This window comes from Rhodoferax sp. P2_H8_2 (genome assembly GCF_056403235.1).
Window position 1 is genome coordinate 55,397 of the sequence record NZ_JBFUFW010000012.1, and the last position, 56,462, is coordinate 111,858.

Here is a 56,462-nt window from a genome sequence, read left to right on the forward strand (position 1 = left end):
TCAGCGTTTCAAATTCGCTCGGACGGCCTTCGCGCTTGAAGAAGCTACCGGGGATCTTGCCTGCAGCGTAAGTCTTTTCGAGGTAGTCAACGGTCAAGGGGAAGAAATCCTGCCCGGGCTTGCCTTCAGTCTTGGCAACGACGGTAGCCAGAACGACGGTGCCATCCATGTCCAGCAGCACAGCGCCGGTGGACTGGCGTGCGATTTCGCCGGTTTCCATGGTGACCGTGTGTTGGCCCCATTGGAAGGTCTTGGTAACTTTGTTGAACATTGTCATTTTGTTATCTCCAGTTAATTCGGGAGGTGCAGGCCACCTCACCCAAGCCCGGAGTCAACATCACAGTCCACGATGCCATTCCAGAAAAACTCGGGAAAATCCCCGAATTGCTTTGGAATGACACAGCTTCGTACTGTTTTTGTCGTCTCCGAAGTAAAAAACGCCTGAGCTAGTGTCCTAACTCAGGCGCTTGTCATTTGGTCAATCGCTTACTTGCGCAGGCTCAGTTTGGCGATCAGAGCCACATAGCGATCGTGGTCCTTGGAATTCAGGTAATCCAACAGCTTGCGGCGACGGCTCACCATGCGCAGCAGACCGCGGCGACCGTGGTGGTCCTTGGCGTGGGTCTTGAAGTGGGGGGTCAACTCGTTGATACGGGCGGTCAGCAGAGCCACTTGGACTTCTGGGCTACCGGTATCGCCGGCTTTACGGGCGTTGTCTTTGACAACTGCAGCTTTGATGCTGGATGCGATCATTTTTCATTTCCTGTATGTGAAACGGCCCCCAAACAATGGGTTGCACGTCCCGGTTTTAAACTTGCGCCTGCGGCTGGAACTACTACAAGCGTGCGCCTTGCCGAATGCAAAGCCTGTCGATTATAGCCTGAAGCGAGGATTCGCTCAATATTCGGCCGCCCGATACTGGATCAATACCCAGTCGCCCGGCCAGCAATCTCGGGCAGGGCATCGTCACTGATCAACGCCCAGATCACCCGAACAATGGATTCCGAGGCAATGCATGTCTGGCGGTTCTGGCTGGAAACCAGCTTGTCGCGCAGTTCCCGGCGCACTTGCGGCAGGCCGGTCAGCTCAAAAATCACATCCACGCCATGGCCCAGCGCCACCACATCATCCAGGGAGCAGACCTTGAGTCCCGCTTCCAGGGCCATGGCCCGGCCCGGAGTGTCACTCGACTCGGCAACGCACACGATCTCCAGGCCCAAATTGCGCTTTTTGAGCATTTGCATCAAAAAAGCGGAGCCAATACGCCCTAAACCGATGATGGCAATGCGCTGCTGGCTCATGGGATGCTCCTTAAGGTCGCTGCATCTTACAACTGCTGGGTTGTTCTGCTGCAGCGGCACTCAAGGTTTTACTCACCCGGAAACCGTAACCCGAGCCTTCGACGTCGAATTTGACGCCGGGCGTTCCCTGGCGGTCCATGACGCCCACGACCAGCGGTTGCTGGAACTGGTGGTCGACCGTACGCATTTTTCCGGTCTGACCGCTCAATGTGACGTTAGCGCGCTCCAGCTGTGCGGCAACCGCCAACAAATCGGTCGCACCAACTACGCCGCTTTGCTTACCTGCCGCCTCCACCGCCTGGGCCAACGCTTCAATCATCAGACTCATGCGCATATGTACATAGTCATCGGCTGGCGCCGGGTAACGGGCGCGGAAAGACTTATAAAAAGCCTCGCTGGACGGGGTTTGTACATTGGGCAACCAATCCGCCACGGCCACCACTTTGCCAACGCCCGCATCGCCAATCGCTGCGGGCGCGCCCAGCGCGTTGCCGTAGAAGGTGTAGAACTTGCCATCAAAGCCCGCTTCTTTGGCGGCCTTGATCAACAGCGTTAAGTCATTGCCAAAGTTGCCGGTGATCACTGCGCCCGCGCCACTGGCTTTGATCTTGGAAACGTAAGGGGCGAAATCCTTCACCTTGCCCATGGGGTGCAGTTCATCGCCTACCACTTGCACATCCGGGCGCTGCTGCGCCAACTGCCGGCGCGCTTCACGGGCGACGGACTGGCCAAAGCTGTAATCCTGGCCGATCAGGTACACCGACTTCAGCGCCTTGTCATCACGAATCACATCCATCAGCGCCGCCATGCGCATGTCGGAGTGCGCGTCGAAACGGAAATGCCAGTAGCTGCATTTTTCGTTGGTCAGCTCTGGCAGCACCGCGGCATAGTTCAGTAACAGGACCCGACGCTCGGGGTCGCGCTCATTGTGCTTGTTGATTGCGTCGATCAGGGCAGCAGCCACCGCCGACGAATTGCCTTGCAGGATGATGCGCGCGCCGCTGTCAATCGCGCTGCGCATCGCCGACAGCGCCTCTTCGGTTTGGCCCTTGGAATCGAACCGATCCAACACCATTTGCAGATTGCCGCTACGCGTGTTGACGCGCTCCACTGCCCAGACCAAATTGCGGTAGACCGCTTCACCAGCGGCTGCTTGCGGACCGCTAAAGCCCTCGATCAACGCCAGTTTGAGTGGGCGGGCGGCCGTTTGCGCAGAGGCTGTTGCAATTGCAAAAACGAAGGCACATAGCGCCATAGCAGTCTTTTTCAAGACCTCGAAAGTAAGAATAAACATCAGGAATTTCTCTTGAAAACCACGGAGACGGGCGCAGCTTAGGTTCATGCGGCGCTCACGGTGAGGGCCGCGCAGTGTACTAGGAGTCACACCATGTTTTTCGCTGCTACCCAAGCCCCCATCCGCCGCCCGACCTACGCCCCACTGGGTCGCACAATGGAGCGTTTTCTCGACGAAGCACTGACCACAGCACGCCAGCAAAGCGTCGCCTATACGCAGGATGACAAGAGCTTCACCCTGACGCTGGATGTGCCCGGCGTGACCCGTGAACAACTGACGATTGGCATCGAAGGCGCAGTCGTGCGCATTCAGACCAAAGCCGATGCGCCACGCAGTTACCGCGCGGCCTACGAGTTGCCCTTGGAAGTGGACACCACCTCCAGCGAAGCCATTCTGGAAAACGGTGTGTTGACGCTGAAGCTGGGTAAGAAAGTCCCGGTGAGCAACGTTACCGAACTCGCAATCAACTAAGCAGTTGTTTGCTCACACGATGGCGTTCAAAGGCCATCGTGGTTTGACATCAAACGCGTATTGCAAAGTGGGCTGCTGCAGCCCGCTTTGCAGCCGCATCGCAGCGGCCATTGCAATCATTGCGCCGTTGTCGGTGCACAAATGCAGTTCCGGATAATGCACCCTGATCTTGCGTTTGGCGCACTCGGCATTGAGCTGCTCTCGCAGCTTGCGGTTGGCACCTACGCCACCCGCGACGACCAAGCGCTTCAAGCCAGTTTCCTTTAACGCGGTCATAGCTTTTTTCCACAGCACGTCAACGATCGCCGCCTGTGTAGATGCCGCCAGATCGGCTTGCGCGCTGCGTGGCAGGCCTTCGAATTTCGCAACTCCCGCGGCAGCAATCATCTTTTGCGATTGCACCAGCACCGCAGTCTTCAAGCCTGCGAACGAGAAGTCCAGATTGCCGCTGTGCAACAAAGGACGCGGCAATGCAAATGCAGCCGGGTTGCCCTCTTCCGCCAGCTTGGCCAATAGGGGGCCGCCCGGGTAGGCCAAGCCCATCAGCTTGGCAGATTTGTCGAACGCTTCACCCGCCGCATCGTCAATGCTTTCGCCCAGCAATTCGTAACTTCCCACGCTGTCCACGCGCATCAGCTGCGTGTGCCCCCCGGACACCAGCAGCGCAACGAAGGGGAATTCCGGCGGGTCTTCGCTCAAAAACGGCGACAGCAAGTGCCCTTCCAGATGGTGCACACCCAACACGGGTTTACCCAATGCGGCACCCAACGCACAGGCCACGCCGGCGCCCACCAGCAACGCGCCCGCCAAGCCGGGGCCGCGCGTATAGGCCACGACATCCACCTCAGCCAATGTACGCCCGGCGCGGGCCATCACGTCCTCGGTTAGCGGCAATACGCGGCGAATATGGTCGCGACTGGCGAGCTCGGGCACCACACCGCCATAGGCCTGATGCATTTCAATCTGGCTGTGCAGCGCGTGCGCCAGCAACTGCGGCGCGCCATCCGCGCGGGTTTGCACCAGAGCGACGCCCGTCTCGTCACAGGACGACTCAAACCCGAGGATCAGCATGCTGTCTTTCATAGGGCACCGAGTGTAGAGTAAGCACCATGCACCCCACTCTTTCCCCCAACGACATTGCAACACTGGAACGCGCCACGCTGGATGCCGTCGCGCCCCAAGTGGTGGAAGAAATCGATGGCTGGTTGTTGCCGTTTGATGCATCCACGATTGGTCGCGCGAAAAGCGCCGTACCGCTGCGGCACGTCGACCTCCGTGTCGACGATATCGACACCATCGAAGCCCGGTACGCTGCGCGCAGTTTGCCGGCGGCTTTTCGTCTGAGCGACGGTTGGGGTTTGACTCCACTGCACAGCACGTTGATAGAACGAAACTACCGGGACGAACAGCCGACACTGGTGCAAGTGGCCAATACCGCCGACATCCTTCGAATGTCGGCAAATTCCCAAGTGCATTTGGATGCGACGGCCCAGACGGCCTGGGCGGAGGTCTATACCGCGCCGGGTTTTGATCCCGTGGATGGCCAGCACCGCATCGCTGCATTGAGCCGCTCGCAAAGTGCTATGTACGCCTATATTGCCCAGGACGGTGCGCCGTTGGCTGCGGGTGTAGGCGCCTTCAGCCAGGGTTGGGCCAGCATTCACGGCATGCGCACGGTAATGTCGCAACGCGGCCAAGGCCTGGCGCGTAGCATTCTGGTCGCGCTTGCGCAGGAAGCGCAGCGGCGCGGCATTCACCGTTTTTTCCTACAAGTAGAAGAAGAAAATGCCGGCGCCATTGCCTTGTATGCAAAAGCAGGTTTTCACACCGCCTGGCGCTACCACTACTGGCGCAAACCTTGAACGGCAGGCCCGACAGGACACATTGGCGCGATTCTTGCACTGCTCAAGGGTATGTCCGTAGCGCTTCGTATCGTTGTCATTGCCCCTGATCTGGAGGTCTCCGACCCCACGGACACCCACGCGCTGGAACAGGCGGAGCGCTCGCGCAGTCTGCGCATTGGCTTGCTTGAGAGCAATTTCAATCTGGTGGCCACGCTGCCCGCCGATGTTTTCCTGACCGAGCGCCTGGCGCAGTTACAGCCCGACCTGATCATTGTGGACGCCGAAAGCGAAGCACGCGATGCGCTGGAGCACGTGGTGATGGCCACGCGCGATGCGCGACGCCCCATCGTGATGTTCACCAACGACCACGACACGACCAACGCCCGCGCTGCGGTGGCTGCGGGTGTGTCGGCCTATATCGTTGCGGGTTTGCAGCCGGAGCGCATTCGCCCGATTCTCGATGTGGCGCTTGCCCGCTTCCAGCACGAACAAAGCCTGCGCGAAGAATTGGCGGCTGCCCGCAACGAGCTGGACGAGCTCCACACCACGCTGAAAGACCGCAAGCTGATCGACCGCGCCAAGGCATTGCTTATGCAGCACCAGAATCTCACAGAAGAAGCCGCCTATGCGCGGCTACGCAAATCGGCGATGGACAAGAACCTGAAGCTGGTCGACGTGGCCCAGCGGATGATCGATGTAGCGGATTTGCTAGGCTGAAGCTTAGGACGTTCTTTTCAATAAATGTAAACAGCCCCCCCGGGGGCACTGGACTCGAAACGCGCACCAACAGCCATGGTGTTGCCATCAGCAGTCAGAGCGACGGCAGTACCGAAAGCCCCACTTCTGTTGGAAGCTTTGACATAGGCTTGTTGGGCCCAATTACTGCCATTACGACCATAGAGGTAGGTCGCACCAGATCCTCCAGCACTAACGTCGGCTTGATTGCCATTGATGCCATTGGCGGCACTGGCCTCTCCAGGAGCCCCAACGGCCAAAATATTGCCGTCTGACGAGAGAGTCACAGCACTGCCGAAATACTGTCCGCCCTTCGTATTCGAGGCTTTCACATAGGCTTGCTGGCTCCAGTTACTGCCGCTGCGGGTAAAGACAAAGACTGCACCGGCACCTCCGACAAAATTGGTGGTACCTGAATCCACCTGCGCGCCGTTAATACCAGTTGCAGCACTGAGTTCGCCCAGCGCACCAACGGCCATGGTGTTGCCGTCTGCCGATAGAGCCACTGAAATACCAAACTGATCACCCTGGAAGATTTGCATACCCCCAACGGGATAAGCCTCCCTGAGAAAGGCTTGCTGCTCCCAAACACTGCCAGCGAGACGGAAAACATAGACAGCGCCGCCGCCCAAACCGCTGCCAGGAGCCCCAACCGCCAATGTGTCGCCATTTGTGGAAAGAGCCACCGCATTGCCAAAAGCGATGTTCGGTCCTTCAATGTTGGGGCTGTTGGAGACATCAATGTACCCACGCTGCGCCCAGGCGCTGCCAGTGCGATTGAAGACATGGACTGCATCTTTAACGACCGGACTGGTACTGAAACTGGTCGCGCCTACGGCCAGCGTATTGCCGTCGCCAGACAAAGCCACGCTTCGCCCGAAAAAATCCGCTTGTTGCGTGTCAGCACCTTCCAACGCGGCTTGTTGCGTCCAACTGCCGCCCGTGCGCGCATAGACAAAGACATTGCCCGCAATCGTTCCGTAAAGGTTCGACGGAACTTGCATGTTGTTGAACGAATTGACAATTGGCCTGCCCGGCATGCCAATTGCCAGCGTGCTGCCATCGGAGGAAAGCGCCACGCCGATACCAAAGTTGTCACCTGCGCGTGGGGTGGGAGCTTTGAAAACAGCCTGCTGCGCCCAGCCACTGCCAGTGCGGGTAAAGACATGGACAACGCCCGCATCCCCCACGTCAAGATCAAGGGTGTTATAGATACCTCGTGCCCCAACCGCCAGCGTACTGCCATCCGCCGACAGGGCCACAGCGTCGCCAAACAAATTAACGCCGTTGGTGGTGGAAGGCTTGATATAGCCGATTGCTTGAATGAGATTGGGCGTCACAGCGGCCGCTGATGCGCTGCAACCTGCGTTGTTACAAGCCTGCACCGTGTACTGGGCATTGACACGTGTGTGCAGCAGACCGTTGATGGCATAGGCATAGCTCGTGCTCGTCAAGGATTGCGCGATCATGGTGGGTGCACTCGGGCCGGCACCGTCTGTGTCTTCGTACACGCGGTATGTGACCGGGCCCTGATCAGCCGGTGAGGCAGCCGTCCCCCAGGTCAAGCTGAAACTCTTGACACCGTAGGCGAGGGTCAGGCCAGTGGGTACCACAGGCGTAGGTATTGGTGCGGGCACAGGCTCGCCACCACCCGAACCACCACAGGCGGCAAGCAGGGCTAACCATGAGCCAACAGTTAGCAAGCGCAAAACGCGCAAGCAACTAGGCACCAGACGGCTCAGTATGTGTGGCATTGAGTCTTCCCTGAATCACCATTTTTTGACGTCGCCCCGCGGATGATCGATGTGGCGGATTTGCTGGATTGCGCCACGGGCTTCCTAACTCAATAGAGATAGGCCCCACCTGAGCTGCCCACCGCCATGTCTTTGCCATCAGATGACAGTGTCACAGCGATACCAAAACTGTTTGCAGGATTTGAGGCCTTCACATAGGCCTGCTGGGCCCAATTGCTGCCATTGCGGCCAAAGAGGTATATCGCACCAGATCCCTGGGCGCCCGTGCTAGCCTGATCGCCATTGATGCCTGTCGCCACACTGCTTTCGCCAGGCGCGCCGACGGCCAGTGTGTTGCCATCTGCTGACATGGCTACCGAGACACCGAATGACTGTTCTTTCTTCGTGTTGGAAGCTTTCACATAGGCCTGTTCGATCCAATTGCTGTCAGTACGGGTATAGACGTAGACCGCGCCGGCATTGAGCAGAGCGCTCGGAGAGCCGGTGGCGTCATGGTTGCCGTTGATGCCGATGGCGGAACCTTGCTCGCCAGTCGCCCCCACGACCATAGTGTTGCCATCCGCCGACAAGGCCACGGAATTGCCGAAGCTGTTTCCTTGCCAACGAAAACGGCTGTCCGCTCGGGGATGGCTTTCCTTGATGTAAGCCTTCTGCTCCCAGCTACCACCCGTCTGGCTAAAAACATAGGCAGCACCCTCCCATAAATCCTTGCCGGGCGCGCCAACCGCCAGGGTGTTGCCGCTTGTAGAAAGGGCCACTGCACGACCAAAATACCCGTAACTACCACCCCCGGTGGTACTGGAGGGCTTGATGTGGGTCGTTTGCGTCCAAGTAGCGCCAGCGCGTTTGAATACATAGGCTGCACCTTGAAAGGCCTCAAAGGGAGTACCGCCCGGGACCTGGCTGCCATTGATGCCAGTCACATAACTGGCCTCGCCATACGCACCCACCGCCAGAGTGTTGCCATCACCAGATAGCGCCACACTTGCTCCGAACGAATCATTGTTGTATCCGTTCGAGGCCACTACAGATGCTTGCTGGGCCCAATTGCTACCGGCACGCGTAAACAAGTAAACCATGCCGGCACTTCTTGCCTGGAAGTACACACCAAGGATCATGTCGTAGCCGAGCCAGAGGCCATTGGGATTGCCAGCTGAACCAACTGCCAGCGTTCCACCATCCGCCGACAGCGCAAGGGAAAGACCAAAGCGTTCACTTGGTATGGGTGTAGCCGCTCTCAGAATGGCCTGCTGCACCCAGCCACTACTGGCTCGGGCATAGACTCGGACAACGCCTGTATCGGTCATATTCGAGCCCTGTGCGCCTACCGCCAAGGTACGACCGTCTGCGGACAGAGCCACACTACTGCCGAACAGGTTCTTTTCTTCACCATCGGAAGGCGATAGTGAACCAATTGCCTGCGTGAGATTGGGGGCCACCGAAGGCGTTGATGCGCTGCAACCTGCGTTGTTGCAAGCCTGCACCGTGTACTGGGCATTGACACGCGTGTGCAGCAGGCCGTCGATGGCATAGGCATAGCTCGTGCCCGACAAGGCTTGCGCGATCATGGTGGGCGCCGTCGGGCCGGTGCCATCAATGTCTTCATACGCGCGGTATGTCACCGCGCCTTGATCAGCCGGTGCAGTAGCGGCGGCCCACGACAAGCTGAAACTCCTGACACCGTAGGTCATGCTCAAACTCGCAGGAACGGCGGGTACGGATACAGACACAGGCAGTGGCGTTGCGCCTCCTCCACCTCCCCCACCACCGCAAGCGGCCAAGAAGGTTAGCGGCAAGCCAACGACAAATACGCGCAAAAGGCGGCGCGCGAGGTAATGCGAAATGGACTTCATCTCTGTTTCTCCCTGCAATCTTCTTCAGCACAGTGTACCCAGCCAACCCCATACGCAACAAGAAACAAGACATCTCCTTACAAACGGCTCATAGAAAAGTAACAAGTCCACGCTACTCTTGAAGCATGCAAAACCTTCCCATTTCCATCGAACAACTGGCGGCCGAGGTTTACGACGCGGCACCGCCTCCGGAGCAGGACCGTATGGTGTCACTGCTGGTCGGCAAGATCTATGAAAGCGCGCCCGTTGCCGAGCGCCGCAACCTCATCATTTACTTGATGCGACCGTTGGGCGTGCTGTCACTGGTGGCAGTGGCCAACGGTATCTTTGCCAAGATCCGCTTTCGTGGCGGCTGGCCCGATATGCAGATCCGCACAGACGACGTGCAGAACATCCAGACGCAGGATGTGGTGGACCTCACCCACTACGCCCAGCAGACCAGCACCCAGGTGCTGGACGGCCTGGCACACATCGTCACCGGCTCCCCGGTACTGGCCACTTCGGCTGCGGCTGCCTTGCTGATTCACATCCTGCTGCAACGCCAAAAAACACGCCGCAGCACATGACCCGTGGTGCGGGCCGGTAGGGGCGCAGGTCAATTTGGTGCGTCGCACAAATCCAGTGCACCCCTCACAATAAGGCATAAAAAGTGCCTCTAGAGCTTATAGAACGTGCGTAAGCAGCTCCTGAATTCATAGCATCTTTCAGGTCAAAGCACTTGGCACAGACATTGCATTAGCTAACGCAAGACCGGCAACGGTCACGCATCCAGCCCCGTCCAACGGCGGGCGGGCCTGGCGGCAAAGGACAAAGGCGTCCCCACGGGTTTGCTTGCGCACCGCGCAGTGAACCCAGTGTGGACGCCTTTTTGCATTTCTGAGTTCTGTTTTCTGTTTTCTGTTTTGAAACCTTGAGGGAATTGCCATGACTGACTTACTGAAAGCCCGTATGACCCGTCGAACCATTCTGCAAAGCGCCACGGTCGCCGCCGTCGGCATTGATCCCGCACTGCGTGCTGCCGTCTATGCCGCAGGCTCAGACGCTCCCGAGAAAACCGAAGTGAAGATCGGCTTCATCCCGCTGACCGACTGCGCCAGCGTGGTGATGGCGTCTGTGCTGGGCATCGACCAGAAATACGGCGTGAAGATCATTCCGTCCAAGGAAGCCAGCTGGGCCGGTGTGCGCGACAAGCTGGTCAATGGTGAGCTGGACTTTGCCCATGTGTTGTACGGCCTGGTCTATGGCGTGCACCTGGGTATTGGTGGCCCCAAGAAAGACATGGCCGTGTTGGCCACGTTGAACAACAACGGCCAGGCGATCACGCTGTCCAAGAAGCTGGCCGACAAAGGCGCGGTAGATGGCGCAGGGCTTGCCAAGCTGATGGCATCCGAGAAACGTGAATACACGTTTGCGCAAACCTTCCCGACCGGCACCCATGCGATGTGGCTCTATTACTGGCTGGCCGCCAATGGCATCAATCCGCTGCAGGACGCCAAAGTCATCACCGTACCGCCACCGCAAATGGTGGCCAATATGCGTGTCGGCAATATGGACGGCTTCTGCGTGGGTGAGCCCTGGAACCACCGCGCCATCATCGATGGCATCGGCGTGACCGCCACCACCACGCAGGACATCTGGAAAGACCACCCCGAAAAAGTGCTGGGCACCACCGGCGATTTCGTCAAGAAGTACCCCAACACCGCACGCGCCGTGACGGCAGCGATTCTGGAGGCCGGTCGCTGGATCGACGCCAACCTGTCCAACAAGAACAAGATGGCCGAGACGATTGCCGACAAGAGCTACGTCAACACCAGCGTCGACGCGATCAACCAGCGCATTCTGGGCCGCTACCAAAACGGCATGGGCAAGACCTGGGACGACGCCAACCACATGAAGTTCTACAACGACGGCGCGGTGAACTTCCCCTACCTGTCTGATGGCATGTGGTTCCTGACGCAGCACAAACGCTGGGGCTTGCTCAAAGAGCATCCGGACTATCTGGCGGTTGCCAAACAGATCAACCAGATCGAGATCTACAAGCAGGCCGCTACGGCCAGCAAGACACCTATCCCGAAGGACACGATGCGCACCAGCAAGCTGATGGACGGCGTGGTTTGGGACGGGAAGGATCCCAAGAAGTACGCCGACAGCTTCAAGGTCAAGGCTTAGGGGCTCGCCATGGTCAGCGCCGTTTTCCACTCCCCTCTCTCTCCCGAAGCAGAAAGCCGTGTGCTGGCGGCCAATGCTGCCTACCAATCTGCTATCAAAAAGGAAGCTGCTCACGCAGTCCCTATGAGCTCTACAGGCACAAATGATGCAAAAACACCGGTGGCAGCCAGCCAACCCGGTTACGACTGGAACGGCCTGGTCATGTCGGTGATGCCGCCTATCCTGGGCCTGGCTTTGCTGGCAGCTATCTGGGCGCTGGTGAGCATGGGCACCAAAGGCAGCATCCCCAGCCCCTGGGAAACGCTGCAACAAGCCATCACCATCTTCAGCGACCCGTTCTACCGCAAAGGCCCGAACGACCAGGGCGTGGGCTGGAACGTGCTGATGTCGCTGGAGCGCGTGGCGATGGGCTTTGGTTTGGCCGCAGTGGTGGGCATTCCGATGGGTTTCATGATCGGCCGCTTTGAGTTCCTTTCCCGCATGTTCAACCCGCTGATCAGCCTGTTACGTCCGGTGTCTCCGCTGGCCTGGCTGCCGATTGGCCTGCTGGTGTTCAAGGGTGCGAACCCTGCCGCGATCTGGACCATCTTCATCTGCTCGATCTGGCCCATGGTCATCAACACCGCGGTGGGCGTGCAGCGCGTGCCGCAGGACTACATGAACGTGGCCCGCGTGCTGAACCTCTCCGAGTGGAAGATCATCACCAAGATTCTGTTCCCCTCCGTGTTGCCCTACATGTTGACCGGCGTGCGCCTGGCGGTGGGCACGGCCTGGCTGGTGATCGTCGCGGCCGAGATGCTGACCGGCGGTGTGGGCATTGGCTTCTGGGTCTGGGACGAGTGGAACAACCTGAACGTCAAGAACATCATCATCGCGATCTTCGTGATCGGCATCGTCGGGCTGGTGCTCGAATATGCGCTGATCAAGATTGCCACCGCATTCACATTCGAAGAGGTGAAATCATGAGCGACCTGAAATACATCGAGATCGAAAACGTCGCGCAGACCTTCAAGACCAAGAAGGGCTTCTTCCCTGCGCTACGCGATGTCAACCTCACCGTTGCCAAAGGCGAATTCGTCACGCTGATTGGCCACTCCGGTTGCGGCAAGTCCACCTTGCTGAACCTGATCGCTGGCCTGACCATGCCCACAGCGGGCACGCTGATTTGCGCCAACCGCGAAATCGCTGGCCCCGGCCCCGAGCGCGCGGTCGTGTTCCAGAACCATTCATTGCTGCCATGGCTCACCTGCTTCGAGAACGTCTATCTCGGCGTAGAACGTGTCTTCGGCACGCGCAACCCAGGCGCCGCGGTAGAGACCAAAGCGCAATTGAAGGATCGCACCGACGCCGCGCTGGCACTGGTGGGCTTGACCCCCGCCGCGCAGAAACGTCCCGGCGAAATCTCTGGCGGTATGAAGCAGCGCGTAGGCATTGCGCGCGCGCTCGCGATGGAGCCCAAAGTCTTGCTGATGGATGAGCCCTTTGGCGCACTGGATGCGCTGACGCGCGCCAAGCTGCAGGACGAGCTGCTGGAGATCGTTGCCCGCACACACAGCACTGTGGTGATGGTGACGCACGATGTGGACGAAGCCGTGCTGCTGTCCGACAAGATCGTGATGCTGACCAATGGCCCGGCCGCGACGATTGGCGAAGTGCTGAGCGTTGAATTACCGCGCCCACGCAACCGCGTGGCGCTGGCTGACAGCCCGGAGTACCTGCACTACCGCAAGGCAGTGATTGATTTTCTCTACACGCGCCAGGCGCATGTGGAAAAAGCCGCCTAAGGAGAACACCATGGATATGCGCCCGCCTCCCAAACTGAAACTCGTCATGGTCGGCAACGGCATGGCCGGTGTGCGTACGCTCGAAGAGCTGCTGAAGATTGCGCCGGACCTGTATGACATCACCGTCTTTGGCGCCGAGCCGCACCCTAACTACAACCGCATCTTGTTGTCCCCCGTGCTCGCCGGTGAGCAGACGCTGGACGAAATCGTCTTGAATTCCTGGGATTGGTACAAAGAAAACAACATCACGTTGCACGCTGGCAAGAAGGTAGCCGAAGTTGATCGCGTCAAACGCGTCGTGCGAGCGGAAGATGGCACCGAGGCCGCATACGACCGCCTGCTGCTGTGCACGGGCTCCAACCCGTTCATCTTGCCCCTGCCTGGCAAGGACCTGGAAGGCGTGATCGCCTACCGCGACATTGCGGACACGAACGCGATGATTGATGCAGCGACGAAATACAAGAACGCCGTTGTGATCGGCGGCGGCCTGCTGGGTCTGGAAGCAGCCAACGGTTTGATGCTACGCGGCATGACGGTGAGCGTGGTGCATGTGATGCCCACGCTGATGGAGCGCCAACTCGACAGCGTGGCGGGCAAGCTTTTGCAAAAGTCGCTGGAAGACCGCGGCCTGCAGTTCCTGATGGGTGCGCAGACGCAGGAGTTGGTGGCCGGTGACAACGGGCGCGTGAAGGCCATCAAGTTCAAGGATGGCACCGAAGTCGCCGCCGATCTGGTCGTGATGGCTGTAGGCATTCGTCCGAACACGCAGCTTGCCGAGAGCATGCGCATCCACTGCAACAAGGGCATCGTCGTCACCGACACGATGCAAACCGTGACCGATGCGCGCATCTACAGCGTGGGCGAATGTGCGGCGCACCGCGGCATTGCCTACGGTCTGGTGGCGCCCCTGTTCGAGCAGGCCAAAGTAGCGGCCAACCATCTGGCGCAAATGGGCATTGGCCGGTACCAGGGCTCGCTGACTTCCACCAAGCTCAAGGTCACCGGTATCGATCTGTTCAGTGCTGGCGAATTCATGGGCGGCGAAGGCACCGAAGAAATCGTGATGAGCGACCCGTTTGGCGGCGTTTACAAAAAGCTGGTGCTCAAAGACGACAAGCTGGTCGGCGCCTGCTTGTATGGCGACACGGTGGACGGCAGTTGGTACTTCAAGCTCTTGCGCGATGGCCGCAGCATTGCCGACATCCGCGACAAGCTGATGTTTGGCGAAAGCAATATCGGCGATGTGGGCCACGAAGGCCACAGCAAAGCAGCATCCATGCCCGACGATGCGGAAGTGTGCGGCTGCAATGGCATCAACAAGGGCACCATTTGCAAGGCGATTCGCGACAAGGGTCTGTTCACGCTGGATGAAGTGCGCAAGCACACCAAGGCCAGCGCGTCCTGCGGTTCCTGCACCGGTTTGGTGGAACAGATATTGATGTTCACCGCGGGTGGCGACTACTCCGCCACGCCCAAGACCAAGGCGATGTGCAGTTGCACCGACCACGGCCACCAGGCTGTGCGCGACGCCATCGTGGCGAACCACATTTTGAAGATCGCTGACGTGTTTCGCCTGATGGACTGGAAAACACCCAACGGCTGCGCCTCCTGCCGTCCCGCTGTCAACTACTACCTGCTCAGCACCTGGCCCAAGGAAGCCAAGGACGATCCGCAAAGCCGCTTCATCAACGAACGCAGCCACGCCAACATCCAGAAGGATGGCACTTACTCGGTCATCCCACGCATGTGGGGCGGCGAAACAACCGCCAGCGAGTTGCGCCGCATTGCGGACGCAGTGGACAAGTACAAGATTCCTACGGTAAAGGTCACCGGCGGCCAGCGCATCGACTTGCTGGGCGTCAAGAAAGAAGACCTGGCGGGCGTCTGGAAAGACATTGGCATGCCGTCAGGCCACGCCTACGCCAAGGCGTTGCGCACCGTGAAGACATGCGTCGGCAGCGAGTGGTGCCGCATGGGCACGCAGGACAGCACCCAGATGGGCAAAGACCTGGAGCGCGCGATGTGGCGCATGTATGCACCGCACAAGGTCAAGTTCGCCGTGTCGGGTTGCCCGCGCAATTGCGCCGAGGCAGGCATCAAGGACGTGGGCATCATCGGCGTGGACAGCGGCTGGGAAATGTATGTCGGCGGCAACGGCGGCATCAAGACCGAGGTCGCGCACTTCTTCACCAAGCTCAAGACCGCCGAGGAAGTGCTGGAGTACACCGGCGCGTTCATGCAGCTATACCGCCTGGAAGGCTGGTATCTGGAGCGCACGGTGCATTACCTGAACCGTGTCGGCCTGGACTACGTGAAGAAAAAAATTCTGGAAGATCACGCGCTGCGCAAATCGCTGTGGGAGCAACTGCAGTTTGCGCTGGACGGCGAGCCCGACCCTTGGTTTGAATTCTCCAAGGCCGAGGTTGATGTGCGCCAGTTTGACAAGCTGAGTGTTCCTGCCTGAACCGGATTTTGAAAGAGAAAGTGCCTGAAAGCCGCATGGAATGTGCGTAAGCAGCTACTAAATCAATAGCTCCTTGCGAATGAAAGGATTGGTATGAGCGAGTGGAAAAAGATCTGTCTGGTCACCGACATCCCGGTGCTGGGCTCGCGCTGCGTCGCACGCCCGCAGGGCATGGATGTGGCCGTGTTTCGCAATGCGCAGGACGAGGTGTTTGCGCTGTTGGACCGCTGCCCGCACAAGGGCGGGCCGCTCTCCCAGGGCATCGTGTTTGGCACCAGCGTGGCCTGCCCTTTGCACAACTGGACGATTGGCATGGCCGACGGCTGCGCCAAATCACCCGATGAAGGCTGTACGCCGAAGTTCGCGGTGAAGGTGGAAGACGGCGCGGTGCATCTGGATGCGACTGAACTGGCAACACATGCGCTGGATCTGGCGGCTCCGGTGGCAGGCCCGAAAGCCAAGGCTACCGCCGAAGCATGACGGTCATTCCCATCCACACAGAGCCAGCCAGCGCGCACGAAACGCGCTCGACCTGTCCTTACTGTGGGGTTGGATGTGGCGTCATCATTGAAGCCAAAGGCAACCAGATCACCGGCGTGCGCGGTGACCCGGGCCACCCGGCCAACTTCGGGCGCCTGTGCACCAAAGGCTCCACGCTGCACCTAACCGCGAGCAGCGACGTCACACAGCAAACCCGCCTGCTGCAACCCATGCGCCGCATGCAGCGCGGCGAGGCCCCCAAGATCGTCAGCTGGGACAGCGCGCTAGATCTGGCCGTTGAAAAGTTTGCCAACGTCATTGCGGACCATGGTCCCGATGCGGTGGGCTTTTATGTATCGGGCCAGTTACTGACGGAAGACTATTACGTTTTCAACAAACTCGCCAAGGGGCTGATAGGCACCAACAACATCGACACCAATTCGCGCCTGTGCATGAGCAGCGCGGTAGCGGGCTACAAGAAAACTTTGGGCGCTGATGCGCCGCCGACCTGCTACGACGATGTGAACCACGCTGCGTGCATCTTCATCGTCGGCTCCAACACCGCCTACGCGCACCCGATTTTGTTTAGGCGCATCGAAGACGCCAAGCGCACGAACCCAGCGCTGAAAATCATCTTCTGCGATCCGCGCAAGACCGATACCGCCGAAATTGCCGACCTGTACCTGCCGCTGTTGCCCGGTACCGATGTGATGCTGTTCAACGGCATGCTGCACATCATGCTGTGGGAGGGCTGGATAGACGCTGCATACATCGCGGCGCACACCAACGGATTTGAAGAGCTCAAAGCGCTGGTGCGCGACTGCACGCCGGATGTGGTGGCGCAAACCTGCGGCATCGCCAAGGCCGATCTGCTGGAAGCCGCGCGCCTGTTTGCCAAGTCGCCAGCAACGCTGAGCCTGTATTGCCAGGGCCTGAACCAGTCCAGCAGCGGAACGGCCAAAAACACCGCGCTGATCAACCTGCACCTGTCCACCGGCCAGATCGGCAAACCCGGCGCCGGCCCGTTCTCGTTGACCGGCCAACCCAATGCGATGGGCGGGCGCGAAGTGGGCGGCTTGGCCAATCTGCTGTCGGCCCATCGCGATATGGCGAACCCGGCGCACCGCGCCGAAGTGGCAGATTTCTGGAGAATTCCTTCGGTGCCCGACAAACCCGGCAAGACCGCGGTAGAGATGTTCCAGGCGGCGGCCGATGGCGAGATCAAGGCATTGTGGATTGCCTGCACCAACCCCGCGCAAAGCATGCCCGACCAGGCGACCGTGCGCCGCGCGCTGGAACGCGCCGAATTTGTCGTTGTGCAGGAAGCGTTTGCCACCACGGCCACCTGCGCCTATGCCGACTTGCTGCTGCCCGCCACCACCTGGGGCGAGAAGGAAGGCACGGTCACCAACAGCGAACGCCGCATCTCACGCGTGCGCGCCGCTGTCTATGCGCCGGGCGCCGCGCGGCATGACTGGTCCATCGCCATGGACTTTGCGCGCAAACTGGAACTCGAATGGATGACCGCGCGGTCGTTGTTTCCTTTTGAATCACCTGAATCCATCTGGAACGAACACCGCGAGTCGACACGTGGCCGTGACCTGGACATCACTGGCATGTCGTACGCGATGCTCGAAGAATCACCGCAACAGTGGCCGCTGAAGGAAGGCGAGTCACAGGGCAAGGTTCGTTTGTACGAAGACGGAATTTTCCCGACGACGGACGGCAAAGCGAACTTTGTTGCCACGCCCTACAAGCCAGTCGCCGAACCGCGTGAATCGCGCTACCCCTTCTCGCTGACCACCGGCCGCCTGCGCGACCAGTGGCATGGCATGAGCCGCACCGGCACGCTGGGCCGCTTGTTTGGCCATGTGCCCGAGCCCTCGCTGCAAATGCACCCGCAAGACATGGATAGACGTCGCCTGCAGGAAGGCGATCTGGTGCACGTGACCAGCAAGCGCGGCTCCATCCTGGTGCCGGTGCAGGCCAGCGCCGAGCTGGGCCTGTCGCAGGTCTTTATGGCCATGCATTGGGGCGAAGAATTTTTGAGCGGCGTCAGCAGCACGGGCGAGCGCCTGACGGGCGTGAATGCGCTGACGACATCGGCGTATTGCCCCGACTCCAAACAGCCCGAATTCAAGCATGCTGCCGTCAAGGTGCTGAAAGCGGAGATGCCGTGGTCGCTATTGGCAATGGCCTGGCTGCCTACTGACAGAGCGCTCACCGCGCGCCAGAAGTTGCAAGGGCTGATGGCGAAATTTCCATTTGCCAGCTGCACCCCGTTCGCAAACCAGTTGGCGTTGAACGACAGTGGCAGCCAGCGCAGCGGTGTGCTGTTTCGCGCCAGTGCCCATGCCGCACCCGATGCAGAGCTGCTGGCGCAGATCGAATCCATCTTTCAACTCGATGGCCCGCTGGTGGTGCGCTATGCCGACCCCAAACAGGGACAACGCCGTGCCGCGCGTCTGGTGCGTACGTCGGACGGGAATGCGACGCTGGAAGGCTTTTTTCTCGCAGGCGATACCAGCGCACGAAGCTGGATCAAGACGCTGCTGCAGGACGAACAGCCCGCACAGGCCTACGCCCGCGCGCTGATGGTGCCCGGCGCCAAAGCGCCAGTGGCCGTGGTGTCGCGCGGCAACACAGTCTGCACCTGCTTCAACGTGACCGATGTTGCGATTGAAGCGCATCTGTCGCAATGCGAAGGAAGCGCCAAGGAGCGGCTGGAATCGCTGCAAGGCGCGCTGAAATGCGGTACTAACTGCGGTTCTTGCCTGCCCCAGTTACAACGCCTGGCTCGACATAGTGAGTCGGCAGCTGCCCCCGCATAAGCTCATAGCCCAAAGTTCTCAAGCCTCGCGGACAATCCCGATATGGGCATAGGCAAGTACATCAAGGAAATCGGACGCGGCAAGGAAGGCGCACGTGCGCTGAACCGCGAGCAGGCCGCTGATCTTTTTGGCCAGGTGCTGGACGGCACAGTCACCGATCTGGAGATTGGTGCCTTTTGCCTGGCGATGCGCATCAAGGGCGAAACGGCGGAAGAAATGGCCGGTTTTCTGGATGCAACCTACCAACGCCTGAACCGCATTCCCGCCAGCGACAAGCCTGTCGTCGTGATCCCCAGTTACAACGGCGCGCGCAAGCTGCCGCTGCTGACGCCCCTGTTGGGCCTGCTGCTGGCGCGCGAAGGCTTGCCAGTGCTGATCCACGGCACAGCCACTGAGTCCACCCGTGTTTTTACATCCGAAGTGCTCGCAGCCATGGGAATAGAGGCGTGGGCGGCTATTAAATCAATAGCACCAGGTGAACTGGCGTTTGCACCTACTGCGCTGTTGTGCCCCGGCTTGCAGCGCCTGCTGGAGGTACGCCGCGTCGTGAATCTGCGCAACCCGGCGCACAGCCTGGTCAAGCTAATGAACCCCATCGACTCGGGTAAAGGCAAAAGCCTGGTCGTCAGCAGCTACACACACCCGGAATACGCGATCTCGATGGCAGCCACGTTTGCGCTGACGCAGGCCAACGCGCTGCTGCTGCGTGGCACTGAGGGTGAGGCCGTGGCCGACCCGCGCCGCACGCCGACGATGCAAGCCTTTGTGAATGGCCTGACATTCACGCTGCAGGAACACCAGGCCGGCCCGCTGACCACGCTGCCCGATCTGCCAACCCAACTGGACGCCGCCACGACCGCTGCCTATATTCAACAGGTGATGGCGGGCGAGCAACCCATACCAGCCCCCATCGCACAACAGGTGGCCCACATCTTGCATTTGGTTGAATCACTATGAAGAACGATCTCTCCCGCCCTAACGCCGTTGGCCAGGTCACCTTGGTCGGCGCAGGCCCGGGCGATCCGGAGCTGCTGACGATCAAGGCGCTGAAGGCGATTCAGGCCGCTACGGTGCTGCTGGTGGACGATCTGGTCAATGAGGCCATCGTCGCGTTTGCGTCGCCCAGCGCGCGCATCGTGCATGTGGGCAAGCGTGGCGGCTGCAAATCCACACCGCAGTCGTTTATCGAAAAACTGATGATCACCGCGGCGCTGGAGGGCGAGAACGTGGTGCGCCTCAAGGGCGGCGATCCGTTCATCTTTGGCCGGGGTGGTGAAGAAGTCGAAAGCCTGCAAGCCGCGGGCATTCGCGTCAGTGCCATCAATGGCATCACCTCCGGCTTGGCCGCGGTCACCTCGCTGAATGTGCCGCTGACGCACCGCGAATATGCGCACGGCGTGGTGTTTGTCACTGGCCATGCCAAACCGAATGACGCAGGCACCGATTGGCGCGCGCTGGCCGAGACCGCACGCCAGGCCAAGCTGACACTGGTGATCTATATGGGTGTCAGCGGCGCTGAGCGGATTCAGAATGAGCTGCTGTGGGGTCTGCCTGCCGACACGCCTGTCGCCATCATTCAGAACGCCAGCCTGCCTACCCAGCGCCACGCGGTGTGTGCATTGGACATGCTGGCTGCCACCATTGCCGACGAACAACTGGCCAGCCCCAGCGTGATCATCGTCGGCGATGTCGTGCGCGGCGCGGCGCACAGCCAGCTCGCCATTCAGGGCCTGTTCACAGGCACCTGAGAGCGGTGGCGTAAGCCCTGCTACTTTGTCTCGACCTTCTCGGGGTACAGCACCATCTGCACGTAGTTGTCGCGCCGCAGGTAGCGCTTGGCGGCTGACTGCACGTCAGCAGCGGTAATCGCTTCGGCGCGCTTCTCGAAATCCAGAATCCGCGCGGGATCGGTTCCGAAAAGGACGGCTGTCCGCAATTGGCCCAGCCATTGGCTGTTCTCGCGCATGGACTTGCGATTGGCGATAAGCCAGTTTTGCTTCACCTTGGCCAGATCGCCCGCATCAGGGCCGTTTTGCTGCAGCTTCTCGATCTCGCCAAAGGCGGCTGCCACCACCTTTTCCACGTTCTCCGGGGCGCAGGGCAATTGCAATCCGAACTGGTAATTCTGGTAAGGCGTGCGGTCCAGGCCACCATCCATGCCGCCGCTATAAATCAGTGTCAGCTTTTCACGTAGCACATCGATGATGCGGATATTCATCACCTCCACCATCGCACGGACGCGCAACTGCTCATCCTCGGAATATTGAGCATCACCGGCGAACCAGATATTCACCCGGCTCTTGGGTTCACTGCCCGCGTGTACGGCCTTTTGCACCACGCCTTTGACCGGGCGCACGCCCAAATCTGCGTACTCGGTTTTGAGGTCGCCCGCTGGCAGACTGGCCAGGTAGGTATTGATCAAAGGCAGTAGCTGCTCGCGCGTGAAGCTGCCAACAAAAGTGAAGGCAAAACCTTTGGCACTGGAGAAACGCTCCTGGTAAATGCTGCGTATGCGATCCATGCCCAACTGTTCAAAGTCTGCCGGGCGGGCCGTAAGCCATACCCGTGGATGGGCGTTGAACAGCGTGGTCCATAGCGCATCGTAGAACACCGACTCGGGCCGGGCGATGGTGTTTTTCGCCAGATCCTGCGAGCGCGTCACAAAGGACTGGAACAGATCCGCGTCGCGCCTTGGTGCCGCAAACTTCAGATGCACCAGTTGCAACATGGTTTCCAGGTCAGCCTGGCTGGAGGATGCCGACACGTAGTCGGTCTCGTTACCAAGTCCCACAGACACATTCGCTACCTTGCCCGCCAGCATCTTTTGTAAATCCGTCGGTGTGAAGTCACCCAGCCCCATGGACGACACCGCACTGCTGGCATAGCGCAGATTGAATTTGTCCTCCAGGCCATACAGCGACTGGCCACCAAAGCGGCTCGCACCCATGATGATCTCGTCGTTCTTGAAATCTGTGGGTTTCAGGATGACTTTGACGCCGTTGGAGAGCACCAACTCGGTCGTTCCCAGCGCCGCGTTCTGTTTCTCCGACACCACCGTGCCAGCCTGGGGTGGCTTGGCCATCAGGCTGGTAGGCAATACTTTTTCTTCTTTGGCCACTACAGGGCGTTGCTCGGCCTGTTGCATGGCACTCACCAGCTGATCTTCCTTGGGCGTGCCCTCTTCTTTTTGATTGCCCATGTAAACCAGCAGCTTGGCGCTCTGGCCTGGGATGGTGCTCTTCGCGAATGCGTTGACGTCGGCCAGTGTGATGGTTGGCAACAGCTCTTGCGCGTAAATCAGCTCGTTGCTGATACCGGGAATGGTCTCCTGCACCAGGAAATTGCGAATGTACTCAGCCGCGTAGCGCCCGGAATCGGTTTTCTCGCGTTCCACATGGGCCTGTTCCACCGTACGCAGCATGCTCTTCTTGCTGCGCTCCAGCTCGGCCGTTTGAAAACCGAACTGCTTGGCGCGCTGGTTCTCCAGCACCAGCGCATCGATCGCCGGGCCTGCACCCTGGCGTCCCAACAAGGCGAAATTACTGAAAGTGCGATAGCCGGGCACCAAAGGACTCAATCCACCAGAGCCCCCAACAAAAGGCGGGTTGGGTTGTTGCGTCACTTCCTGCATGCGCTGGCCCAGCATCATTCCAAACAGCCGCTCCAGCAGTTTTTGGCGTGTATCCGCCAGCGTGCGCTCGACCTTGTCTTCGGTCACGGGGTACAGCACGCGCATGATGTTGTTGGTGGCCTCCTTGTCAGTGACCACCACAGCCTCAACCTCCCTGCGTACCGGAATAGCGGGATAGTTGCGAGGCCGCTCGTTGGCGGGGTTGCGCAGTTTGCTGAAATGCTGCTCCACGAGCTTTTGCGCATCGGCAGGATCCATGTCCCCAACCACTACCACCGCCATCAGGTTGGGCCGGTACCAGTCCTTGTAAAAGCGCTTGATCGCATCAAACTTGAAACCATTCAGACTTGCTTCCGTGCCAATCGGCAGGCGCTTGGCGTACAGCGAGCCGCTGAATATCTTGGGCCACAGCACCTTGTTCATGCGGTCCTGCGCGCCCTTGCCGCTACGCAACTCTTCCAGCACGATGGCGCGCTCGGCCTCCAGCGCGTCATCATTGAAACTCACGCCTTGCGCCCAGTCTTCCAGCACCAGGAACGCCTTCTCAATATCCTCCCGTTTGTCTGTCGGAATCGGCAGGATGTAAACGGTTTCGTTGAAGCCCGTATAAGCGTTCAGATCGGCGCCGAATTTCAGACCGATCGACTGCAGATAAGAGATCAGCTCGTGCTTCTTGAAATGCGTGGAGCCATTGAAGGCCATGTGCTCGGTGTAGTGCGCCAGACCCAACTGATCCTCGTCCTCCAGGATCGAGCCTGCCTTTACGACCAACCTCAGCTCCAAACGCTTCTCCGGCCGGCTGTTTTTCTGGATGTAGTAGGTCAGGCCGTTGTCCAGCTTTCCCACCTTAACTTGCGGGCCAACGGGCACCGCATCTGCCAGGTTGAATGCAGCGTGCGCGCTCCATGTGAGACCCAAGAACAAACAGGCGGCGCCGATTTGCCGGAAGACTTTCAAGTTCATAGAATTCCCTGAGATGTGTGACCCGCGCAGCATACCAGCGGGTTATGCAAACGCTAAGCCGGAAGGGCTGTTCCGGCTGACCGCATGTGCGGCTTGGGCAACGCCAACAAGGCAACGCCGGCTGCCAGCAAATAATGCAGCGCCTGGGTGCTGTTGAAATAATTCAGGTACAGAGCGCCCGGCTTGCCGGTGGCCGCCACCACAAAACTGCCCACCAGCAACAGCGCTCCGACAATGGCCAGCGCGCTGCGTTGCTGCAGTGCGGTCCAGACGATCACGATGGCCGACAAGCCCGGCACGATCTGGCTCCACAACGACACGCCCATCACGGTCAGCGCAACGCCAAATCCGCCCAGCACAACGACAAAACGGCCCACCGCAGCAGGGCGCTTGGCAATCGCTGCCTCCGGCCAGCGCAGACCCGCTGCCAACAAACTGAACGCTGCACACGCCGCCAACAAACTGAAGAAACGATGCGGCCCGTACACCACTGCCACACCAGAGAACCGCAACACGCCCAGCAGTGCGGCGAAGCCGATCAGACCAGCGCCAACCGCAACGGCCGGACGCGCGCGCAGATCACGCCTGGCAACTGCCGCACAGACCAGAAGCAGCACCAGGTCCGACAGTGCGTCCGCGTTCATGCCGCCACCTGTTGCATAGCGGCGCGCTGACGCAGCAGCCAGGACACACTGGCCACTGCAAACATCAGTATCGCTGCGCTCAGCAGATAGGGAGACTGAAAGCCGAACCAGTCAGGCAAAAGTTTGAATGCTGAGCCCACGGCCATCAGTCGGAAAATTTCGAGCCAACGCCCCCAAGGCAGTCCTTCCAGCAGTGCGCCCAAGGCCACGGCGGTGAGCGCAATCACTGCGGCGTACACCAGCGCATCGGCGGTCGGAATGTCCTTGACGATGCCCAGAAAATGCACGACCAGCGGCACCAAAAGCGCGTATTGCAGCGCCACATACCAGCGCATGGCCGGCGGCGTCTGCCGGCTGTAACGCTGAAATGTCGAAGGCTCGAAGTGCTCTATCGGTTCATCGGTCCAGCCACCCGGCGGCGCCACCCAGACGCCCAGCTTGGCGCGCCATCCCTTGGCCGCGATGGACTCACGCCACAGGTCGGCGTAGTAATGCAGGTTGCCCCAGATCGGGCTGTAGCTCTTTAGTGGTTTGCGAATGCCATAGACGATCTTCTCGCCGTCGCGCTCATCTTCAAAGGTGCCAAACAGTCGGTCCCACAGGATCAGGATGCCGCCATAGTTCTTGTCGATGCAATAGTCGTTCTGGCCGTGGTGCACACGGTGGTTGCTGGGCGTTACCAGAATTCGGTCCAGCGCGCCCATACGGCCAATTAATTCGGTATGGACCCAATACTGGTACAGCAGATCAATCAAGCCCACTGTCACCATCATCTGCCAGGGCACGCCCAGCACTGCCAGTGGCAGATAAAAGGCCCAGCCCAACAGCGTGCCAGTCGATGTCTGGCGCAGCGCGGTCGAGAGGTTGTAGTACTCCGACGAATGGTGCACCACATGCGAGGCCCATAGCACGTTGACCTCATGGCCCATGCGGTGCGCCCAGTAGTAGCACAAGTCGTACAGGATCAAAGCCAGCACCCACAGCCAGACGTTGCCCATAGCCCACTCAGTGAGGCGGTAGGTGTCATACACCGCGATGTAAATCCCCAGGCTGGCAACCTTGGTGAACGCGCCAGTCAACTGGCTCAATACGCCGTGGTGCAGTCTGGTCACCGCGTCAGGAATGTCGTACACCGCCAAGCCACGGCGACGGGCAAGCCATGCCTCCAGCAAGATGGTCAGCAGGAACACGGGAATAGCGAAGAGGATGGGATTCATGGGCTTGTCTCGCTCGTTCTCGTTATGCGTTTGCAGCACATCTCTACCGGGTGCTGCCAGCGTTTTTGATCAGTCTACACTGCAGGCCATGCATAGTTTTGATGTCGTGATCGTGGGCGCAGGTGCGGCCGGCCTGTTTTGCGCCAGCCAGGCCGGGCAGCGTGGCTTGAAGGTTTTACTACTGGACCACAGCGAAAAAGTCGCCGAGAAAATCCGCATCTCGGGTGGTGGCCGCGCCAACTTCACCAACACCGATGTGTCAGCTGCCAACTTCCTGAGTGAGAACCCGCGTTTTGCGAAATCGGCACTGGCCCGCTTTACGCCGCGCGACTTTCTGGCGCTGATGCAGAAGTACCAGATTCCGTTTCACGAAAAGCACAAAGGCCAGCTGTTTTGCGACCGGTCGGCCGAAGACCTGATCCAGATGCTGTTAGCCGAGTGCGCCGCCGGAGGCGTGGAACGTTGGCAGCCCTGCGCCGTCAAAAACATCAAGTTTTTGGCCTCCAAGGCTTATGGAACGTGCGTAAGCAGCTACGAAATTGATAGTGACCGGGGAGTCATCCATTGCGCGGCTGTCGTGATCGCCACAGGCGGGCTGTCCATCCCCAAGATTGGCGCCACGGATTTTGGCTTTCGGGTCGCCAAGCAGTTCGATTTGCCGATCATCACACCGCGCCCGGCACTGGTGCCGTTGACGTTTGACGAAGCTGCCTGGGCGCCGTTTGCCGAACTGTCCGGCCTGTCGCTGCCGGTAGAAATTGCGACCGGCAGCAAGAAAACCAACATGGCGTTCCTGGAGGACCTGCTGTTCACCCACCGCGGCCTGTCCGGCCCCGGCGTTCTACAGATTTCCAGCTACTGGGCCGAGAACACGCCGATCCGGCTCAATCTCGCGCCCCGCACAGACTGGGCCGCACACCTGCAAAACGCCAAAAACACGTCCCGCAAGCTGATCGCCAACGAGCTGGGCACGCTGCTGCCCTCCCGCCTGGCCGATACCTGGGCCGCCCAAGGCAAGACTGCAGGTCATGACTGGCTGCGCCCGGTCAACGAGGCCTCCGACAAGGCGCTGGCGGTGCTGGCCGAGCGCCTGTCCCGCTGGGAAATCACCCCCACCGGCACCGAGGGCTACCGCAAGGCCGAGGTCACCGCGGGTGGCGTGGACACCAAGGTTTTGTCCAGCCAGACGCTGGAATCCAGCCAGCCAGGGCTGTATTTCATTGGCGAAGTGGTCGATGTGACCGGCTGGTTGGGCGGCTACAACTTCCAGTGGGCTTGGGCCAGCGGCTTTGCTTGCGCCCAAGGGCTGGCCGAACGCCTGAAACCCGGGGTTTGAACCTTTCCAGGTTCAGGATATAATCCGAGGCTTTTCTGGCGCTACCCCGTCAGCCAATACTAGTTATCGACGGGGAATTCAGCTGCGTATGGCGTTTGGGACTCGATCTTCCCCGACACCCTCTGGCGGCACATTTTGGACAACATTACGTAATGACAACGATCCGTGTAAAAGAAAACGAGCCGTTTGACGTCGCTCTGCGTCGCTTCAAGCGCACTATCGAAAAACTGGGCCTCTTGACCGACCTGCGCGCGCGCGAGTTCTATGAGAAGCCCACTGCAGAGCGCAAGCGCAAGAAGGCAGCCGCCGTCAAGCGCAACTACAAGCGCATCCGCAGCATGCAATTGCCCAAGAAGATGTACTGATCCCGTAAGGGTCCAGTGCCTTTCAAAGGCCAAAAAAGCTCGCCTGGGGACGCTCCGGCGGGCTTTTTTACTTTCTAGCTCTCTCTTTTTTCCATTTTCAGGAACACCACGATGTCACTCAAAGACCAGATCACCGAAGACATGAAAACCGCCATGCGAGCCAAGGACAGCGAGCGCCTGGGCACCATCCGCCTGCTACTGGCTGCCCTCAAGCAAAAAGAAGTGGATGAGCGCGTGGTGCTGGACGACGCGATGGTCGTGGCCATCGTGGACAAGCTGATCAAGCAGCGCAAGGATTCGATTGAAGCTTTCGAAAAAGCCGCACGCCAAGACCTGGCCGATGTAGAGAAAGCAGAACTGCTGGTGCTACAAGCGTACTTGCCTGCCCGCATGTCGGCGGATGAGGTGCTGGTTGAAGTCAAGGCCATCGTCGCTGAGCTGGGAGCCTCTGGTCCTGGCGATATGGGCAAGGTGATGGGTGTGGTGAAGACGCGCCTCGCAGGGAAGGCTGAGATGTCTGCAGTTTCTGCGGCGGTTAAGACTGCACTTTCTTCCTGATTACTTCAGGTTCCTTCGCTTGCCCGCTGACGGCACGGGGTAAGCCCCAAAGCGAATGTCCCCCGGGGCCGTGAGGGCCCCTCCTCCTTGATTTCGCAATGGGGCTCACCCCGCACCCTCAGCTGAGTTACTTCGCGCGAAGGGGGCTCAAAGATTCAGTACACGTACACCTCGCAGGAGTAGCCTGGGTATGCGTTTTGCGCAGGTAAAGGAGGAGCGCCCAACGGGCGCGGGGGACACGGAGCAAAACGTATACCCTGGCTGCTCCGGAGCGCGCGCAACCCACCAAAAGCAAGAAGCTAAGACCCAGCAACCTTCATCCGGTTCACCAGAATCGAGCCCACGGTCTTGGCACCGTAGTTGTAGGTATCCGCCCCCACAGCCTCGATCCCCTTGAGCATCGCCTTCATGTTTCCGGCAATCGTGATCTCGTGCACTGGGTATGCAATGCGCCCTTTCTCGACCCAGAAACCACTTGCACCGCGCGAATAGTCGCCGGTCACGTAGTTCGTGCCCTGCCCCATAAGTTCGGTGACAAACAGGCCTGTGCCGAGCTTTTGCAACATAGCATCGAGATCATCGCTCGCACGGGTCAGGCGCGATGTGAAGGTCAAATTGTGCGAACCGCCGGCGTTGCCTGTCGTGCGCATACCCAGTTTGCGGGCGGAATAGCTGGACAGGAAGTAGCCTTGCACGCGGCCAGCGTCCACCACTTTGCGGGCCTGCACGCGCACGCCTTCGTCGTCGAATGGTGAGCTGCCTTTGCCGCGCTTGATGAACGGGTCTTCCAGAATATCGATGTGCTTGGGGAACACCTGTTTGCCCAAAGAGTCCAGCAGGAAGGTGCTCTTGCGGTACAGCGCACCACCGCTGACGGCCTGCACAAATGCACCGAGCAAACCGGCCGCCAGTGGAGACTCGAACAGCACAGGGCATTCCACCGTCTTGATCTTGCGTGCCTTCAAACGGCTCAGCGCGCGCTCTGCGGCGTAGCGGCCAATCGCTTGGGGTGAGGCCAGTTCGTCGGCGGAGCGCATCGAGCTGTACCAGGCGTCGCGCTGCATGTCGTCGCCTTTGCCTGCAATCGGGGACACCGACAGCGAATGGCGCGACGACGCATAGCCACCGCGAAAACCGTTGGTCAGTGCGCTGAAGAAATGCGATTGCTGGGCCGATACGGCAGCGCCTTCGCTGTTGGTGATGCGTTTGTCGACGGACAGTGCCGCCGCTTCGCATTCCAGCGCCAGTTTGGCCGCGCCTTCGCTATCGATGGCCCAGGGGAAGAACAGGTCCAGCTCGCGCAGGCGGTCCTTGGGAGGGCAAATGTCATGCGCATCCGGCAGGCTGGCAAACGGGTCTTCGGCAGTGAAACGCGCAATGTCGTAGGCCGCGCGCACGGTTTGTTCAATCGCGGCGTCAGAAAAATCAGAGGTGCTGGCATTGCCGCGGCGATTGCCCACATACACGGTCACGCCCAGCGATTTGTCGCGGTTGCGCTCCACGTTCTCCAGTTCGCCATTGCGTACCGAAACGCTCAGGCCGCAGCCTTCGGACACTTCCGCACCCGCGTCCGTGGCACCCAGTTTTTTGGCCCAGCTCAGCGCAGTGTCAACCCGGGTCTCGAAAAAAGCCTGGGAATAGGCAAAACCGGTGGCGGCAGTAGTCGAGGAGTGGGTGGATGTTTTGTGGGGCACAGAGGCAGTCAGGGGTTTCTTCATGGCGACGGCTATGATACTTGGCTATGTCACGCAAACTCAAAAAAGGCTATTACGTCAAGGGCCAGTTCGTCGCCGAAGGCAGCGCACTGGACCTGGAGTACAAGCGCGAACTCAAGGGTACGGATGAACCGACCCGTACCGACCTGAAAAAAGAAAGCACCGAGTTGCAAAAGCTTGGTGAAGATTTGCTGACTTTGCGCGCAGAACTGCTAACCAAGCTGGAGCTGCCCGACAAGCTGGCAGACGGCGTGGCCGAAGCCAAGCGCATCACCAATTTTGAAGGCAAGCGCCGCCAGATGCAGTTCATCGGCAAGCAGATGCGCCTGCTGACACCCGAGAAGCATGCCGAGATCCGCGCGGCGCTAGAAGAGCAGCACATGCCTTCCGCGCAGGAAACGCTGATCCTGCACCAGTCCGAGCAATGGCGCGACCGCCTGATTGCCGATGACGACGCGGTCGGCCAATGGCTCAACCTGAGTCCGGACACCGACAGCCAGCAACTGCGCGCACTTGTGCGTCAGGCCCGCAAGGACGCCAAGCCCGAGAAGCCGGGTGCTGCCGTGCGCCATGGCCGTTCGTACCGCGAGATCTTTCTGCTGGTACGTGAAGCGCTGACGACCAACCAAGAGAATGCACACGCTGCGCCGCCATCTGACGATGAAGATGACGAGGACGAAGATTGAGCAACGTTGCTTGTGATGCCGTCAAGATCGGCATCGTTTCCATTAGCGACCGCGCGTCCAGTGGCGTGTACGAAGACAAGGGCTTGCCTGCATTACAAGCTTGGCTCACCAAAACGCTGCACAACCCCATCACGTTTGAGCCCCGCCTGATTGCGGATGAACAGGCCACGATCAGCGCCACGCTCGTTGAATTGGTCAACGCCGGTTGCTCGCTGGTGCTCACCACCGGCGGCACCGGCCCCGCGGTGCGCGATGTGACGCCGGAAGCTACGTTGGCCGTTGCGCACAAGGAAATGCCGGGTTTTGGCGAACAGATGCGCGCGATCAGCCTGCACTTTGTACCCACCGCGATCCTGTCGCGCCAAGTGGCGGTGATTCGCGATCAGTCGCTGATCATCAACCTGCCCGGGCAGCCCAAGTCGATTGCCGAAACACTGGAAGGTTTGAAAGACGCAGACGGCAAGCAAATCGTGCCCGGCATCTTTGCCGCGGTGCCGTATTGCATTGACCTGATTGGCGGGCCGTATCTTGAAACCGACGATGCGGTGTGCAAGGCGTTTCGCCCGAAGAGCGCAATCCGCGCTCCAAAATAAGCACGAAATCAGGCTGGAAGCCGCACAGAATGTGCGTAAGCAGCTATTGAATCAATAGCAATTCAAAAACTCATTTGCCGACCAGCTCGTTGAGCTTGGCAGCCTCAAAGCACTCTTTGCGCGCCGCATCTTGCGGTACACAGTCTTCCTGGGCACGGCTGGCCGACAGCGATTCAATCGCCTTCCACAGCAGCGCAATCTGGTGGTCTTGGCCTGATGCAGAGTCGATCAAACCACGCAGTGCCTGGCTGACCGGGTCGTCGTCCTGCGTGATGCCGTAGGCAGAGAATTTGCGGTCTTGTGTCGTCACATCGGCGCTCTCGCCCGCTTTGCTGGGGATGATGCGCGCCGGGATGCCAACCGCTGTGGCGCCCGCAGGCACGGGCTTGATCACCACGGCATTGCTGCCGATCTTGGCGCCATCGCCCACTTCAAAACCGCCCAGCACCTTGGCGCCTGCGCTGACCACCACGTCTTTGCCCAACGTCGGGTGGCGCTTCACGCCTTTGTACAGCGAGGTTCCGCCCAGGGTCACGCCCTGGTAAATCGTGCAGCCGTCGCCAATTTCGGCGGTTTCGCCGATCACGACGCCCATCGCGTGGTCGAAGAACACGCGCTCGCCAATCTTGGCGCCAGGGTGGATTTCAATGCCGGTTAAAAAACGGCCCAAGTGCGAGATAAAGCGCCCCAGCCATTTGAAGCCATGGCTCCAGCACCAATGCGCACGGCGGTGCAGCCACAACGCATGCAGCCCGGGATAGCAGGTCAGCACCTCCCAGGTCGTTCGGGCGGCGGGGTCGCGGTCCAGGATGCACTGGATATCGGAGCGGAGTCGAGAAAACATGCTTCGCAGTCTATCCGTTCAAACCGGGCTTGCTGTCTATAGACACCAATCCCCCACTGGCAGCCGGTGCTTGGCCCGAGCGCCGCTGGGCCGCCCCAAGGCGCGAACACCCCATTGGGGGGCAGCGACCCGCAGCGCGGTGGAGCGTGGGGGTCATTTCTGCTGCAGGATGGCCTTGGCGATACCACGCAAGATGTGGATTTCCTCCTGCGTCACCTGCGCCCGGTTGAACAAGGCGTTCAACCGCGGCATCAGTTTCTTGGGCGCGGCCGGGTCCAGAAAGCCCAGTGCGACCAGCGATTGCTCCAGATGCGTCAACATGCCAGCGACCTGGGGAGCATCCGCCAGTACGCTCGGGGCAGTGGCGGCTCCCAGCGCAAACCCGCCCAGAGCCAACCGCCATTCGTAAGCGATCACTTGCAAAGCCGCGCCGATATTGAGCGAGCCGAACTGCGGGTTGCTGGGGATGGAAAGGCACACATGGCAGCGGTACACGTCTTCATTTCGCATGCCGTAGCGCTCAGAACCGAACAGAAAAGCAACCCCATTTTGGGGCTCCAGCGCCCGTCCTGCAGGCGTGGGCAGCTCACCTTTTGATAGCATCGAAAAATGCTCACGGGGCGTTGTAGTCGGCGGTCCGAAGTCGCGCGGCGTCATCGCAGTGGCGCACAAATGGGTCATGCCCTCCAGCGCCTCGTCCAGCGTGTCGACGATGCGGCACTTGTCCAGCACGTCCAGCGCGCCGCTGGCCCGCTGTATGGTTTCCTCCCGGCGCAACACATTGGCCCAGCGCGGTGCCACCAGCACCAGATCATCAAATCCCATGGTTTTCATCGCGCGGGCGGCGGCGCCCACATTGCCGGCGTGGCTGGTGTTGATCAGGATAAAACGGGTTTGCATGGGCTGAATCGGGGCAAGAAAGACCGCTAGGGTGCGCTCTCAAGGCGGCGCGGTTAAAATGGGCATATTGTCGCCGCCTGCATCGTCAGACGGTCCGTCCCAGTTCTTCCCCCAAAAATCTATGTCGCCCAATCTGCACCCCATGATCAATGTGGCCATCAAGGCCGCCCGCGCCGCTGGCAACATCATCAACCGCGCCGCGCTGGACATTGAATCGGTCCGCGTTTCGCAAAAGAAAGCGAACGACTTCGTCACTGAAGTGGACCAGGCTGCAGAAGCCGCGATCATAGAAACCCTGCTGACAGCCTACCCCGGCCACGGCATCTGGGCTGAAGAATCCGGCCGTGAACACGGCGCACAAGACTCCGAATTCGTCTGGATCATCGATCCTTTGGACGGCACCACCAATTTCATCCACGGCCTGCCCGTGTACTGCGTCAGCATTGCGCTGGCCGTCAAAGGCAAGGTTGAGCAGGCCGTCGTCTACGACCCGACCCGCAACGACCTGTTCACCGCCACCAAAGGCCGCGGCGCTTTCATGAACGACCGCCGCATCCGTGTTTCCAAGCGCATTCAGCTAAAAGATTCGCTGATTTCCACCGGTTTCCCCTACCGTCCGGGCGACAACTTCAACCACTATCTGACGATGATGGGCGAAGTCATGCAGAAGAGCGCAGGTCTGCGCCGCCCAGGTGCGGCCGCTTTGGACCTGGCCTATGTGGCTGCGGGTTTCACCGATGGTTTCTTTGAACTGGGTTTGCAACCCTGGGACGTGGCAGCGGGCTCGCTGCTGGTGACAGAGGCGGGTGGTCTGGTGGGTAACTTCACCGGCGATGCCGACTTCCTGGAACAAAACGAATGCATAGCCGCCAACCCCAAGGTGTACGGCCAGTTGGTCAGCATTCTGGGCAAGCACAGCAAGTTTGCCAGCGTGGCGGACAAAACGGCGCTGAGCAACTCATAGTCTTTTTTTGCGTTCGCACGGGCGTAATCGGCCCATGGGCCTTAGCCTCATGATTTGCTGAAGGCAAATGAAATCGGCCAAAACCCACAGTCCGACTATGCCCTCGATTCCTCGCTCGGGCTTGGTTTATTCCAACTGCAATTGATCCACGGGCACAGGCCGCCCAAAGAAATACCCCTGAAACAGCGTGCAGCCGTTTTCCAGCAGGAAGTCACGTTGCCCACTGGTCTCCACACCTTCGGCCACCACATTCAACCCCAGGCTATGCCCCAGCGCCAGCACCGTGCGGGCGATGGCGGCGTCGTTGGAATCTGAAAGCACATCGCGCACAAACGACTGGTCGATCTTGAGCTGCTCCAGCGGCAGCACCTTGAGGTACGACAGTGACGAATAGCCGGTGCCGAAATCGTCCAGCGAAAAACTCACACCGATGGAGCGCAGCTCGGTCATCTTGCGAACAGCCTCTTCCTTATCCGCCAGCAACAGGCTCTCCGTCAACTCCAGTTTCAGGTTGCGCGGGTTGGCGCCTGTGCGTTCCAGCACGCTGCGCACGTCCGACACAAAGTCGGCGTGGCGGAACTGGCGCGCACTGACGTTCACGGCAATGGTCAGTGCCGCGGTATGCGACCAGGCGGACCACGCGGCCAGTTGGCGGCAGGCGGTTTCCAGTACCCATTGGCCCAGCGGCACGATCAGGCCGGTTTGCTCCGCCATCGGAATGAACTGCACCGGCGGCACCATGCCACGCTGCGGATGGTTCCAGCGCACCAGCGCCTCCACGCCCACCATGCGTCCGCGCGCGTTGACCACCGGCTGGTAATGCAGCAGCAGCTCATGGCGCTGCAGCCCGAGGCGCAACTCCTGTTCCATCGCCGTGCGCAGCGCTACAAACTGCTGCATCGCAGGGTCAAAGAAACGCAATGTATTGCGCCCGGCGGCCTTGGCTTCGTACATCGCCAAATCGGCCTGCTTGAGCAACTCGTCTACCGACTGGTGCTGGTTTTCAAACATCGTCACGCCGATGCTGGGCGTGCTGTGGTGCTCCAGCGCACCCAGCAGGTACGGCAGGTTGAGCGCCTCCAACACCTTGCGGCCCACATGCTCAATACGTGTGGTCGCCTGTTCCACATCGCCTTCCAGGCTTTGCACCATCACCACGAACTCATCGCCACCCAGACGGGCCACGGTATCGACTTCCCGCACGCAAGCCAGCAGCCGTTTGGCGACTTCCTGCAGCAGCATGTCGCCCACGTCATGGCCTTGCGAGTCGTTGAGGTCCTTGAAGTTGTCCAGATCGATGAACAGCAACGCGCCGTGGGTCTTGTCGCGGCCCATCGCTGCCAGCGCATAGTGCAGACGGTCGACCAGCAGGCGCCGGTTGGGCAGGTCCGTCAACGCATCGTAGAAGGCCAGCTTCTCGATTTTTTCCTCGGCACGTTTGCGTTCGGAAATATTGCGGCCCACACCGCGATAGCCCGTGAACTTGCCGCTCTCATCAAACATAGGCCCACCGCTCAGCGACATCCAATAGACACGGCCCTTGTAGTCGGTATCCTGCAGCTCCAGATCGCGGAACACGGCATGTGACTCCACCAGCGCCTTGTGCGCGGCCCAGTCCTCGTCCTTCATGTTCAGTGCGCCTACTTCCCAGCGGGTCTTGCCGATGCTGGGCATGCCTGACTTGCCAGCCTTGCTTATCAGTTGGCCCTCGAAACGCACAAAACGGAAATGTTCGTCCTGCTCCCAGTACCAGTCGGAAGACAGCTCGGTCAGCGCCTGCAACTGGTTCAGACGGTCCTGCAGCGCGCGCTTGGTCAGATGCGTCTCGGTGATGTCCTGGATCACGCCATAGTCCACCAGCGAGTCGTCGCCGCGCTGGTATCTGCGCATGCTGCCGCGCCAATAACGCACCTCACCAGTGTCGGCCCGGATCACACGGAACTCTACCGGCTCCCCATCAACGCGGTTGCGCGCTTCGACGAAATGGGGCATATCCTCGGGGTGGAGGATGGAACGTGCATAGTCCAGTGTCAAATCTGGCCGCACCGGCAAGCCGGTCAGTTCGTACATGCCCCGCGACCAGTACAGGCTGCCGGCTTCGATCTGCCAGATCCAGTGCCCGACTTTGGCACCGATCTCGGTCAGCCGGAACAGCTCCAGTTTCCCCAGCAGATCGTCGTTGACGGCCTGCAAAGCCTCGCCGCTCACGCGGGCCGCTTCCCGCGCCTGGCGCTCGGCAGTCACGTCGACGATGTACGCCACATAGTGCTCTTCCCCGTCCAGTTCCAGCCGGGCGCCAGTCATGCGCACACTGACGTGGCGGCCATCACGACGCACAAACGAGAAATCCACCGAAGACGCACCGTCCTGTCCCGCTGCTACATCGCGCACGCGCTGCAAGGAATCGGCATCCAGCCAATCGGTGAGTTCGGATGATTTTCGGCCCAGCACCTCTTCACGGGATGGCCCCATCAACTGCGTCCAGCGCGCGTTGACATCGACAAAGCGCCCATCGCTGGAACGCGTTATGGACATCGCGGCCGGCGCGTTGACGAACATGGCGTTGAGCATGTCGCGACCGTGCCGTGCCGCCTTTTCTGCCTGTTCGAGGCTGGCGCGCAAGGCCTGCACTTGCGCGCGCAGCGTCGCCAGATCTTCCTGCTCAGCGCCACTCATGGTGCAGGCAGGTCGAGTTGCTCAACCGGTACGGGCCGACCGAACAGATAGCCCTGGAAAGCCTTGCAGCCGCTCTTCAGCAAGAAGTCGTGCTGGCCCTCCGTCTCTACGCCCTCTGCCACCACACCCAGGTCCAGATTGGCAGCGAGGTTCAGAATGGTGCGGGCAATCGCCGCGTCGTTGGGGTCTTTCAGCACATCGCGTACAAAGGACTGGTCGATCTTCAGCTGGTCCAAAGGCAACCGTTTGAGGTATGACAGCGAGGAATAGCCGGTTCCAAAATCGTCCAGAGAAAAGCTGACGCCAATGGAGCGCAACTCGGTCATCTTGTTGATCGCGTCGTCCATCTCGTTGAGCAGCAGGCTTTCGGTCAGCTCCAGCTTGAGCCGATAGGGGTTGGCGCCCGTAACACGCAAGAGCGTCAACAACTGGTCAGAGAACTCGGGCTGACGGAATTGCCGGGCGCTGACATTCACCGCCACGGACAGTCGCTGGGTAGATGGCTTGCTGCTCCAGGCTACCAGTTGCCGGCAGGCAGTTTCCAATACCCATTGGCCGATGGGAAGAATCAGCCCGGTGTGTTCTGCCAGCGGAATGAACTCGGCCGGCGACACCATGCCCCGCACCGGGTGCTTCCAGCGGATCAGCGCCTCCACCCCCGTCATCTTCCGTGCGTCGTCCACCACGGGCTGGTAATAGAGCAGGAACTCTTCCCGCGCCAGCCCCTGGCGCAAATCCGCCTCCATGCCGGCGCGGGCAGTCGCCGCCGCCTGCATGACCGGGTCGAAAAAGCGCTGCGTATTACGCCCTGCAGCCTTGGCCTGGTACATCGCCAGGTCGGCGCGCTTGAGCAGCTCATCGACCGTTTGCAGATTCTGGAAAAACAGCGTGATGCCAATGCTGGGGGAGCTATGGTGGCGCTGACCACCCAACTCGAAAGGCTGGTTCAATGCCGCGAGGATTTTCTTCCCGACGGTCTCAGCCATGGCGGCGGCCTCCGCCGGAGACTCGCCCAGGTCCTGCAGCATCACCACGAATTCATCGCCGCCCAATCGGGCCACCGTATCGATGCTGCGCACGCAGTTACTCAGACGCAGCGCCACCTGCTTGAGCAGTTCATCACCCATGTGATGGCCCAGTGTGTCGTTGAGCACCTTGAAGTTATCCAGGTCAATGAACAACAAGCCGCCGTGGCTGTGCTGGCGTGCGCTGTAGTCCCGCGCTTTGGTCAGCCGGTCTATCAACAACCGTCTGTTGGGCAACCCTGTCAATGCATCAAAGTAGGCCAGGCGCTCGATATCGGCTTCGGCCTGTTTGCGCGCGCTGATGTCTCTTCCGGTACCGCGGTAACCGCGAAACTGGCCCTGGCCATCAAACACCGGCGCACCGCTGATGGATTCCCAGCGCACGGTTCCGTCCTCGCGGACACGCTGCATCTCGAAATCGTGAAACACCTCACGCGCTTCCAGCACCGCGCGGTGTGCGGCCCAATCCTCCGCACTGACCTTGTGGCCGCCAAATTCCCAGCGCGTGCAACCCATGTACTGGTCTGACGCCTTGACATCCGCTGCATCCAGATTGCCATCCACCCGTGTGAAGCGGTACTGGTCATCCTGTTCCCAGTACCAGTCGGAAGACAACTCAGTCAGGCTGCGAAAGCGCGTCTCGCTCTCTTGCAGCCGGGACAGGGCCTCGCCATTGAGCTTGACCTGCTGCTGCAGCTTTTCGTTGGTTTCAGCCAGCGTGTGCTCGCCGGCGCGCAATGCTTCCTGTGCCAGTCGTTCGGCCGTCACATCGCGCAGATAGATGAGGATGTACTCCTCGCCATCCAGCACCACTAGCGCAGCATTCATGCGAACCATGCGCGGCATGCCATCACGCATGCACAGGGTCACGTCGGCATCCGAAATACGGCCATTGCGCTTGAGGGGTTGCAGCGTCGCGTCGCGCGCTTCTGCATTGGGCCAGTGCCCGATATCCACCGCGCTGCGACCGATGACATCCGCCACGGCAAAGCCCGTCATCCGCAGCCACTCCTGATTGACCTCCACGATCGCGCCATCGCGCGCACGCGTCAGCGCAATGGCCTCCGGGCTCTGGACAAATATGGTGTGAAAAATGGTGCTGCTGTCCGACACGGTGGACGACAGGGCCGCGAAAGTTCCGACCTTCTCGATCTGCACGGGGGTAGGAGTCTGCCGGGAAGACACTTTATGCACCCACCATCCGCTCAGTGCGCATCCAGGCCAGCGTATCGGCGAGTACCGCATCCACCGGGGTTTGCACATAGCCCAGCTCGTGCTCGGCTTTGGAAGAGTTCACCTGCAACTGGTGGCAGGTCAGCATCGCGCCCTCGGGCGTCATATCCGGCTCCTTGCCGGTCACACGCGACCACAGATCAACGGCACGCGCAAATGCCATCAACGCCCAGGCGGGTGTCGCCCCCTTGGGCGTGCGCTTGCCCAAAGCCGTGCCCACCTTGTGTGCGAAATCCACAAAGGTGATGCGCTCACCGCCGACCAGATAGGACTGGCCAAACCGTTGGTCTTGCCAGGCGCGCACCTGGGCCCGGGCGATCTCGCGCACATCGGCAAACGACGCCAGACCCGGTGGAATGCCGGGCAGCTTTTCCCTGTCAATCATCGTGATCAGACGCGACCAGTTGTGCCTGTCGCCGGGTCCCAGGATGTGCGATGGATTGAATACGATCCACGGCACATTGCTGACACGCACAGCCTGCTCGCCCAAGCATTTGGTGCGTTCGTAATTGATCCAGCTCTTCTCGCCAAGTTGCGCCACCGATTCGTCCAGCGTGCCATGCACCAAGTGAGAGAACGCCGAGACCGATGAGGTGTGGATAAAGGCCTTGACGCCCGACCGCTCTGCGGCACGCAGCATGTTCTGCGTACCCTGCACATTGGTGGCCGTTTGCTGTGCGGCATTGCGGCGCCACATGCTGGTGTCCGCTGCCACATGGAATACCGCTTCGCAGCCCTCCATCGCACGTTGCAGACTCTCAGAATTGTCCAGCGAAGCGCGCACGGGCGTGGCACCGAGTGCCGTGATGACGGCATCGGTCTCGGTGCGGCGCGACAGCGCCTTGACCTCGTGGCCCGCTGCGCGCAAGGCGGTCAGCACATGCCCACCCAGAAAACCACTGGCACCCGTCAGAAATACAGTCGTCATAGGAATCCTTGCAGTGGGTGCGTTAGTGGGTGCCACGCAAATGGCTGCGCACCGTCGGTGTGGCATGGGCTGCGCTTTCAGTGAGGCCGTTCAGGATGCCGCAGTGCTGTGCATCCTGCGCGCCCTGGCACTGTTGCCGCAAATCTTTCAGTTGCTTCTCCAGTGCACGCAGTTCCCGGATGCGATGGCTGACATGCCCAAGATGGGTGTCCAGCAGCGCATCGATCTGCCCGCAGTTTTCGCTGGGGTTGTCGCGAAAATGCAGCAGCGTGCGAATCTCCTGCAGCGACATGTCCATGCCACGGCAGTGCCGTATCAGCGATAACTGCTGCACGTGGGCATCGTCATAGACACGGTAATTGCTCTCGGAGCGCGCGGGCGGCGGCATCAACCCCTCGCGTTCGTAATGGCGTATCGTTTCCACGCCCACGCCTGTTTGTGTAGAAAGCTCACCGATTTTCATGGTTTCAGTGTACGCGCTTGACTCTGTAGCGGCTACAGAGTTTCCAATAGGGTTTTCCAGAGGATTCCAATAATGTCCGGTCACCATTGCGCACACGACACCCCCACCCCAGAGGCGATCACCGACTTGCCGCGCTACCGCCGCATCTTGTGGATTGCGCTGGTCATCAATGCCGCAATGTTTTTGGTGGAAATCGGCGCCGGTTACCAGTCCGGTTCGCTGTCGCTCTTGGCCGATGCGATCGACTTCGCAGGTGACGCTGTGAATTACGGCGTTTCGCTGGCGGTGCTCAGCGCGGCACTGGCATGGCGCGCCCGTGCCGCGCTGGTCAAGGCGCTCGCCATGATCGTATTCGGCTTGTTTGTTCTGGGCCAGGCCGTCTGGCGCTTGTGGACAGGAAGCGTGCCGGATGCGTCCACAATGGGGCTGATCGGTGTGTTGGCACTGGTGGCCAACCTGTCGGTGGCGTGGATGCTCTATGCGTTTCGCGAAGGCGACGCCAATATGCGCAGCGTCTGGCTGTGCTCCCGCAACGATGCGCTGGGCAACCTGGCGGTGATGGCCGCCGCACTCGGCGTTTTTGGCACCGGCCGCGCCTGGCCCGATCTGGCCGTAGCCGCGATCATGGCCGGATTGGCCTTGCATAGCGGCGTATCGGTGATGCGCCAGTCGTTGCAGGAAATGCGCCATACCCATGGTTAGTTAGGTTCCTGCAAGGGCTTTTCGCTCTCGCTATCATCCACCTGTGAGTCGCATTTTCCTGATCCTGCTGATTGCCTTGCTTCCCCTGCGCGGGTGGAGCGCGGAGCGCATGGCGGTTTACATGGCGGCCAGTGAAACAGCCGCTATGGCGATGGCGGCAGCAGACCACGCCATGCCATCGGACTGCCCGATGATGATGCAGGCCGATTCTTCAGATACCAACACCGACCAAAGCGACAGCAAGAGCCACCATGGTTGCCAGTCCTGCCAGCTGTGCATGTCTCTGGCAATGCTTGGAACCCAGGCCCCCAAGACTGTCTCCCACAAGCCTCTCACCGCCGCGATTCCGCGCGCAGACCGCTTTGTCAGCGCCGACCTGGTGCGCGCGGTCAAGCCTCCCATTTCCTGACTCCACAGCCGAACCACGTCCGCATTCTCTGAATGCGGGTCGATTCCCGCGAGCCTGACGTTCACATCCACGTCAATGGCTCCGCTGTTTGGAGAAAGATATGCAATTCTGGAAACGAGGGCTGGGCATTGCCCTGCTCGCCTGCGCCGCCGCAGTATCGGCCGCACCCGATTGGACCAAAGGCCGCATCGTCAAAGTCGAGCCTGAGAAAGCGCGGGTCACGCTGAAGCACCAACGCATTCAAAGCATCGGTATGGAGGCGATGACCATGCCCTTCAAGGTGACCGAAGGTGTTGACTTGACGACCTTCAAAGCAGGCGACAAGGTGCGCTTCACCGTCACGATGCAAGACGAGCATCTGGTGATAGACAAGATGGAGCGAACAAAATGAAGCGCCTTCGCACAACTGCGGCAGGCGTATTCACCTCCCTGTTCGCACTCTCAGCCTGGGCCGGGCCTATGGGTTTCAAAGACAGCTGGATGGCCATGGGCGACTTTGGCCCCAACTGGAAAGAAGCCTTTGCCAACTACGCGCTGACACCGCGTGATGCGGTAGGCCTGTCCACCTTGGAGATGCGCTCGGACGATGAGATGCACACACGGCAACTCAACGAGGCCACCTACACCCGGTTGGTCAAGCGCTGGAACCTGCCGGATGCGCAAGCCAACGTCTGGTTCATCGGCGGCCTGGGCACACTGACGGGCAACGACTTTGCGGGCGCCAAAACCATGGCGTCGCCGGGTATCCAGGTCGACTACGAGACCACGCGCATCTACACCTCGGCAACCGCCAGGATGTACCGCGCCGATGGCATCAACCACGATTTTGTCTCTGCACGCGCAGGCTTTTCGTTCTACGAGGTGGACTACGATGAGACACAACCCTGGCTGATCGTGGAGGTACGCCGCATGAACGGATTGTCCGATGCGACCGAAGTCACGCCCATGCTGCGCCTCATCCACAACCGCTACTTCGTGGAACTGGGGGTCAACAACGCCTCCCAGGTCCGTGCCAACTTTATGTACATATTTTGATCAGGAGTTATCAATGAAAAAAATAATCATTTCCCTCGCGTTCGCTGTTGCAGCGCTCCCCTCCTTCGCCGCCACCAGCGTGAAGGCCACCGTCAACGGCATGGTCTGCGCGTTCTGTGCGCAGGGCATTGAGAAACGCATCTCCAAAATGAGCGCCACCAAGGAAGTGTTCGTCGACTTGAAGAAAAAGACCGTGGCGATTGAAGCCAAAGAAGGCCAGACACTGGACACCAAGGCCATCACGGCGGAAATCGTCGATGCCGGCTACGACGTGGTCAAGCTGGAAACCGTGCAGCAGTCCGTCGCCGAAATCAAGGCTGCAATGAAGGACCGCAAATGAGCGCGGACGGTCTGACTGAATCGCGCAGCAGCTTGTGGACGTCGGTAGCCAGCCTGTTCGCGACCTCGAGCACGCTGGTGTGCTGTGCGATACCGGCGCTCTTGGTAGCGCTTGGCGCTGGGGCGGCGTTGTCGTCGCTGGTCTCGGTGTTTCCACAAGTCGTCTGGCTCAGCGAACACAAAGCAGGTTTGTTCGTGTTCGCCGGTCTGATGATGTTGGCCAGCGGCGCGCTGCAATGGCACAACCGCCATGCGCCCTGCCCGACCGATCCGGCGCTGCGCGATGCCTGCCTGAAAACGCGTAAGACATCGCGTGTGGTCTACGCCGTGAGCGTGGCGTTCTACCTGATAGGCGGCTGGTTTGCCTTTGTCCAGCCCTGGCTGTCAGAGTAGACCCGGCAAGCGCTAGGGCGTTGCCTTGGTGGCAGCGCCCTGCGGCGTGTAACGCAGCTGCGTCAGGTCAAAGCCCTGCGCACCGGCAGATGCCAGCGCAGCTTCCAGCAACGGCGGCGCAATCTGGGGGCTGCGTGACAACACCCACAGGTACTTGCGGTTGGGGTTGCCAACCACCGCCCAGCGGTATTCCGGGTCCAGAGCCACAACCCAGTAATCGGCCTTGAACGGCCAGAAGAAGGACACCTTGAGCCGACTGTTGTTAAAACCGTCGACCACGGTGGCCTTGCCCACTGCCTCATCGAACCCCGAGCTGGTACGGCACCGGTTGCGTACGTTGATGGCACCCTCTGGCGCGGGGCTGTATTCGGCGGTGGTGTCCGCAACGCACTTGCGCTGGAAAAACATGGGGAAGCTGGCGATCTCAAACCATTTTCCGCTGTACCGTGCCAGGTCCACGGAGGGGACGCTGGTCACAGTTTGTTCTGCCATTGCCAGCAACGAAAGACTTGAAAGCAGGATGAAAGTTGCGTATCGGATTGATTTCATGGGAACACCTCCTTCTCCATCGTGCGGCAATGTGGCGCCGTTGACTGTGTGATGACGCACACGATCTTGATAGACTTGGCGCGATGACCGAGTTGGCCCCGCCGCATACCCCCATGATGACCCAGTATTTGGGTCTTAAAGCCGAATACCCCGGCACCCTGCTGTTCTACCGCATGGGGGATTTCTACGAGATGTTTTATGCCGACGCCGAAAAAGCGGCGCGGCTGCTGGACATTACGCTGACGCAACGCGGCCAGTCGGCCGGCCAGCCGGTGGTGATGGCCGGCGTGCCCTTCCACGCGATGGAGGGCTACCTGGCCAAGCTGATCCGCTGTGGCGAGTCCGTCGCTATCTGCGAACAGGTTGGTGAGGTCACCGGCAAAGGCCCGGTCGAGCGCAAGGTGGTGCGCGTGGTCACACCCGGCACGCTGACCGACTCCGAACTGTTATCCGAAAAATCCGAATCCATGCTGATGGCCGTGCACCAGGGCCCGCGCAACCGCTGCGGTCTGGCCTGGCTGTCGGTGACACAAGGCGTTGTGTTCCTGGCCGAATGTGCGCCCGACGAGGTGGCCGACTGGGTGGGCCGCGTGGCGCCCAGCGAGCTGGCCTACAGCGCCGGTGTCACCACCACGTTTGAAGAACGCATCAAGCGGCTGCGCAATGGCTCCTCCGTCTTTTTGACATCGCGCCCCGAATGGCAATTCGACAGCGGGCTGGGGCAAAAGAAACTGCTCGAAGCGCTGCAAGCCGCCAGCCTTACCACCTGGAACGCGCAAGACCTGCCGCTGGCCCATGCCGCGGCTGCCGCGCTACTGGGCTACGCTGAACACACGCAAGGCCGCACGCTCACACACATCCACAGCGTGCAGGTGCAGCGCGACGATGCGCTGATCGACCTGCCGCCCACAACGCGGCGCAATCTGGAACTGGTGCAGACGCTGCGCGGCGAAGATTCGCCCACGGTATTCAGCCTGTTGGATACCTGCATGACCGGCATGGGCAGCCGCCTGCTGAAGCGCTGGTTGCTGGAGCCGCAACGCGAGCGCACCGAGGCCCAGCACCGACTCCAGGCCATTACCACGCTGCGCGCCAACCTATGGCAAACGCTGCGCGGTCAACTCAAGGGTTGTGCCGATGTGGAGCGCATCAGCGCGCGCACTGCGCTGCGCCAGGTGCGTCCGCGTGAGCTCGTAGCGCTGGTCGTGACGCTACAAAAAACGGAGCTGCTTACGCACAATCTGCGCGGCTTGGAAGGCTATTTGGCCCATATTTTTGGTAGCCTGCAGGCGCCGCCGGATTGTATGACGCTGCTGCAGAAGGCCATTGCGCCCGAACCCGCCGCGCTGGTGCGCGACGGTGGCGTGATCGCGGACGGCTATGACGCCGATCTGGATGAGTTGCGCGGCATACAAACCAACTGCGATGCCTTTCTGCTGGATCTGGAAGTGAGAGAAAAGGCGCGCACCGGCATTGCGAATCTGCGCGTGCAGTTCAACCGGGTGCATGGCTTCTACATCGAAGTCACCACGGGTCAAGCCGACAAGGTGCCCGACGATTACCGCCGTCGCCAGACGCTGAAAAACGCAGAGCGTTTCATCACGCCGGAGCTGAAGGCTTTTGAAGACAAGGCGCTCTCTGCGCAAGAGCGTGCGCTGGCGCGCGAGAAGTATTTGTTCGAGCAGGTGCTGGACCAGTTGCAGGCACATATCCCGGCACTGACCCGCGTCGCCAACGCGCTGGCCAGCCTGGACGCACTGTGCGCGCTGACCGAGCGCGCACTGACGCTGGACTGGAACGCCCCGCAGTTTGTCGCCGAGCCCTGTATCGATATCACGCAAGGGCGTCACCCGGTCGTGCAGGCGCGGCTGGCGGAACTTTCCAGCGGCAACTTCATTGCCAACGACACGCGCCTGTCGGCCAAGGCGCGTATGCAAGTCATCACGGGGCCGAACATGGGTGGTAAGTCCACTTACATGCGTCAGGTCGCACTGATCGTTTTGTTGGCATCGATGGGCAGCTATGTGCCCGCTGCCGCCTGCCGCTTGGGGCCTATCGACGCGATCCACACCCGCATTGGCGCATCCGACGATTTGTCCAACGCGCAGTCCACCTTCATGCTGGAGATGACCGAGGCCGCACAGATCCTGCACAGCGCCACGCCGCACAGCCTGGTGCTGATGGACGAGATTGGGCGCGGTACCTCGACGTTCGACGGTCTGGCGCTGGCCAGTGCGATTGCCACGCAGTTGCATGACAAGACGCAAGCTTTCACGCTGTTCGCGACGCACTACTTCGAACTGACCGAGTTCCCGGCAACGCACCAAGCCGCGCTGAACGTGCACGTCAGCGCCACCGAAGCAGGCCGCGACATCGTGTTCCTGCATGCGATTGAACCCGGCCCGGCCAGCAAGAGCTACGGCGTGCAGGTTGCAAGGCTTGCCGGTATGCCTGCGGCAGTGCTGAACCAGGCGCGGCATACGCTGGAAGCGCTGGAGGCACAAGCTACCGAATCGCAGGCCCAAGTGGACCTGTTCGCCGCGCCACCCGCTATAGAAACAGGAGCTGCTTCCGCACTGGATTCGGCGCTTGCGGGCATCAACCCCGATGCATTGAGCCCGCGCGAGGCGTTGGAAGCGCTGTACCAATTGAAGGCTTTGGCCAACAAAGCCTAGTCACGTTTCACCTACCCATCGGAGCCACACCATGAAGCGCATCACCCTCCTCATTGCCTCTGTGCTGCTCAGCCTGGCCCATGCACAAACGCCTTCAGAGCCCACCGGCCTCACCACCACTGCATCGGGCCTGCAATATGTAGTGACCACCCATGGCAAGGGCGCTCAGCCCCAAGCCGGGCAAGTGGTGATCGCGCATTACCACGGCACGTTTCTGGATGGCAAGGTGTTTGACAGCTCGGTGAAGCGCAACGAACCTTTCGCGTTCACGCTGGGCCGCAAGCAGGTCATCAAGGGCTGGGATGAAGCTTTCGCCCTGCTGCACATCGGCGACAAGGCCACGCTGATCATTCCGCCACAACTCGCTTACGGCGAAAAGGAGCGCAGCACTATCCCTGGCAACTCCACGCTGCGCTTTGACGTTGAGCTGCTGGACATCAAACCACTGGGTCTCGCCGATGTCCTGAGCGACGCCATCGACGCCGAAGGCCTGGAGGCTGGCCGCAAGCGCTTTGATGCCTTGAGGGCAACCAAATTTGACGGCGTCTATGTGTCCGAATCGCAGCTCAACGGCTTGGGCTACCGTTTCATGGGCAAGGGCAAGTTGCCCGAAGCCATCGCCGTGCTGCAGTGGGGCATAGAGCTTGCCCCCAACTCAGGCAATCTTTACGACAGCCTGGGCGAAGTCCAGCGCAAGGCAGGCCAACGTGATGCGGCCATCAAGAGCTACGAGAAATCACTCACGCTGGACCCAGCCAATGAGAACGCAAAGAAGGTGTTGGCGGAAATGAAGGCCGAGGCCGCGCCCAAGTAGCCCCTTTACACTCTGGGTTTCCCCGCACCGAGCACCGCCATGACCTACTGCGTCGCCATCAAACTCAACGCCGGACTGGTGTTTCTCTCCGACTCGCGCACCAACGCCGGGCTGGACCAGATCAGCACCTTCCGCAAGATGATCGTCTACGAGAAGCCGAACGACCGTTTCATGGTGCTGCTGTCGGCTGGCAACCTGAGCATTTCGCAATCGGTGCGCGAGATTTTGCAGGTCGAACGGCTGAAGGACCACGAAGCTGACGAGGGCACCACCATCTGGAACGCCAGGAGCATGTTTGATGCCGCGCGCGTGCTGGGTTCGGCGATACGCCGGGTGCAGGAGCGTGACGGCGCGGCGCTGAAGGCCTCTGGCGTCGATTTCAACGTGTCGCTGATTTTTGGCGGGCAAATTCAGGGCGAAGGCATGCGCCTGTTCCAGGTGTATTCGGCCGGCAACTTCATAGAGGCCACCCCCGAGACGCCCTACTTCCAGGTCGGTGAATCCAAGTACGGCAAACCGGTGCTGGACCGCGTGATCACGCCACTGACGCCGCTGGACGAAGCTGCCAAGTGCGCGCTGGTGTCGATGGACTCCACGCTCAAGTCCAACCTGTCGGTCGGTTTGCCGATGGACATGGTGGTCTATGAAGCCAATACCTTCCGTACCGACAAGATCGTCTGTATCGACGAAAACAACCCTTACTTCCGCATGCTGCACAGCAGCTGGGGCCAAAAACTGCGCGAAGTGTTTGACAGCATTGAAGACCCGATGTGGTACGGCGAGCAGACCAACATTCCGCTGATGCAGCAGTCCACGCGCAGCCTGCCGCTGAAGAAAATTACGACGCCGGAAGAAAAACTAATTTAATTGCGGGACAGACCGGAGCGCAGCGACGCTCTGTCCCCAACTGATCAAGATGATCGTCTTCTCTCACGCCAACAGCTTCCCCGCCTGCACCTACAAAGTCCTGTTCAAGAGCCTGCGTGCGCGCGGCTTCACCGTCAAGGCGATGGAAAAGCTGGCACACGATCCGCGCTACCCGGTCAGCGACAACTGGCCACATCTGGTGCAGCAGGTGGCCGACTACGTCACCCCTATCGTCGAGAAAGCCGGCGAGCCGGTCTGGCTGGTGGGCCATTCGCTGGGCGGCTACCTGAGCGTGATGACCGCGGCGCGGCATCCCCATCTGGCGCGCGGCGTGTTGCTGATTGATTCGCCGCTGGTGGGTGGCTGGCGCTCATCGGCGCTGGGTGCGCTCAAGAGCGCGCAACTGTTTGGCTCGCTGTCACCCGGCGCGGTCAGCCGCAAACGGCGCAATACCTGGCCGGATGTGGACGCTGCGTTCGAACACTTCCGCCACAAAAAGGCCTTCGCGCGCTGGGACGAACAGGTGCTGTGGGATTACGTCAACCATGGCACGGTCGATATAGACGGCAAGCGCGTACTGGCCTTTGACCGCGAGATCGAAACCCAGCTCTACAACACGGTGCCTGACAACATGGAACGGCTGATGGAGCGCCATCCGCCCAAATGTCCGGTGGCTTTTCTGGGCGGCCTGCATTCGGCCGAGCTGCGCCAGGTCGGCATGACCCTGACCGACAAGGTCTGCATGGGCCGCACGATGATGCTGGACGGAAGCCACCTGTTCCCCATGGAAAAACCGCTGGCAACCGCCGCCGCCATCGAGGCCGCGCTGCGCAACATGGGCGCCTGAGTACCCCAACCGCGGGCGCTCTATCCACACGTTGCCGCACCGATACATTTCGCAGGGTACAAAACTGCGCTTTTTTTCGTCAAAACGCCCCGCAAGAGGCACAATAGCCGGGCTCAACATTTTGCCAAACCTGGGGGTTTTATGGGATTGCGACTCAAGTTCAATTTGGTGCTGATTGCCGTGTTTTTGATCGGCTTTGGCGCTGCCGGTTTCATTTCGCGCCAATTGCTGCAGGAAAACGCCCGTGACGAAGTGGTACGCAACGCCCGCCTGATGATGGACACGGCGCTGGCCGTGCGCTCCTACACGGTGACGCAAATCAAGCCGCACCTGGACCCGATGCTGGCCGAGAACTTCCTGCCGCAAACCGTGCCAGCCTACGCCGCGACCGAAACCATGGGTGAGCTCCGCAAAAAATATCCTGACTACGGCTACAAAGAAGCCACGCTGAACCCCACCAACCCGCGTGACCGTTCCACCGACTGGGAATCCGATTTGATCAACCAGTTCCGCGGAAGCGAAGACACCAAGGAGCTGATCTCCGAACGCGCTGGCGCCACCGGTCGCCAGCTGTATATCGCCAAACCCATCAAGATCACCAACCCGGCCTGCCTGGCCTGCCACAGCATTCCTCCGAACGCACCGCCCAGCATGATCAAGGTCTATGGCGAAGCCAACGGCTTCGGCTGGAAGCACAACGAAATCATCGGCGCGCAGGTCGTGACCGTGCCCATGGACATCCCGATCCGCAACGCCGACCGCGCGCTCAAGACCTTCATGGCTTCGTTGGCCGGCGTGTTCGCCGTGGTTTTTGTGGTGCTCAACATCATGCTGAGCTGGCTGATCATTCGGCCTATCCGCAACATGTCACTGGCCGCCAACAAGATCAGCACCGGTGACTTTGATGTCCCTGAGTTCCGCTCGGGCGGACGCGACGAAGTGGCCGTGCTGGGCAGCGCATTTAACCGGATGCGCCGCAGCCTGGACAAGGCCATGAAGATGATCGAGCAAGGTGATTGAACTTCCGATGAGCATGGAAGACGCGGCCAAGCCACCGGCGCCCAAGCCGACGCCCAAAGTGCCCGACATGGCGGCACTGGAGGTGGGCCAGGCGATTTTTGAGTACAAGATCGAGAAGGTACTCGGCGGTGGCGGCTTCGGCATTACCTATCTGGCGCAGGACGTCAACCTGCAGTTGCCGGTCGCCATCAAGGAGTATTTCCCTTCCAGCCTGGCCGTGCGCGCGCCCGACCGATCGGTCCATGTGCGCTCCGAAGAAGGCAAGCGCATGTTCGACTGGGGCCTGGAGCGCTTCATTGACGAAGCCCGCGCTCTTGCCTCATTCCGCCACCCCAACATCGTGCGCGTCCTGCGCTATTTCAAGGAAAACGGTACCGCCTATATCGTCATGGAGTACGAGTCGGGCGACCCGCTGAAGTACTGGCTGGCCAAGCAAAAAGGCCTGGACCAGCGTGGCCTGTTGAAGCTGGTCTATCCGCTGCTGGATGGTCTTGACGCTGTGCACAAACTCAACTTCCTGCACCGCGACATCAAGCCCGACAACATCTACATCCGTGCCGATGGCACGCCGGTGTTGCTGGACTTTGGCGCCGCGCGCCGCGTCTCGGCCGACCACGACATGACCAATATCGTGAGCCCCGGATTTGCACCCTTTGAGCAGTACCACGCCAAGGGCAACCAGGGCCCGTGGACCGATCTGTATTCGCTCGGTGCGGTGCTGTACTGGATCACCACTGGCGCCAAACCGATGGAGTCTGCCTCGCGCGTGCAGGAAGACACCATGCCCAAGGCTGTTAACCTGGGCAGCCGCGCGGCCTTCGGTGAGCAATTGCTGCAAACCATTGACTGGGCGTTGACGCCCGCCGAAAAGAAACGCCCACAAAACGTGGCCGAATTGCGCCGTGCGTTCATGCAGTCCGAGCATGTCTCTACCGAAATGATGACCACGGTGCAGATGCGCAACAAGGCCACCGTGGAAAAAGTGGCCAGCTCGCAGTCGGTGCCGATCAACCCGGAAGAGGCACTGAAGAAAAACGTGATGGGCACCATCATGTTCCTCGACCTGGTGGCCTATTCCACCCGCTCAGTGGACCAGCAGGTCACGATCAAGACGCTGTTCAACGAGCTGATCAACAAAGCCATCGGCGGTATCGACGAGCACTCACGCATCCTGCTCGACACCGGCGACGGCGCCGCCATCTGCTTCCTGGGTGACCCTGAAGAAGCGCTGCGATCCTCACTGCTGTTGCGCGACCTGCTCTTGCAAAAGTACAGCAAGCTGCTGTCGCTGCGCGTGGGTTTGCACATCGGCCCGGTGCGCATGCTGATGGACATCAACAAGCGCATCAATGTGGTCGGCGATGGCATCAACGTGGCCCAGCGCATCATGGATTTTTCGTCGGCCAACCAGATCACCGTGTCGCGCGCCTATTACGACGTGATATCGCGCATCAGCGACGGTGGCGAAGGCATGTTCGAATTCCTCGGCGAGCGTCTGGACAAGCATAAGCGCGCGCACGAGATCTACGCGCTGGTCGACCCCAACGCCGTGCGCCAGGCGCCTGTGATGGAGCCCACCGGTTTCGGCGAGACCCGCCTGCTGTCGCAGGAAGAGGCCATCTCCACAGACGACATCAAGCTGATTGAAGCCGACCTGACCCATGCCATCGGCCCGCTGGCCCATGTGCTGATCAAGAAGGCTGTGCCCCGCGCTGCCAGCGCTGAAGACCTGCGCAACCTGCTGGCCGTCTCGATCCAAGATCCGACCGCACAGCACGACTTCCTGCATCCCAAGAGCCCCAGCAGCCGGCTTGCGACTGCGTCACCCTCTAGCGCATCCGGGCGCACCAGCGGCTCGGTTCCACTGTCCCGCTCGATGAGTCAGCCTTTGAGCCGCCCCTTAAGCAGACCAATGAGCCAGCCACTCAGCCAACCCCTGTCGCAGCCCTTTGCGGCGTCTGGCTCGGGCGCGTTGCGCAGCAGCACCTCAATGCCAACGTCGATGCCGAACTCCGCGTCGGTCAATCTGCACAGCTTCAATTCCGAAACGCAAATGCTGCTGGAACGCGCGTTGAGTCAGCACATTGGCCCGCTGGCCAAAACCATTGTGCGCAAGGAAGCGAGCCGCCAGACCGACTGGAACGCATTGCTACAGGCACTGGCCAAGCACATCGATACCGCTGCCGACCGCACCTTGTTTCTGAGTGCGGCAGGAAAGATCAAGCACTAAAACTATTGCCCCCACGCTCCGCCGCTACGCGGGTCGCTGCCCCCCGAGAGGTGCGAATTTTTCTTGGGGCGGCCCGGCGAAAAATTGCCTAGGCCGCCCAGGTCACCCAGCCAAATTTGGCGGTGGCCAACACCACCAGCCCGAACGCGATGCGGTAATACGCAAAGCCCACAAAGCTGTGCGTGGAGATGAACTTCAGCAGCCAGCGCACGCACAACCAGGCGCTCAGAAACGAGAACACCAGCCCCACGCCAAACAGCGGCAGGTCCGCCATGCTTAACAGCGCGCGCTCCTTGTACAGGCTGTAGACACCTGCACCAATCAGCGTAGGAATCGCCAGGTAGAAAGAAAAATCGGTCGCCGCCTTGCGTGATAGGCCCAGCAGCATGCCGCCGATGATGGTGGCGCCGCTGCGGCTGGTGCCGGGGATCATTGCCAGGCATTGCACCAGCCCCACTTTGAGCGCATCTATGGGCGTCATCTCGTCCACATCGTTCACACGCACCGCGTTGCCGCCACCAGCCAGCCATTTCTCATGGCGCTTCTCGGCCCACAGGATGATGAAGCCGCCAATGATGAAGGTGCTGGCCACCACATAGGGCGTGAACAGGTGTGCCTTGATCGCCTTGCCAAACAGCAGACCCAGCACGACGGCGGGCACAAACGCAATCAGCACGTTCAATGAAAACCGCTGCGCCTGGCGCTCGGTGGGCAGCGCAATCAGCGTGTCGCGGATCTTTTGCCAATAGACCAGGATCACCGCGAAGATCGCGCCGGTCTGGATTGAAATTTCGAATACCGATCGTTTTTCTTGGTCCAGGAAATTCAGCAGGGAACCCGCCAATATCAAATGCCCGGTGCTGGAGATGGGCAAGAACTCGGTCAGCCCCTCGACGATTCCCATGATCGCCGCCTTGATCAACAACGCAATATCCACATCCACTCCTTGAAACTGCGCGGATTATCCGCGCCCGGCGCCGCTCACCTCCAAATTTCCGGCTGCATTTGGCGAATCCGGTGTGCATTTCACGCGCCCGGGCATGCATTACGTCCCAAACGGGTGGTTGTCGGGCGGGGGCGTTGGCACATTACGTCCATCGCAACCCCGTCGCCCCACGTTCTGGAGAAAACCATGCTGTACCAAATCATCTCGCACACCCCCACCTGGGTCTTCGGCCTGTTCGCCGTTCTGCTGGCGCTGGGCCTCAAGCAAGGCCGCGCTGGCAGCATGAGCCTGCTGCGCGTCACCGTGATGCCCGTCGCCATGACCGCCCTGTCGATTTATGGCACGGTGTCGGCCTTTGGCGCCACACCTGCCGTGGTACTGGCCTGGCTGGCCGCCGCAGGCGCGATGCTGGCACTCGTCGCCCGCATACCGCTGTCCAACGAAGTCCGCTTCGACGCCACCAGCCGCACCCTGCAAATGCCAGGAAGCTGGGTGCCGCTGGCGCTGATGATGGGCATCTTCTTCACCAAGTACTTCGTCGGCGTCGTGCTGGCGATGCAACCCGCGCTGGCTGGCAACGTGGCCTTCGGCATCGGCTTTGCCGCGCTGTATGGTGCGTTCAGCGGCGTGTTCTCTGCCCGTGCTGTGCGTTTATTGCGTCTGGCTTTCAGCAACGCTTCGATGCCAACCCCGGCACTGGCCTGAACACGGCATTCGCAGGAGGCACGAGATGTCACTCTCACCCACCATCGCCATTCACGTCACCGCTGCCCTCGGCGCGCTGGTCACCGGCCCCATCGCGCTGTGGGCGCGCAAGGGCGCCACGCAACGGCCCAAGCTGCACCGCGCTTTCGGCTACGCCTGGGTCACGCTGATGCTGATCGCAGCGGTATCGGCCCTGTTCATCCGCGGTGGGAAGCTGCCCAACATCGCCGGCTACTCGCCCATCCACCTGTTAGTTCCGTTCACGCTGTTCGGCCTGGTTGGTGCGTTCTGGCATCTGGCGCGCAAAGACATTGCAGCGCACCGTAAAACCATGCAGCGCCTCTACTGGGGCGCCTGCGTTACGGCCGGCCTGTTTTCGCTGCTGCCGGGTCGCCTGATGAATCACATGCTGCAAGGCGCTGTAAGCCAGCTCCTTGCATGATGGCAGACGCATACACTTTGCACCATTCGCTCAAGCAACTGCACCGCAATTTCTGAAACCCACTATGCGCATTGACTGGCTGGACAAACTCAACGGACTGCTACGCGCCTTGGCGGCCTGCCTGGCGGTCTCGGTCATCATTTACAGCCTGCAGCCCTCACGGCCCTACGAGCCCGCATTGGTGTATTCGCTGTGTATCGGCCTCACCACCTGGGCGTTGATCGACTTCGGTCGCCATCTGTTCCCCAGCTCCGCGGCGTCCGGCTGGCCGGTTGGCTTCTGGGGCGTTGCGTTGCCTCTTGTCGGCATTGCCGTGGGTTACGCCATCGGCATCACCGCAGCAGACATCTGGTTTGAGCGCCCCATCTGGAGCGTGACACAGATCCCGCGTTACGGCTTTTCGTTGGTCATCTCGATTGTGATCAGCGGCGCGGTGACCTACTATTTTTACAGCCGCAGCCGAAGCAACCACCTGAAACAACAGGCTGAAAAAGCCAGCATGCAAGCGTCTGAAGCACGCCTGAAACTGCTGGAGACCCAGCTGGAGCCGCACATGCTGTTCAACACGCTGGCCAACCTGCGCGTGCTGGTGGGCCGTGACCCGCAGGCTGCTGTGCGCATGCTGGACCACCTGATCGCCTACCTGCGCGCCACGCTCAGCGCCTCGCGCGCCAGCAGCCACACGCTGGGCGAAGAGTTTGACCGGCTGAAGGATTACCTGGGGCTGATGGCCGTGCGCATGGGCCCGCGCCTGCAGTTCACACTCGATTTACCTGACGATTTGCGCACACAAGCCGTGCCGCCGCTGCTGTTGCAGCCACTCGTCGAAAACAGCATCCAGCACGGCCTGGAGCCGCAAGTCGGCGGCGGCAGCATCACCATCTCCGCCCGCCGCGACGGCAACACGCTCACGCTGCAAGTGCAAGACACCGGCGTCGGCCTGGGCCAACCCAGCAGCCCACGTGAACACCCCGGCGGCTTTGGCCTGACACAGGTGCGCGAGCGCCTGGCCACTCTCTACGGCGACGCCGCTGCTATTGATTTAGTAGCTGCTCACGCAGGTGGTACGCGCGCTACCATCACTTTTCCCTTACAAAATCCAGCATGAACAAGCCCACCGCCCTGATCGCCGAAGACGAACATTTGCTGGCCCTGGCGCTGCAAGACGAGCTGGCACTGGCCTGGCCCGCCTTGCAGATAGCGGCTACCGTTGGCGACGGCCCATCTGCCGTGCAACAAGCGCTAAAGCTGCAGCCCGACGTGCTGTTTTTTGACATTCGCATGCCGGGTATGAGCGGGTTGGAGGCAGCGGCGGAGCTGGCTGACCTGTGGGAAGACGACGCACAAGGCAAGCCGTTCCCGCTGCTGGTATTCGTCACCGCCTACGACCAATACGCCGTCGAGGCGTTTGAAGCGCAAGCCGTGGATTACCTGCTCAAACCGGTACAAGCCGCGCGCCTGCAAAAGACCGTTGACAAGCTGCAACGCACGCTGACCGCGCGCGCAACGGATACCAGCGCAGCAAACACCAGCCTCGATCAACTGCGGCAATTGCTGCAAAACGGGCTCGATGGCGCGGCACTGCCCAAAGCCGCCACACCGTTGCTGCACGTCCAGGCCAGCACTGGCAGCACCATCCACATGGTGGCTGTGGCCGACATCGTCTACTTCGAAGCCGCCGACAAATACGTGCGCGTGCTGACCGCCAGCCGCGAATTCCTGATCCGCACGCCGCTGCGCGAGCTGCTGCCGCAGCTCAATGAGGCGCAGTTCATGCAAATCCACCGCAGCATCGTGGTCAACCGCCACTTCATGGAAAGCGTCAGTCGCGATGAGGCCGGCAAGCTGCACATGGCGCTGCGCGGTCGCCCCGAAAAGCTGGCCATCAGTCGCCTCTACGCCAGCGAATTCAAGGCGATGTAGCCGCTTATTCAGGGATTGCACGCTTGCGGAAGCCCCTCTGGCGCACTACCATTCGCGCATCAGGACCACAGAACGAGCCCCATGACCATCCGCTACACCACCGTGAGCAGCCATCTGCCAGAAACCAAGATGCGCCTGTACCCCACCAAGGTGATCAACATCATTGGTGGGCCCGGGTGTGACAAATCGCTGTTCTCGTCGGCCATCATCCTGTACCTGAACCTGCACCACAAGTCGGTCGAGACGATTCCCGATTACGCCAAATCGCTGGTCTGGCAACAAAACTTTGAGGTGCTGAAGAACCAGTACTTCATCGCCCAGCGCCAGTTTGAGATGCTCAACCTGCTGGACGGCCAGGTGCAATACCTGATCACCGAATGCTCGCTGCCGCAAGTGATGTACTACAACGAAACTTACGCTGACAACATCTGCGACATCGGCAAGACCCACAAGCAGATCATGGAGTGGTACAAGCAGCACAACAACGTCAACATCTTCGCCGAGCGCGGTGACAAGAAGTATGTGCACACCGGCCGCTTCCAGGACGAAGACCAGGCCCGGGGCATTGACCGCGGACTGCGTGCGCTGTTGGTGCGCGAGGGCTTGAAATACACGGCGCTGCCGCCGGACGTGGAGGCGATCAACGCCTTCGCCGCGACGTTGATTGAGTGATTTTTTTCGCTTAGCGCGAGGCTTTTTTTACACCCACTCCCCCAGCCCCTCGCCCCGTCGGCGAGGGGAGCCTTAACAGCCGATTTGGCGGCTGTGCTCCGAATACGAAATTACGTGCGGTGCGTTGCCACTGTTCGTTCGCACCGCGGCGTGAACCTGCGGTTGGGGCTGCC

General features: G+C 60.3%; 54 protein-coding genes (1 of these 54 cut by a window edge). 35 read left to right on the forward strand and 19 right to left on the reverse strand.

What is annotated here, in order from left to right; translation table 11 throughout:
* The 4 genes from pnp to AC1DV6_RS17300 all read right to left on the reverse strand — a co-directional run.
* Positions 1–277, reverse strand: partial view of a polyribonucleotide nucleotidyltransferase gene (gene pnp / locus AC1DV6_RS17285; protein ID WP_477979623.1) — the 5' end (the start) only. It extends 1,841 nt beyond the left edge of the window; only the first 277 of its 2,118 coding nucleotides appear in the window; its start codon is at positions 275–277; the stop codon falls past the left edge of the window.
* 209 nt (positions 278–486) lie between these two features.
* A complete protein-coding gene (rpsO, locus tag AC1DV6_RS17290) occupies positions 487–753 on the reverse strand; it encodes a 30S ribosomal protein S15 (RefSeq protein WP_477979625.1) in 267 nt (88 codons plus the stop codon).
* 170 nt (positions 754–923) lie between these two features.
* Entirely contained in the window at positions 924–1,301 is a 378-nt protein-coding gene (locus AC1DV6_RS17295; RefSeq protein WP_477979627.1) for an NAD(P)-binding domain-containing protein, read from the reverse strand.
* Positions 1,302–1,311: 10 nt separating this feature from the next.
* Positions 1,312–2,556, reverse strand: coding sequence for a branched-chain amino acid ABC transporter substrate-binding protein (locus AC1DV6_RS17300; protein WP_477979749.1), 1,245 nt, complete (start codon positions 2,554–2,556; stop codon positions 1,312–1,314).
* A 132-nt stretch (positions 2,557–2,688) separates the two neighbouring features.
* Here AC1DV6_RS17300 and AC1DV6_RS17305 point away from each other — a divergent pair, with 132 nt between their 5' ends.
* The gene (locus AC1DV6_RS17305) at positions 2,689–3,066 is read left to right on the forward strand and encodes an Hsp20/alpha crystallin family protein (RefSeq protein ID WP_477979629.1); all 378 of its coding nucleotides are present in this window, start codon (positions 2,689–2,691) and stop codon (positions 3,064–3,066) included.
* 12 nt (positions 3,067–3,078) lie between these two features.
* Here the strand turns inward: AC1DV6_RS17305 and tsaD are convergent, their stop codons facing one another.
* Positions 3,079–4,137: a tRNA (adenosine(37)-N6)-threonylcarbamoyltransferase complex transferase subunit TsaD gene (gene tsaD / locus AC1DV6_RS17310; RefSeq protein ID WP_477979751.1), complete on the reverse strand. Its 1,059-nt coding sequence runs from the start codon at positions 4,135–4,137 to the stop codon at positions 3,079–3,081.
* Between the two features lie 38 nt (positions 4,138–4,175).
* Here tsaD and AC1DV6_RS17315 point away from each other — a divergent pair, with 38 nt between their 5' ends.
* Together AC1DV6_RS17315 and AC1DV6_RS17320 are read left to right on the forward strand one after the other, a co-directional pair.
* Positions 4,176–4,928, forward strand: a complete 753-nt coding sequence (locus tag AC1DV6_RS17315) for a GNAT family N-acetyltransferase (protein WP_477979631.1) — start codon at positions 4,176–4,178, stop codon at positions 4,926–4,928.
* A 51-nt stretch (positions 4,929–4,979) separates the two neighbouring features.
* Positions 4,980–5,627, forward strand: a complete 648-nt coding sequence (locus tag AC1DV6_RS17320; RefSeq protein ID WP_477979633.1) for an ANTAR domain-containing response regulator — start codon at positions 4,980–4,982, stop codon at positions 5,625–5,627.
* A gap of 17 nt (positions 5,628–5,644) precedes the next feature.
* Here the strand turns inward: AC1DV6_RS17320 and AC1DV6_RS17325 are convergent, their stop codons facing one another.
* Complete coding sequence (locus AC1DV6_RS17325) at positions 5,645–7,399, reverse strand: FG-GAP repeat protein (protein ID WP_477979635.1); 1,755 nt, start codon at positions 7,397–7,399, stop codon at positions 5,645–5,647.
* Positions 7,400–7,488: 89 nt separating this feature from the next.
* Entirely contained in the window at positions 7,489–9,252 is a 1,764-nt protein-coding gene (locus AC1DV6_RS17330; RefSeq protein WP_477979637.1) for an FG-GAP repeat protein, read from the reverse strand.
* Positions 9,253–9,377: 125 nt separating this feature from the next.
* Between AC1DV6_RS17330 and AC1DV6_RS17335 the strand changes: the two genes are divergently transcribed.
* The 9 genes from AC1DV6_RS17335 (at position 9,378) to cobA (ending at position 20,728) form a co-directional block, all read left to right on the forward strand.
* Positions 9,378–9,818, forward strand: a complete 441-nt coding sequence (locus tag AC1DV6_RS17335; RefSeq protein ID WP_477979639.1) for a hypothetical protein — start codon at positions 9,378–9,380, stop codon at positions 9,816–9,818.
* A 358-nt stretch (positions 9,819–10,176) separates the two neighbouring features.
* On the forward strand, positions 10,177–11,421 hold the full coding sequence (locus AC1DV6_RS17340) for a CmpA/NrtA family ABC transporter substrate-binding protein (protein WP_477979641.1): 1,245 nt from the start codon (positions 10,177–10,179) through the stop codon (positions 11,419–11,421).
* Positions 11,422–11,430: 9 nt separating this feature from the next.
* Positions 11,431–12,387 carry a nitrate ABC transporter permease gene (gene ntrB / locus AC1DV6_RS17345; RefSeq protein ID WP_477979643.1) on the forward strand — a complete coding sequence of 319 codons (957 nt, stop codon included), beginning with the start codon at positions 11,431–11,433 and terminating at the stop codon, positions 12,385–12,387.
* Positions 12,384–13,205, forward strand: a complete 822-nt coding sequence (locus tag AC1DV6_RS17350) for an ABC transporter ATP-binding protein (protein ID WP_477979645.1) — start codon at positions 12,384–12,386, stop codon at positions 13,203–13,205. The genes ntrB and AC1DV6_RS17350 overlap by 4 nt, the downstream gene beginning before the upstream one ends.
* 10 nt (positions 13,206–13,215) lie before the next feature.
* Positions 13,216–15,669, forward strand: coding sequence for a nitrite reductase large subunit NirB (gene nirB / locus AC1DV6_RS17355; protein ID WP_477979647.1), 2,454 nt, complete (start codon positions 13,216–13,218; stop codon positions 15,667–15,669).
* Positions 15,670–15,762: 93 nt separating this feature from the next.
* Positions 15,763–16,149, forward strand: coding sequence for a nitrite reductase small subunit NirD (nirD, locus tag AC1DV6_RS17360; RefSeq protein WP_477979649.1), 387 nt, complete (start codon positions 15,763–15,765; stop codon positions 16,147–16,149).
* Entirely contained in the window at positions 16,146–18,980 is a 2,835-nt protein-coding gene (locus tag AC1DV6_RS17365) for a nitrate reductase (protein WP_477979651.1), read from the forward strand. The genes nirD and AC1DV6_RS17365 overlap by 4 nt, the downstream gene beginning before the upstream one ends.
* 42 nt (positions 18,981–19,022) lie before the next feature.
* On the forward strand, positions 19,023–19,937 hold the full coding sequence (gene ybiB / locus AC1DV6_RS17370) for a DNA-binding protein YbiB (RefSeq protein ID WP_477979653.1): 915 nt from the start codon (positions 19,023–19,025) through the stop codon (positions 19,935–19,937).
* Positions 19,934–20,728 carry a uroporphyrinogen-III C-methyltransferase gene (gene cobA, locus AC1DV6_RS17375; protein ID WP_477979655.1) on the forward strand — a complete coding sequence of 265 codons (795 nt, stop codon included), beginning with the start codon at positions 19,934–19,936 and terminating at the stop codon, positions 20,726–20,728. Before ybiB ends, cobA begins: the two co-directional genes overlap by 4 nt.
* A 20-nt stretch (positions 20,729–20,748) precedes the next feature.
* On the opposite strand, the gene AC1DV6_RS17380 is transcribed toward cobA, so the two are convergent.
* The 3 genes from AC1DV6_RS17380 to AC1DV6_RS17390 are packed head-to-tail and all read right to left on the reverse strand — an operon-like array spanning position 20,749 to position 25,435.
* On the reverse strand, positions 20,749–23,574 hold the full coding sequence (locus AC1DV6_RS17380; protein WP_477979657.1) for a M16 family metallopeptidase: 2,826 nt from the start codon (positions 23,572–23,574) through the stop codon (positions 20,749–20,751).
* Between the two features lie 53 nt (positions 23,575–23,627).
* Positions 23,628–24,218 carry a hypothetical protein gene (locus AC1DV6_RS17385; RefSeq protein ID WP_477979659.1) on the reverse strand — a complete coding sequence of 197 codons (591 nt, stop codon included), beginning with the start codon at positions 24,216–24,218 and terminating at the stop codon, positions 23,628–23,630.
* Positions 24,215–25,435: a sterol desaturase family protein gene (locus tag AC1DV6_RS17390; RefSeq protein ID WP_477979661.1), complete on the reverse strand. Its 1,221-nt coding sequence runs from the start codon at positions 25,433–25,435 to the stop codon at positions 24,215–24,217. Before AC1DV6_RS17390 ends, AC1DV6_RS17385 begins: the two co-directional genes overlap by 4 nt.
* 88 nt (positions 25,436–25,523) lie before the next feature.
* Here AC1DV6_RS17390 and AC1DV6_RS17395 point away from each other — a divergent pair, with 88 nt between their 5' ends.
* From AC1DV6_RS17395 to AC1DV6_RS17405, 3 genes are all read left to right on the forward strand, one after another.
* Positions 25,524–26,771, forward strand: a complete 1,248-nt coding sequence (locus tag AC1DV6_RS17395; RefSeq protein WP_477979663.1) for a BaiN/RdsA family NAD(P)/FAD-dependent oxidoreductase — start codon at positions 25,524–25,526, stop codon at positions 26,769–26,771.
* A 152-nt stretch (positions 26,772–26,923) separates the two neighbouring features.
* Entirely contained in the window at positions 26,924–27,136 is a 213-nt protein-coding gene (gene rpsU, locus AC1DV6_RS17400; protein WP_094477962.1) for a 30S ribosomal protein S21, read from the forward strand.
* Positions 27,137–27,247: 111 nt separating this feature from the next.
* Complete coding sequence (locus AC1DV6_RS17405; RefSeq protein WP_477979666.1) at positions 27,248–27,694, forward strand: GatB/YqeY domain-containing protein; 447 nt, start codon at positions 27,248–27,250, stop codon at positions 27,692–27,694.
* Positions 27,695–27,993: 299 nt separating this feature from the next.
* Here the strand turns inward: AC1DV6_RS17405 and pmbA are convergent, their stop codons facing one another.
* Positions 27,994–29,412, reverse strand: a complete 1,419-nt coding sequence (gene pmbA, locus AC1DV6_RS17410) for a metalloprotease PmbA (protein ID WP_477979668.1) — start codon at positions 29,410–29,412, stop codon at positions 27,994–27,996.
* A 23-nt stretch (positions 29,413–29,435) separates the two neighbouring features.
* Between pmbA and yjgA the strand changes: the two genes are divergently transcribed.
* Together yjgA and mog are read left to right on the forward strand one after the other, a co-directional pair.
* Complete coding sequence (gene yjgA, locus AC1DV6_RS17415; RefSeq protein WP_477979670.1) at positions 29,436–30,095, forward strand: ribosome biogenesis factor YjgA; 660 nt, start codon at positions 29,436–29,438, stop codon at positions 30,093–30,095.
* Positions 30,092–30,688: a molybdopterin adenylyltransferase gene (gene mog / locus AC1DV6_RS17420; RefSeq protein ID WP_477979672.1), complete on the forward strand. Its 597-nt coding sequence runs from the start codon at positions 30,092–30,094 to the stop codon at positions 30,686–30,688. The genes yjgA and mog overlap by 4 nt, the downstream gene beginning before the upstream one ends.
* A 70-nt stretch (positions 30,689–30,758) precedes the next feature.
* On the opposite strand, the gene cysE is transcribed toward mog, so the two are convergent.
* Together cysE and AC1DV6_RS17430 are read right to left on the reverse strand one after the other, a co-directional pair.
* A complete protein-coding gene (gene cysE, locus AC1DV6_RS17425) occupies positions 30,759–31,532 on the reverse strand; it encodes a serine O-acetyltransferase (RefSeq protein WP_477979674.1) in 774 nt (257 codons plus the stop codon).
* Positions 31,533–31,685: 153 nt separating this feature from the next.
* Positions 31,686–32,432: an RNA methyltransferase gene (locus AC1DV6_RS17430; protein ID WP_477979676.1), complete on the reverse strand. Its 747-nt coding sequence runs from the start codon at positions 32,430–32,432 to the stop codon at positions 31,686–31,688.
* Positions 32,433–32,553: 121 nt separating this feature from the next.
* On the opposite strand from AC1DV6_RS17430, the gene AC1DV6_RS17435 reads away from it, so the two are divergent.
* Positions 32,554–33,396, forward strand: a complete 843-nt coding sequence (locus AC1DV6_RS17435; protein ID WP_477979678.1) for an inositol monophosphatase family protein — start codon at positions 32,554–32,556, stop codon at positions 33,394–33,396.
* Between the two features lie 126 nt (positions 33,397–33,522).
* On the opposite strand, the gene AC1DV6_RS17440 is transcribed toward AC1DV6_RS17435, so the two are convergent.
* The 4 genes from AC1DV6_RS17440 to cadR are packed head-to-tail and all read right to left on the reverse strand — an operon-like array spanning position 33,523 to position 39,721.
* Complete coding sequence (locus AC1DV6_RS17440) at positions 33,523–36,072, reverse strand: sensor domain-containing protein (RefSeq protein ID WP_477979680.1); 2,550 nt, start codon at positions 36,070–36,072, stop codon at positions 33,523–33,525.
* Complete coding sequence (locus tag AC1DV6_RS17445) at positions 36,069–38,255, reverse strand: putative bifunctional diguanylate cyclase/phosphodiesterase (protein WP_477979682.1); 2,187 nt, start codon at positions 38,253–38,255, stop codon at positions 36,069–36,071. The genes AC1DV6_RS17440 and AC1DV6_RS17445 overlap by 4 nt, the downstream gene beginning before the upstream one ends.
* A gap of 28 nt (positions 38,256–38,283) precedes the next feature.
* On the reverse strand, positions 38,284–39,258 hold the full coding sequence (locus tag AC1DV6_RS17450) for an NAD-dependent epimerase/dehydratase family protein (protein ID WP_477979684.1): 975 nt from the start codon (positions 39,256–39,258) through the stop codon (positions 38,284–38,286).
* 22 nt (positions 39,259–39,280) lie between these two features.
* Positions 39,281–39,721: a Cd(II)/Pb(II)-responsive transcriptional regulator gene (gene cadR / locus AC1DV6_RS17455; RefSeq protein ID WP_477979686.1), complete on the reverse strand. Its 441-nt coding sequence runs from the start codon at positions 39,719–39,721 to the stop codon at positions 39,281–39,283.
* A 72-nt stretch (positions 39,722–39,793) separates the two neighbouring features.
* On the opposite strand from cadR, the gene AC1DV6_RS17460 reads away from it, so the two are divergent.
* The 6 genes from AC1DV6_RS17460 to AC1DV6_RS17485 all read left to right on the forward strand — a co-directional run bounded on the left by AC1DV6_RS17460 (position 39,794) and on the right by AC1DV6_RS17485 (position 42,599).
* Positions 39,794–40,423 (forward strand): cation efflux transmembrane domain-containing protein, encoded by a 630-nt coding sequence (locus tag AC1DV6_RS17460; protein WP_477979688.1) that lies wholly within the window; start codon positions 39,794–39,796, stop codon positions 40,421–40,423.
* Positions 40,424–40,466: 43 nt separating this feature from the next.
* The gene (locus AC1DV6_RS17465; protein WP_477979690.1) at positions 40,467–40,832 is read left to right on the forward strand and encodes a hypothetical protein; all 366 of its coding nucleotides are present in this window, start codon (positions 40,467–40,469) and stop codon (positions 40,830–40,832) included.
* A gap of 100 nt (positions 40,833–40,932) precedes the next feature.
* Positions 40,933–41,223, forward strand: a complete 291-nt coding sequence (locus AC1DV6_RS17470; protein ID WP_477979692.1) for a copper-binding protein — start codon at positions 40,933–40,935, stop codon at positions 41,221–41,223.
* On the forward strand, positions 41,220–41,867 hold the full coding sequence (locus AC1DV6_RS17475; RefSeq protein ID WP_477979694.1) for a hypothetical protein: 648 nt from the start codon (positions 41,220–41,222) through the stop codon (positions 41,865–41,867). The genes AC1DV6_RS17470 and AC1DV6_RS17475 overlap by 4 nt, the downstream gene beginning before the upstream one ends.
* Before the next feature lie 13 nt (positions 41,868–41,880).
* Positions 41,881–42,207 (forward strand): heavy-metal-associated domain-containing protein, encoded by a 327-nt coding sequence (locus AC1DV6_RS17480; RefSeq protein WP_477979696.1) that lies wholly within the window; start codon positions 41,881–41,883, stop codon positions 42,205–42,207.
* Positions 42,204–42,599, forward strand: a complete 396-nt coding sequence (locus AC1DV6_RS17485; RefSeq protein ID WP_477979698.1) for a hypothetical protein — start codon at positions 42,204–42,206, stop codon at positions 42,597–42,599. Before AC1DV6_RS17480 ends, AC1DV6_RS17485 begins: the two co-directional genes overlap by 4 nt.
* A gap of 12 nt (positions 42,600–42,611) precedes the next feature.
* Here the strand turns inward: AC1DV6_RS17485 and AC1DV6_RS17490 are convergent, their stop codons facing one another.
* The gene (locus AC1DV6_RS17490) at positions 42,612–43,148 is read right to left on the reverse strand and encodes a lipocalin family protein (protein ID WP_477979700.1); all 537 of its coding nucleotides are present in this window, start codon (positions 43,146–43,148) and stop codon (positions 42,612–42,614) included.
* Between the two features lie 83 nt (positions 43,149–43,231).
* On the opposite strand from AC1DV6_RS17490, the gene mutS reads away from it, so the two are divergent.
* The 6 genes from mutS (at position 43,232) to AC1DV6_RS17520 (ending at position 51,601) form a co-directional block, all read left to right on the forward strand.
* Positions 43,232–45,823 carry a DNA mismatch repair protein MutS gene (mutS, locus tag AC1DV6_RS17495; RefSeq protein WP_477979702.1) on the forward strand — a complete coding sequence of 864 codons (2,592 nt, stop codon included), beginning with the start codon at positions 43,232–43,234 and terminating at the stop codon, positions 45,821–45,823.
* 31 nt (positions 45,824–45,854) lie between these two features.
* Positions 45,855–46,637 (forward strand): FKBP-type peptidyl-prolyl cis-trans isomerase, encoded by a 783-nt coding sequence (locus tag AC1DV6_RS17500; RefSeq protein WP_477979704.1) that lies wholly within the window; start codon positions 45,855–45,857, stop codon positions 46,635–46,637.
* Positions 46,638–46,676: 39 nt separating this feature from the next.
* The gene (locus AC1DV6_RS17505; RefSeq protein WP_477979706.1) at positions 46,677–47,504 is read left to right on the forward strand and encodes a proteasome-type protease; all 828 of its coding nucleotides are present in this window, start codon (positions 46,677–46,679) and stop codon (positions 47,502–47,504) included.
* Between the two features lie 43 nt (positions 47,505–47,547).
* A complete protein-coding gene (locus tag AC1DV6_RS17510) occupies positions 47,548–48,351 on the forward strand; it encodes an alpha/beta hydrolase (RefSeq protein ID WP_477979753.1) in 804 nt (267 codons plus the stop codon).
* A gap of 141 nt (positions 48,352–48,492) precedes the next feature.
* Positions 48,493–49,371, forward strand: coding sequence for a c-type heme family protein (locus AC1DV6_RS17515; RefSeq protein ID WP_477979708.1), 879 nt, complete (start codon positions 48,493–48,495; stop codon positions 49,369–49,371).
* On the forward strand, positions 49,364–51,601 hold the full coding sequence (locus AC1DV6_RS17520) for a protein kinase domain-containing protein (protein ID WP_477979710.1): 2,238 nt from the start codon (positions 49,364–49,366) through the stop codon (positions 51,599–51,601). Before AC1DV6_RS17515 ends, AC1DV6_RS17520 begins: the two co-directional genes overlap by 8 nt.
* A gap of 88 nt (positions 51,602–51,689) precedes the next feature.
* On the opposite strand, the gene AC1DV6_RS17525 is transcribed toward AC1DV6_RS17520, so the two are convergent.
* Positions 51,690–52,538: an undecaprenyl-diphosphate phosphatase gene (locus AC1DV6_RS17525; protein ID WP_477979712.1), complete on the reverse strand. Its 849-nt coding sequence runs from the start codon at positions 52,536–52,538 to the stop codon at positions 51,690–51,692.
* Between the two features lie 195 nt (positions 52,539–52,733).
* Here AC1DV6_RS17525 and AC1DV6_RS17530 point away from each other — a divergent pair, with 195 nt between their 5' ends.
* The 5 genes from AC1DV6_RS17530 (at position 52,734) to AC1DV6_RS17550 (ending at position 56,289) form a co-directional block, all read left to right on the forward strand.
* Positions 52,734–53,252 (forward strand): DUF6622 family protein, encoded by a 519-nt coding sequence (locus AC1DV6_RS17530; RefSeq protein ID WP_477979714.1) that lies wholly within the window; start codon positions 52,734–52,736, stop codon positions 53,250–53,252.
* A gap of 25 nt (positions 53,253–53,277) precedes the next feature.
* Positions 53,278–53,694: a DUF2306 domain-containing protein gene (locus AC1DV6_RS17535; protein WP_477979716.1), complete on the forward strand. Its 417-nt coding sequence runs from the start codon at positions 53,278–53,280 to the stop codon at positions 53,692–53,694.
* Positions 53,695–53,758: 64 nt separating this feature from the next.
* Positions 53,759–54,802 carry a sensor histidine kinase gene (locus AC1DV6_RS17540; RefSeq protein WP_477979718.1) on the forward strand — a complete coding sequence of 348 codons (1,044 nt, stop codon included), beginning with the start codon at positions 53,759–53,761 and terminating at the stop codon, positions 54,800–54,802.
* Positions 54,799–55,617 (forward strand): LytR/AlgR family response regulator transcription factor, encoded by an 819-nt coding sequence (locus AC1DV6_RS17545; RefSeq protein ID WP_477979720.1) that lies wholly within the window; start codon positions 54,799–54,801, stop codon positions 55,615–55,617. Before AC1DV6_RS17540 ends, AC1DV6_RS17545 begins: the two co-directional genes overlap by 4 nt.
* A gap of 81 nt (positions 55,618–55,698) precedes the next feature.
* A complete protein-coding gene (locus AC1DV6_RS17550; protein ID WP_477979722.1) occupies positions 55,699–56,289 on the forward strand; it encodes a hypothetical protein in 591 nt (196 codons plus the stop codon).
* Positions 56,290–56,462: the final 173 nt, after the last annotated feature.

Bases quoted from the DNA above. Each gene is read 5' to 3' on its own strand.
- rpsO (WP_477979625.1), bottom strand. From the start codon at position 753: ATGATCGCATCCAGCATCAAAGCTGCAGTTGTCAAAGACAACGCCCGT.
- AC1DV6_RS17295 (WP_477979627.1), bottom strand. From the start codon at position 1,301: ATGAGCCAGCAGCGCATTGCCATCATCGGTTTAGGGCGTATTGGCTCC.
- AC1DV6_RS17300 (WP_477979749.1), bottom strand. From the start codon at position 2,556: ATGGCGCTATGTGCCTTCGTTTTTGCAATTGCAACAGCCTCTGCGCAA.
- AC1DV6_RS17305 (WP_477979629.1), top strand. From the start codon at position 2,689: ATGTTTTTCGCTGCTACCCAAGCCCCCATCCGCCGCCCGACCTACGCC.
- tsaD (WP_477979751.1), bottom strand. From the start codon at position 4,137: ATGCTGATCCTCGGGTTTGAGTCGTCCTGTGACGAGACGGGCGTCGCT.
- AC1DV6_RS17315 (WP_477979631.1), top strand. From the start codon at position 4,176: ATGCACCCCACTCTTTCCCCCAACGACATTGCAACACTGGAACGCGCC.
- AC1DV6_RS17320 (WP_477979633.1), top strand. From the start codon at position 4,980: ATGTCCGTAGCGCTTCGTATCGTTGTCATTGCCCCTGATCTGGAGGTC.
- AC1DV6_RS17325 (WP_477979635.1), bottom strand. From the start codon at position 7,399: ATGCCACACATACTGAGCCGTCTGGTGCCTAGTTGCTTGCGCGTTTTG.
- AC1DV6_RS17330 (WP_477979637.1), bottom strand. From the start codon at position 9,252: ATGAAGTCCATTTCGCATTACCTCGCGCGCCGCCTTTTGCGCGTATTT.
- AC1DV6_RS17335 (WP_477979639.1), top strand. From the start codon at position 9,378: ATGCAAAACCTTCCCATTTCCATCGAACAACTGGCGGCCGAGGTTTAC.
- AC1DV6_RS17340 (WP_477979641.1), top strand. From the start codon at position 10,177: ATGACTGACTTACTGAAAGCCCGTATGACCCGTCGAACCATTCTGCAA.
- ntrB (WP_477979643.1), top strand. From the start codon at position 11,431: ATGGTCAGCGCCGTTTTCCACTCCCCTCTCTCTCCCGAAGCAGAAAGC.
- AC1DV6_RS17350 (WP_477979645.1), top strand. From the start codon at position 12,384: ATGAGCGACCTGAAATACATCGAGATCGAAAACGTCGCGCAGACCTTC.
- nirB (WP_477979647.1), top strand. From the start codon at position 13,216: ATGGATATGCGCCCGCCTCCCAAACTGAAACTCGTCATGGTCGGCAAC.
- nirD (WP_477979649.1), top strand. From the start codon at position 15,763: ATGAGCGAGTGGAAAAAGATCTGTCTGGTCACCGACATCCCGGTGCTG.
- AC1DV6_RS17365 (WP_477979651.1), top strand. From the start codon at position 16,146: ATGACGGTCATTCCCATCCACACAGAGCCAGCCAGCGCGCACGAAACG.
- ybiB (WP_477979653.1), top strand. From the start codon at position 19,023: ATGGGCATAGGCAAGTACATCAAGGAAATCGGACGCGGCAAGGAAGGC.
- cobA (WP_477979655.1), top strand. From the start codon at position 19,934: ATGAAGAACGATCTCTCCCGCCCTAACGCCGTTGGCCAGGTCACCTTG.
- AC1DV6_RS17380 (WP_477979657.1), bottom strand. From the start codon at position 23,574: ATGAACTTGAAAGTCTTCCGGCAAATCGGCGCCGCCTGTTTGTTCTTG.
- AC1DV6_RS17385 (WP_477979659.1), bottom strand. From the start codon at position 24,218: ATGAACGCGGACGCACTGTCGGACCTGGTGCTGCTTCTGGTCTGTGCG.
- AC1DV6_RS17390 (WP_477979661.1), bottom strand. From the start codon at position 25,435: ATGAATCCCATCCTCTTCGCTATTCCCGTGTTCCTGCTGACCATCTTG.
- AC1DV6_RS17395 (WP_477979663.1), top strand. From the start codon at position 25,524: ATGCATAGTTTTGATGTCGTGATCGTGGGCGCAGGTGCGGCCGGCCTG.
- rpsU (WP_094477962.1), top strand. From the start codon at position 26,924: ATGACAACGATCCGTGTAAAAGAAAACGAGCCGTTTGACGTCGCTCTG.
- AC1DV6_RS17405 (WP_477979666.1), top strand. From the start codon at position 27,248: ATGTCACTCAAAGACCAGATCACCGAAGACATGAAAACCGCCATGCGA.
- pmbA (WP_477979668.1), bottom strand. From the start codon at position 29,412: ATGAAGAAACCCCTGACTGCCTCTGTGCCCCACAAAACATCCACCCAC.
- yjgA (WP_477979670.1), top strand. From the start codon at position 29,436: ATGTCACGCAAACTCAAAAAAGGCTATTACGTCAAGGGCCAGTTCGTC.
- cysE (WP_477979674.1), bottom strand. From the start codon at position 31,532: ATGTTTTCTCGACTCCGCTCCGATATCCAGTGCATCCTGGACCGCGAC.
- AC1DV6_RS17430 (WP_477979676.1), bottom strand. From the start codon at position 32,432: ATGCAAACCCGTTTTATCCTGATCAACACCAGCCACGCCGGCAATGTG.
- AC1DV6_RS17435 (WP_477979678.1), top strand. From the start codon at position 32,554: ATGTCGCCCAATCTGCACCCCATGATCAATGTGGCCATCAAGGCCGCC.
- AC1DV6_RS17440 (WP_477979680.1), bottom strand. From the start codon at position 36,072: ATGAGTGGCGCTGAGCAGGAAGATCTGGCGACGCTGCGCGCGCAAGTG.
- AC1DV6_RS17450 (WP_477979684.1), bottom strand. From the start codon at position 39,258: ATGACGACTGTATTTCTGACGGGTGCCAGTGGTTTTCTGGGTGGGCAT.
- cadR (WP_477979686.1), bottom strand. From the start codon at position 39,721: ATGAAAATCGGTGAGCTTTCTACACAAACAGGCGTGGGCGTGGAAACG.
- AC1DV6_RS17460 (WP_477979688.1), top strand. From the start codon at position 39,794: ATGTCCGGTCACCATTGCGCACACGACACCCCCACCCCAGAGGCGATC.
- AC1DV6_RS17470 (WP_477979692.1), top strand. From the start codon at position 40,933: ATGCAATTCTGGAAACGAGGGCTGGGCATTGCCCTGCTCGCCTGCGCC.
- AC1DV6_RS17475 (WP_477979694.1), top strand. From the start codon at position 41,220: ATGAAGCGCCTTCGCACAACTGCGGCAGGCGTATTCACCTCCCTGTTC.
- AC1DV6_RS17480 (WP_477979696.1), top strand. From the start codon at position 41,881: ATGAAAAAAATAATCATTTCCCTCGCGTTCGCTGTTGCAGCGCTCCCC.
- AC1DV6_RS17485 (WP_477979698.1), top strand. From the start codon at position 42,204: ATGAGCGCGGACGGTCTGACTGAATCGCGCAGCAGCTTGTGGACGTCG.
- AC1DV6_RS17490 (WP_477979700.1), bottom strand. From the start codon at position 43,148: ATGAAATCAATCCGATACGCAACTTTCATCCTGCTTTCAAGTCTTTCG.
- mutS (WP_477979702.1), top strand. From the start codon at position 43,232: ATGACCGAGTTGGCCCCGCCGCATACCCCCATGATGACCCAGTATTTG.
- AC1DV6_RS17500 (WP_477979704.1), top strand. From the start codon at position 45,855: ATGAAGCGCATCACCCTCCTCATTGCCTCTGTGCTGCTCAGCCTGGCC.
- AC1DV6_RS17505 (WP_477979706.1), top strand. From the start codon at position 46,677: ATGACCTACTGCGTCGCCATCAAACTCAACGCCGGACTGGTGTTTCTC.
- AC1DV6_RS17515 (WP_477979708.1), top strand. From the start codon at position 48,493: ATGGGATTGCGACTCAAGTTCAATTTGGTGCTGATTGCCGTGTTTTTG.
- AC1DV6_RS17530 (WP_477979714.1), top strand. From the start codon at position 52,734: ATGCTGTACCAAATCATCTCGCACACCCCCACCTGGGTCTTCGGCCTG.
- AC1DV6_RS17535 (WP_477979716.1), top strand. From the start codon at position 53,278: ATGTCACTCTCACCCACCATCGCCATTCACGTCACCGCTGCCCTCGGC.
- AC1DV6_RS17540 (WP_477979718.1), top strand. From the start codon at position 53,759: ATGCGCATTGACTGGCTGGACAAACTCAACGGACTGCTACGCGCCTTG.
- AC1DV6_RS17545 (WP_477979720.1), top strand. From the start codon at position 54,799: ATGAACAAGCCCACCGCCCTGATCGCCGAAGACGAACATTTGCTGGCC.
- AC1DV6_RS17550 (WP_477979722.1), top strand. From the start codon at position 55,699: ATGACCATCCGCTACACCACCGTGAGCAGCCATCTGCCAGAAACCAAG.